We start from the raw sequence: 57,671 nt of genomic DNA on the forward strand, positions 1-57,671 counted from the left end.
AGCCTAAGGAGTACAAAAAGGCAGCATAGCGGCGGACGCGACAACTACCTTGACACACACCGCGAGCGACAAAAAGTAACCAAAAAGCGCGTTTACTTGCCCTAGCGGGCGAATATTGATCGTAGTGTGCTGCGGGTGTTGTACGGGTATGAACTTCAGAGTGTGCCTGGCTGCCTGCCGCGTGGTGCGCGTCCGTGGGCAGGATTAGAGTGAACGAGCCCCGAAACTGTCCGTGGTCCCTGCTGCTACCGACATCGTGTAATCGCCTTCGGCTGCGCTACGCGCAGAGCCCTAGTCTGAGCACCCAGGCCGCAGGCAAACCGCGCCGCAGCGAAGCAGAGAAACCGAACCGTTGGCACTGGCGACGATGATGCCCCCCGCACACCGACTAGGATGCGCGCGCAGCGCAGCCGTAGGCGTCCCACCGCGCTATTGGAACGTCGTACCCGAGCCCTACATGGGGATCGTACAAGAGCAGGGCTCGGCAACAGTTCCAGCGAAGCGAGTTGACAGGAAGGCCCGATAACAAAGGGCGCCCTAAGGCGCCCCCGGCGGCGGCCAGTGACTGATCCCCCTCCCAGCCGCCTGGCGCACGCGGAGGGAGTGTATCAATGGCGTCCACCTGAACTTTCCCCTCCTGGGAGGGGTGGCAGCGTTACTGGCGCACAGGCGGTTTCCGCGCTCGCAGGCCTGCCATTGCTTCGGGCGAAAGCGTATTCACTCGATGCAAGTGCACTTGATGGCAAGCGTTCGGGTAGGGTCCGTCGTCGGCTGCCACCGTTTCCTTACCCCACATAAGCATGCCCAGACTTTTGAGGGGTACCCATCATGCTGCATCGCAACACAATGGATCCAGGCAAGCTGACCCTTTGCCGACTTTGTGGGTGTAGGAGCATCCCCTTTGCCCCTACACCCTCTTCTTTTATGGCTGGCATTGCTCTGCCCGTGACAGCCGCTCACGTAGGCACCAAGGAAGCCCGGGATGACCGCCGCAATGCCATCACTGCATCCCGGCGGCTTAAAAAAAATCGATTCCCACATCCTTGCTAACGCCCGTGGCATTCGCCCGATTTCGCGCGAGTAGCGAACATTCCCTTACGGCTAACCCCCTTGCGTCCGTCCATCACTTCGCATCATGAAGACTTCTGAATACTTGCGACAAATTGCAGCGGAACTGTCGAACATCATCGAGAAGAACGATGTAGCGACCTCCAATGAAAGTGCGCTTCGTAGCCTGAATCAGATCCATGCCCGGATTCATCTTGCCTGGGCCAGAAACCTGATCGGTAGATTACTAATCAAAGCCGAATTGCTTTACCGCGACCCGCCCCCCGACGATGCAATCGCACATAGCCTGCTCGCTAGCATGCGAGCCTACATTCGGGGACTCCGAGAAGGCGCTGCAGCAGCTGAGCAACGCAACGACTAGCGCGTCCAGGAAAGCCTGAAGAAAAACCGTCCGAAGGCGGCTGCCAGGTTCAATCCTGGTACCGGTCTGCCTGTCCACTCAGATCAGGAAGCGGCTTAGGTCGTGGGATGCTCATGACGTCGGCGAACCTACCTCAGCTCGGTCTGGTTTATCCCCTACTTCGATGGGATCGGATAATCAGGTGTGTCGGTAGAATGGGTTGCGGCGCAACATGGATTAAAGACTGGGCCTCGATCAGGGCCAGCGCCTCGCTTATGCGCCCGCTCATAGAAAGGAGCCCTGCGGTGAAAAAGCTATCCCTCTTGATACTTGCGCTAGTGGCTGGAAACACCATTGCAGGACAGCGTCTCGGCGCGGCCAGCTACGGCCAGTCTGGCCAGTACGGCGGTGCCACCTACGGCTCAAGCCAACCAATGCAAAGCTACTCCGCGGCTGGCGTCAACGCCGATATTGGACAGAGCTATAGCGCTGGCAGAGCAGCAGGCGCTTCCCAGCTTGGAACCTCAGCGCCCCAAGGCGGAATAACCAAGTCCCTGCAGCATCCGCCATCTACGTACCCGTCCACGGACAGCAGGCTACCAAGGGCGCCGAAATGAACGAGTTCATCGAATTTCAACCCCATCACCGGTAAGCTGCAATGCTCTACGTGCTTTCCTTCGTCGTCTTCGAGGCGGCGTGGTTTGTCCCATTCCGGGCGGTGTTCAGGGCCGCGCACTTCAATGCGCTGTATGCCTATCTCTCTCTGGTCCCATTCCTTGGTCCACTCGTTTGCATCTGGATCCTCGCGTCCAAGCCGTGGCCACTGAGATCAAAACTAGTTCGTATGCCAACCTCATAAGGCCCCCTTAGAAAGCGGCCGAGAGCCTGAAGCGCACCTCGGTCGTTGCTTCTCGAAGCCCATCGTGTCTCCATGGCGTACCGCTTTTCTCATTACAACTCAGAAAATGACTCTGTCAATTACCGAGTGCATGGATAAGCAGTTGCTGCATGCGGTGTTCCAGCCCATCGGCATCCTTTCGTCGGGAGAGATACTGGGCTACGAAGCATTGCTGCGTGGACCGGCGGGGTCCGATATGGAAAACCCCTTGGCGCTCTTTGGTCAAGCTCAACGTGAAGACTGCCTGCTTCAGCTGGAGCTTTTTGCAAGCAGACTTAGCGTAAGTACTTTCGCAAAAGCACGGCTTCCCGGAAAGCTCTTCTTGAACTTCAGTGCCGCAGCGATCCGGGAGATCATCAGCTGGGAAGACGATCTGCGCGAATTCCTGGGAGCGATGCAATTTCCCATCGACCGAATCGTCGTCGAGCTAACAGAGCAGGCAAGCCCCGAGCCCATATCGTCCCTTGAAACTTCCCTTCGGTACATGCGCAAGGCAGGGGCGCAGTTCGCCCTGGACGACTTCGGTGCCGGAAATTCCAACCTTGACCTGTGGATTAGACTACAGCCCGATTACATCAAGGTTGATCGATCGATTGTCGCCGGTGTGGCCCGGTCAGCGTTCCGCCTCGAAGCGGTGCGTCACCTGCAAGGACTCGCCAAGCTCGGACAAGCGCAACTCATAGCAGAAGGCGTCGAGACGGTGGAAGACCTGATAGTCTGTCGCGAGATTGGAATCACATATGCCCAAGGCTTTATCCTGGGCAAGCCGAATGCTTTGCCGGCAGTTACTCTGGCCGGACACGCACTGGGTCTGTTTAGTAGACACCGCCTCTGATATAAAAAAAAGCACCGCGCATGCGGTGCTTGAATGGGAAATTCAAAAAATGAAGAAAAATTATATTACCATTTTTTTGAATTAACGAAATTCAAATTTTCTAAAATCAGTTTTTAGCCAGAACACCAAGCAAACAGTTCAAGAGTCACCCGCCGGAGCGTGTTCGATCAAGGAAACGCCGGTTGAGAACACTCCTCCGTGCGACAACGAGCCGCGTCGGCAGGCAACTTGTTCCTCTGGCACGGTTCGCCCCACGGTGTCCGCCTCGCCCATAGTGCGTCGTCGACTGCGTCCAGATCGAAGCAGTGTTTGAAGTCGCCCGCAGTCAGGTACCCACCAATAAACCTGCCAAACGCATCGAGCTGTACCTGTGAGGTCAGCCCTGCGCTGCCGCCAACGGCTGGGCAGATGATCCATGTCGTTCCTTCTTTGGCGAAGACCCGCAAGCGCCTCACTTGATCAGCCGGCTGAATTGAGTGCTCTTCGCTGGTAAGCGCACCAAGCGAAAAAGCTTCGATGTACTCGTCCGTGTACCGATGGCTCAGACAAACAACTACCTTTGGGCGCCAGCGGGCGCGCGTCTTTGCAAGAAATCGGAAGCGCTCGCCGTGCCGGCACAATTCCTCGTAGCGCGACTGCGGGACGAGTTCGGGCTGGCCTCGAAACGCCTTCGACCAGGTCGTTCGCCCATTGAAATGGGAAGACAGGGGAAACAGGCTCAGCCTGAACTCGGTTCCCCATGGCGCGTAGAGATGGCGCCAGTAGTACTGTTCCCAGTCGTTGTCCGTGAGCCGAACGCCTAGCGCTTCAGCTCGCGCGGCGGCCATGATGCGGGCAACGTACTGATGGCCGAGCCACCTGCCCATACTTTCCCGGTGCTCATGGCGAAACACAGCGTCCCAAGCGGGCGGCGCCACAAGCGGCTGCAGCGGCGTGACGAGGGGCTTCGACGATGTCGCGCTTCTATCGCATATCCAAACGGGAGCACTTGGGTTGCCTCCTTCCATCCCCACGAACGAGGCGAAATAACGATCCAACTCCTGACGCGAGAATACCCCTGATTGCCGCATATTATCCCTTACTACCCAATGGGACCCCTACACATCCAATGCCCCAACGTGCCATCGCCCCTGGGGCGCGCGTGCCGCTGTGGTCGCTATAAATCTTGTTCTGCAGATAATGGGGGGAACGGTGAACGGAACCAGTACGGCTTCGTCGTTTGCATCGTTATGCTGACGGGATCTTTTGTAGTGTCCCGTGTGATGCCATGCAACCCGTGAGTGCTGGTCGTTCCTGGAGATCTCTGGTCGGCCCGCTAAATGATGGGGCTAGCCCCCGGTACCCCGTGCGTTCATCCAGCCGTGTGGCTGCCGCCAGCCTAAGCGTATGCTTGGCAAAAAAGAAGGCTGACCTTGCGCGGGTCCCGAGCCAGTTTCGTTCCCACCAATGAAACGTCACCATTGGTTTGTCGATAGCAGACCGGCAATAATATAGTTAATCTGTCTTCCGACACATTGCCGCGCGACATTCCAACACAACCACCATCTTTATTCCACGACAACTCTGCAATTGGTACTACTTTAACTAAGGTCGTCAGAAATAGAAATTACAATATTTTAATGTCAGACATAAATCAATTTGCTGCGACGCAGCATATCCGGGAATTGAGATTTTTCCACCCCTCCGCGGGAGGGATAGAAATATGCTGCTGGAGCTTGCCCTCGCTGAAAAGAAGATGGCGACTACACACGACCGTCTCCTATGAGCCAGGCCAAGTAGTGGCACGGCTTCTAGTCAATCGCTAACTTAGGAAGTGGGGTTCATCTCAGCAAGCCGCCCAGCTCGTCTCAAAAAGCCAGCCCGGATCTCGAATTCAGAACCCGGAGAAGCGAATGCCGACCGAAGCGTACCCGTAGTAGCGATCCATCTTTCCAGCCGTCGCAGCGTTGTAGAGAAACGGGATCGTTCCGACGAAATTGTGCAACGACGCCTGGCCGCGCAGGAACACCTCCACGTTCTTCACTGCGGCATAGGAAAGTTCAAGCCCCAGCGTATGATTAGAACGTACTGGCGAGTGGCCATAGTTATGCGTGCTGTCGTCGACATTGCTACGCAACAGATACTGGAACTGATAGCCTAATCGTGCGGCGAAGTTCTGGTACTTCCAGCGCCATGAACCTCCGAGGTTCAGGTAGCCAGCAATGTAGCTGAAATCGTCGTTGAGATTCATACCGAACTGCCCCGCGTCGACAGCGAACGAGGCAGACTGCAGATGGGTATTACCCACCGCGCACGGAGATGCCAGCGCGCCGCGGGCGATATTGTCCGACCCGATGGCGACATTGAAATTGCAATTACCGCGCTGCAGCCGGGTATTGATACTACCGAGCGTCACACGGCTGACACCAAGCCCGAGGAAACCGGTGAGCTGGTTACGCTCGCTAAGCTCCCCTGAGAAGATGACGTCGGCCTGGCCCTGGATGTCGTTTGCGCCGTTCACCGTGACACTGTTGAAAGTGGTGTTGCGTACCTTGAGCGGCGAAGAGCGTGTCAGGCTGCCACCGTAGTCACCCCACAGCGCGAATCGCGTCATTATGCGGTCACGTGCGCCCGGCTCGGCAAGTGGATCATAGTGCAGGGCCAGCATCCAGCTGTCGATATGGTTCGTGTCCACACCGTAGTCGATATCTCGGCGCCAGTAAGTCGCTGAGCCCGACCAATGTGGCGAGAACTTGTACGCCAGCATGAGTTTTCCGCCCCGGTAGTCGCCAGCATTGTCCGGTACGGCGCCTTGGCTTTGCCGCAGGTGCAAGACGTCGACGGCGTTATTGACCATGTCGTAGCTGGCTTCTATCCGCAACGATGTGAACTCTCCCGTAGCGGGCTCGGCCTGCATGAATACATCGTCCGGAGCGGCGCTGGCTGCGCCCACACACGACAAGCCCAGCATCATGGCACAGGCTTGGTTTAGCCGGCGCTTGTGAAACCGCTGCATAGGAAACTCCGAGGCCACTGGGCGAGCCTCATGCGTGACGAGCTCCCGGGAGCTCGACGCAGTCACAAAAAGAACCCGGCCATCCGGCGCATATTGCAATAAGACAAGCGTTCGGATGACCGGGGCGTGGCCTTCCCCATCGATGCGGAAGGCTGGGCAAGGCTGCGTTTACGGGTTGAGCGTCACCGTGGTCTTGAGGCCATCACCGGTCACCTTGGCCACGTCCGTCGCTACCGAAGCGGTCTTGGCCTTCTGTACGCTACCGTCGACCAAGGTACCCAGTTTCACACCCTTGCCACTGATACCCGTTACAGCAAACGTCACGGGGAACGTGCTGACCGACTTCGGCGTAAGGGAATCAACCTGCGCCTGGCTCAGCGCACCGGCGGACTTGAGTTTGCTGAGGAATACGGTGAACGGGAGGTTCAGCGAGCCGCCGTTGGCGCTGTCGAACAAATTGTCCTGCACGGCATTGGTCAGGCTTGCGGCAGCCGTCAGATTGCCGCTGATGCGGAAAGAATACGACGTGTTGGCCGGCACCACTGCATTCACCAGTTGCGATCCATTGAACGTCAGCGTCACGTTCTCGATGATGACATCGACCTCATTCCCGCCATAGTTATAGCTCAGTCCGGCACGCACTTGCGACGCACCGCCCCCGAAGGCGTCACCGTTCTGCGTCACGGCGACTTTGATAGAGCTCAGCGTGCCGCCAGATACCGAGATTGCATCGGTGATCGGATATGACAAGCCGTTGATCGTAAGGTTTGCAAGTTGGAGATAATTGCTTAGCTTGACCGCGTTCACCACAGTGTTAATAGCGCTGCTGTCCACCGCACTGCCCAGGGTCGAGGCTGCCTGCTGGATCGCGGCAGTATTGCCAGTTGAGACAGCATCGCCAAGCTTGGCCAGCTTGGCCGCGTTCGAAGCATCACTCAACGCGGCCGGCGTCACGGCCTTGACCAGTGTCGTGGTCGCCGTGGACTGGGCGCTCTCGGTTACGGCGTTCAGCGATCCGCTAGCCTTCAGCTTAGACAGCGTGTCGGCCGGGCTGCTGCTCAACACAATGGCGTTCAGCGCAGTGTTCACGCTCGACACCTGGCTCGTGATGACCGGACCAGCCAGCGCGGCAACGTTGGCCGCCACGGCGGCGATGTTCGACTGCAGGCTCGCTGGCAGGCCAGGCTTGGCGTTCTGCACAGCGCTGGACACCACGTTCGTGACCAGCGTGCTGCTGGTCAGGTCAGCCGTGCCCGACGCACCGGCCACAGCGCTGGCCACCGCCTTGGATGCCGCTGCGGCCGCATCCGAGGCGCTCAGCGTGCCTCCGGTGGCCAGGCCCGTCAGGGTCTTTGCAACCTGGTCGACCAGTTGCTGCACCACCACCGCTGCCTTGAGCGCGGCCGCGTCTTGCATCGGGTCCAGTGTGGTCAGGTCCTTGCCTGTCAGGCCGAGCTTCGTCGCCAGGGCCGCCGCTTGATCCGGCCCGAGTTGTGCCACCAGGGTGGTAAGGGGCGAGATCACCGGTGTCACCCCTTGCTTGTATGCCACCGCCGGTGCCTGCAGTACCCCGGTGAACGGCTGGTTCGTACCGATATCGGTGCCGCCAGTTACCTTCAGCGCGCTCTTAGTGCAACCGTCCGGAAAGGTGAAGTCGCCGGTTGCATTCGTCGTCACGGTCTTGTTTCCGCAATCGAGGAAGGTGACCGTCGCACCGGACAGGTAGAAGTCAACCGCCTTGCCGTTCACAGCAGCCTGGGGAGGCGTGCTCGAGTCGTCGCCGCCTCCGCAGGCAACTAGCGTGGCCACGGCAGCCGCCATGATGCCGAGGGTGAAGATGAAACGGGTGTTGGTTTGCACGCTGCTCTCTCCTGAGATCGATACTTCGATACGTCGAAACATGGTCGGAATCCTGCGACGGAAAACTGCCGCGCGCAGTCGCCGACGCCCTACACTGCGCTGTCTTGCCACGCTTGCCTGCAGTTCGCCGCCGGCACACAGATAAACAAATCTCTAAATCTGTGTCACCCCTACTTGGCGGGGGAAAGCAGTTGCTTGCTCATCCGTCATCGTGCCGAGTGCAGCAAAATCGTCCGCTCCTAACCAACCGGCAATGTATTGCCCCATGGCGTCGAGCAACACATCGGACGTCAGTCCCGCTGCGCCGGCGAGGGCCGGGCAGATGATCCACGTGGTGCTGTCGTGCGTCAGCACGCGCAGGGTCTTGGGTTGATCTGCGGGTTGCAAGACGTGGTCCACGCCGCGCACATTCCTGAGGCCGAAGGCCTGCACAAAATCCTCGGTGTGCCGCTCGCCCAGGCACACCACTACCTTTGGTTTCCAGCGTTGGCGGATCTCATCGATGAAGGCGAAACGCGGACCGTCCCGGCAAAGATCGATGTAACGCTGCTTGGGCAAGAGCTCCGGCTGTCCGCGAAACGCCTTGGACCATGGTGTCTGATTGATCAGGCGTGCTGGCAGAGGAAACAGGCTAAGCTTGAACTCCGCGCCGCGCGGCGCATACAAATGACGGTCGAAATAATCCTTCCAGTCCTGATCGCCTATGGCTTCGTTGAGTATCTGTGCGCGCGCTGCTGACATGATCCGTGCGATCTTCTGGTGGGACTGCCAGCGGGCCATGTGATCGCGGTTCTGGTGACGGTACGCAGCGTCCCATGCACCGGGCTGCCGGAGCGGGACAAGCGGCGCCACCAGCGCCTCACCTCTTGGATGCGGTGAGCTGTCACAAAACCAAACGGCTGCGCGCGGATTCCCCCCTTCCATCCCTACGTACGAGGCGAAATAAGAATTCAGCTGCTCACGCGTAAATGCTTCAGAACGTTCTGCCTTTTTCATCCCTGTACTGCTTTTTTCTAGTGGAGGATGCAGAAACGCTGAGCGGACTCAGTAATTTGTGCACCACACAATCAAGCGGTTTGGATTCTGCAGGCTAAATCGATTTAACTTTTCCCCACATGCGAGGGGTTCGTTGCTATCTCTGCTCCCTTCTTGAGAAGGGTAACGCAATGAACAATCTCACGGCATTCGCGCGCGAGAGCGCGACAATCGCGCTAATCGCGTAGCGCGTCCGGCTACAAACGTGCGCTCCCAAGTCAAGGCTGCGTAGGGCGCTGCGCCGTCTTGCCGTCGTGCTCACACACAATCCGCCAACCATGCAGTCGCCGCTTCGGTGCAGGCGCATGCGTACCGGTGGAGCTTTTCGTCGGTGTTTTGCGCGACGGCATCCGTCTGGACGGGCAGCCCTTATCCAACCGTGAGCGACCCGCTCTGCCGTTCAACGCGATTCACAGCCGGCACGCTTTCCCTTCCGATGAAGGGTACCGGCGCATCTCGCTGCAACGCACTATTCGCACCTGAAACACGAAGCACACCGGCGCCATTAGCGCGCCGGCAGAAGAGAGCGTTGCAGTTCCATGGGGCGGTCCTCGATAGAGCGATTGTCGGCCATCAACCTGTTGACCGATCCCACACCATCGAACCGGCTGCTGCGAAGCAGTCCGCAAGACTCTGCTTCGTCGCACCATGAGCATGCGCATCCAAGACGCACGCCATGTCACGAGCCTGGCCGCCACTGCGCGCGGACTACAAGTTCGGAGGAGACAAAAAGGGCATGGGCGCTCGCTTGAGCGCCCATTACTCGACCGCTTTCGGGGGAAAGCAAATGGGCATCTATCGCGATATGTTTGCCAGGCACCACGACCAGCTCGCGCTGATGGTTCGCCTGCTCGACGCCGGCGCCATCTGGCTTGCGGCAATCCTGGCCAGCGAGGTGCGTTTTGCCACCGCGCACGCACCGGTCCACCTCTTCGTCCAGTACTTTGGCTGCGCGATTGCCTTCATCGTGTTGCCAGGGTTCGACCTCTACAGCTCGTGGCGCGGCCGCAGCCTGTTCTCGCTGGCCACGCGCCTGGTATCGGCCTGGAGCCTGGTCTGGCTGATCAGCCTGCTGCTGACCTATCTGCTGCACGAGGCCGACAACCTCTCACGCTTGTGGATGGCCTACTGGTACGTCTTCTCCCTGGTCGCCCTCCTGGCTCTGCGCGTGGCCAGCCGCGCCGTGCTCAACCTGGTGCGCATTACCGGCGGCAATAGCAAGCGCGTGCTCATTGTCGGCTTTGGCCGTACCGGCCAGGAAATGTACCGCCGCGCGACCGCCAGCCACGCCACCGGATACAAGGTCAGCGGTATCTATGCCCCCGAAGGCGAGCCCACGCCGGAAGGACGCTCCCGCATAACGGACAGCGCCCAGATCCCCGTCTTCGCGCGAGAGCATGAGGTCGATGAGATCTGGCTCACCCTGCCGATGAGCGAGTACCGCCTGATGCAGGAGATCAACTTCTCGCTGCGCAATGACTTCATCGACATCAAATGGATGCCGAGCGTGCTCGACTTTGACCTGCTCAACCACAACGTCGGCAACTTCCTCGGCATGCCGGCGGTGGAGATGAACAAGCCGCCCGCGCTCGGCGTGCGCGGCACAATCAAGGCGATCTTCGATCGCACCTTTGCCGCGCTTGTCCTACTCGCCCTGTCGCCGCTGTTCCTGATCATTGCTGTCCTGATCAAGCGCGGCTCGCCTGGCCCTGTCTTCTTCAAGCAGGAACGCCTCGGCCTGGACGGCCGCGTCATCCATGTCTACAAGTTCCGCAGCATGAAGGTCCATACCGAACATGGCACCGTCACGCAGGCCACCAAAGGCGACAGCCGCATTACGCCGATCGGCGCCTTCCTGCGCCGCACCAGCCTGGATGAGCTGCCGCAGTTCATTAATGTGCTCATGGGCGAGATGAGCGTGGTTGGGCCGAGGCCGCACGCCATGGCGCATAACAATATGTACAAGGAGCAGTTGGACTTCTACATGCTGCGCCACCGGGTTAAGCCTGGGATTACGGGCTGGGCGCAGATCAATGGCTATCGTGGTGAGACCGACACCCTGGACAAGATGGCCAAGCGGGTGGAGCACGACATCTTCTATATCCGGAACTGGTCGTTTTGGATGGATGTGAGGATCATTTTTTGGACGGCGTTCAAGGGGTGGACGGGACGGAATGCCTATTAGGTCCGTTCGCACCGCAATCCCAGCGGCGCTTGATCAAATCTGCCATATTGCAAACCGAGATGCCACTGCAGAGAAGCAAAGTCGAGCTATTTGGTGTTAATGCTCATGCTCTTAGCATGAGGGAGACCCTGGACGTGATAGACCAGCGCCTGACTTCACGAACATTCACACAGCATGTGGTCGTCAATGTCGCGAAGATCGTCAGCTTGCGCAAAGATCCGACGCTGGCCGAATCTGTGAAAGCCTGTGACATCGTAAATATCGATGGCATGGGCGTAGTGTGGGGCGCGCGTTTGCTTGGCCACGAGGTGCCAGAACGTGTTGCTGGAGTGGATCTCTTCATGGCACTGGCCTCACGCGCCGCGGAAAAGCAGTATCCGATTTACCTGCTTGGGGCGCACCAGTCCGTAGTCGATCAGGTCGTGGCTGAACTGCGCAAATTGCATCCGAATCTTCCCATCGCGGGCTGGCACCACGGCTACTTTTGGGACGACGAGGCGGCCTTGGTGGAAAAGGTGCGAGCATCTGGCGCGCGGTTGCTGTTCGTGGCAATCACCTCACCTAGAAAAGAGAACTTCATCAATCGCTGGAAGGACAAGTTGGGAGTTGACTTCGTCATGGGCGTGGGTGGCACGTTTGACGTCGTCGCTGGAAAAGTCCGCAGGGCTCCGTTATGGATGCAGCAATGGGGTATGGAATGGCTATATCGCGTAATCCAGGAGCCTCGTCGCATGTGGAGGCGCTACCTGGTCACCAACACCATATTTGCCTTTCTCGTGTTTCGTGACTGGATCTTGCCGGAGCGGCGTTGAGGGCCCTATCCGGAATTTTGTGTACGAGGCATATCATGAGAGGTATGACCATGGATATGCCAATGAAGAAGAAACGTACGGTGACGTCACAGGCAGCGGCCCGCGGGCCGCTGCCTGCTTTGCCTGAAGGCTTGCTCGACGAGTTGGTTAAAGGGCCGATGACGCCCGGCGAGGTCCAGGATTCGATGCTGGCATTCAACAAAGCCATCATCGAGCGGGCGATGAGCGCCGAGATGAGCATGCATTTGGGCTACAAGCCAGGCGAGCCCAAGCCGGTCGAGCAGTCCAATGCGCGTAAAGGTCTGAGCGGCAAGACCGTGATCATCGACCGCGGCCCGGTGCGGGTCGAACTGCCACGCGACCGCGATGGCAGCTTCGATCCAGTACTGATCCCGAAGCACGAACGGCGCTTTACCGGCTTCGATGAGCGCATTATTGCCATGTACGCGCGCGGCATGAGCGTGCGCGAGATTAAGGCGTTTCTGGCCGAGAGCTACGGAACGGAAGTCCCCCCGTTGCCACGGCCTATCCACATACGACGGTGCAGACCTGCATTGTGCATTTGATCCGCAACAGCCTGGAATACGCCAACTATAAGGACCGCAAGGTGCTCGCACAGGCGCTGCAAGACTTCGCCGACGGCCCGTGGGGCGCCAAATACCCGATGGCGAGCGATTTACTGCCGCTCGAAGCTAACGGAATTCAAAACCGTCTCGCACACAAAAATACGGACAGGCCCGCGTTGAGAAAAAACCTGACGCCGCCACCTCTCAAAGCGCGGCACCTCTAGCCGGCGCCCCCAACTTCGCGCGCTCCGACTCGTATACGGTGAGTCCATAGTACGCCCACGCTTGCGTCCAACGCAGATAGTCTACACGGTTCACATACCAACGGTGTCGCTGGTAAACGAACCGGCGGCGACCTACGTCATACAGGTTCGCCACAGCCCAGTTCAGGATACGATCAGCGAGTGAGAAATCCTGGTCAAGTCCGCCGACACGCGACAGCGTAATCAATGCCTGCGCCACTGAATGCGTGTCTATCGGCCAAAGCCTGTCGCTGTAGTACTTGACGGCGCCGTCTGGCTCAAAAAAGGCATTTCGAAAGTACTCCATGCCCGTTCTACGCACCTGCTCGAATTCACCACACCCCAGGCAGCTGTCGATAATATCGAGCGCCTCGAGGTTGTAACCTGTGTGAAAACAATCGACGAAGCGATGGTGGCCTCGCGTTCCGTATGCCCAAGAACCGTCTTCACGCTGCATGGCTGCCGACGTTCTGGCGGCGACCAGGGCGCGTTCTGCGAGCCGATCATCCCCAGCTTCACGGGCCACAGATCCCACCACCGCCGACACCCATAAATTGGCGTTGTGAACCAGCGTTGGCTCGCCGGGGATATATCGAAAGTAGACGTCGCCATCCTGCTCGGCCAGCAAATGGGTATCCATGAAATAGGCTGCTTCCACTGCGGCGCTTACATAGTCCTGTCTGCCAACGGCCTTGCCGAGGGCCAACAGGCTTCTGGCCACGTAGCATGTGGTAATCGCATTCGGCTTCCCGGCTTTCACGCTAAAGGCCCGGGCTTCCCAATCAAAGTGGTAACCCCAGGCGCTCCCGCCCCACAACGCCCTGTCACAGCGGCTAAGAACTAGCCAGTCTGCGAGCTCGCAGGCGAGAGACAGCGCTGCGGGCACTTCAGCACCCCGTTCCTCGAGCAACCCCAGGATGAACAGCGCGACGCCCTTCGGGTTGCGCATTCTCGGTACACCAGCAATCGCACGAAAATTGACCGGCGAGCGTTTGAAGAACTGAATCCACGCCAGCCTTGCCAGCCTGAAACGCGCTAGCCCGCTGCCTGTGAAAGCCCTACTATTCAGCCCATCAAATGGGTCGTATCCAGCGAAATCATGTTCAAGCGCCTTGGCCAGTAGCGTCTTCCGAACCTCAGAGGTATTTATCATTTTACGCATTCTTCTTTGCCAGATAGAGCCCGACGGTAGATGCTTGACAGTTCTACCATCTGCACATCCAGGCAAAGTGATTTCCGGTAGCGCTGATAGGCATTGGCTTGCATTGCAGTCAGCATGGCACGGTCCGTTGCCGCCTTGAGCAAGGCGTACTTCAGTGCAGGCAAATCGCCCGGCCGGATGATCCAGCCTTCCTTTTCGTTCTCCAACACCTCCGGAATGCTACCGACGGTGGTCGATATCACCGGCAAACTCCGCGACATGGCCTCGACAATGGCGACCGGCAATCCCTCGTTGTATGAAGGCAACACAAGAACCGATGCGCTATCCAGCAGATGCAGCTTTGCTTCGCTATCGATCCACCCCAGGTACCGCACGCAGTCTTTAAGACCGAGCTTATCCACCATTGCTTGAAAGGGCTGCCAGTCGCCATCTCCACCGACTGTAAGTGAGAACCGCAACGCCGGCCTTTCAATCCTGATTTGCGCGAGGGTGCGAAGCAAATCTTCAAGGCCTTTGCGCTTGCCAAGCCGTCCCAGGAACAACAGTTCAGTTTCCTCAGTTTTTCGCACAGGCTTCTGTCCAGGGGCCTGAGCGAGCGATGAGGGGACTCCATTGCGCACAACGCTGATGACCTGAACCCCACCCACGGTGTCAGCCACCCAAGCCTTCCACCATTCGCCTAGAACAATCACTATCGACGCGCCGCGGAAGTAGCCATCCACTTTGGACTGAAATCGTGTAGTTCGGTAAAAGTCGTGGAAACCAGCTCCATGTAGATGCACGATATAAGGAATACCAAACAAGACGGCTACCCGGGAGAGTATGTACTTCCGAATAAAACTGCCCCGAGACGCGGTGTGAAGATGAACAATATCTATGCGCCCGCATGCGCATAGCCAGCCAAGTCTGAAAAGGGCCAGGACGAAGGTTACAGCGCGCGCCAAGGCTCCATGCCCTCCCCAGCTGGCGATATAAACAAAATCGATCGCCGGAACAGTGCCCGAAGTCGCGAGCATGGCCTTGGCAACGGCAGAGATACCGCCCTTCTCGCCCAACGAAGGACCGGCCATCGCACATCGAATCCTGGAAGTGTTAATAGTCAAAACTGGAAATCCCTGATAAAAGCCGTAGATCAGCGCTGCCGCCGATTTGGCTCAACGGCTATACTGTGATGTCCGAAATCACGAGACGGCGCTTCCCCCCCTTTGTGAGTGGAATCTCTGGCACTTCGCTGATGCTAATTCCAAAAAAATCACCCCAGCGCTCGACCTGCCTGGCGCGGATGAAGTCGCGTTGTTCTGCTGACAGCGACCCATTGCGCGGAACCACCTTTATCACGATTTCGCCCGGCAGCGACTGGTGTACCTGGTAGTATTTCACGAAATCCCATGTACGTTCGTCGATCACGATCGAGAGACCAGGGATCAGTGATCCGAAACGGCTGACGAGGAATTCCTGATTGCGGCCAACGATCTCGAGGCCACCGTCCGGGAACGCCGTACCGATATGATCGCCCGTTTTATACCGAATCAGTGGAAATACGTCATTCCACAGCGACGTCCCCACAATCTCCCGATTTAGCTCACCTCCGGCGAATTCTGTGATTCCATAAAGATCATTGAAGCGATAGGAGAGCGGCTTTCCTTCGGCATAATTGGCAAAAGCCAAATTTGTGCGCTCAGTAAGCCCGTAGTTGACACTAATGGGTGCACGGAACACCCGGCCAATTAACCGGAGTTGCTCCTCCATTGCAGGCTCCGACGCCAGCAACACTCCCTTCACGGCCAGCCCGGGCCCGGCATGTTCGTCGAGCAGTTTGGCGACGGTCGCGACAGCCGACGGATAACCATGAATGTAATCAGGCGAGAAGCTCCTGACACCAGCAGTGATAACCTTTGCCCAGCGGTCGTGAAGGTGGTACGGGGATAGCATCAAACGGTTGCCAGAACGCCACAGGGGAGACTGTTCTTCGCGGCGGCGCGCATCGGCGCCGACTCGAAGGGTCTTTGAGCGCTCAAATGAGAAGCCTAACTTGCCCCACTCGGCAGCAAAGAAGCCCTTTTCTATATCCGCCTGCCGCTTGGTTCGCCAGACCCCGATACCCTGGCCGCTCGAACCGCCGCTGGTCGTATAGTGCTTGCGCCGATCACGATAACGTTCCGAAAGGAACGCCTCGCGATTCTGCATGACGAGTTCCTTCGTCACATATGGAAAGTTGGAAAGGACCGATCGCACATTTCCAGCGTCCACCTCATGCCAGCGGATGGAAATACTCTCCCGATAGAAGGGAACATCCCGTAATGCTTGGGCAAGCCGGGTCACCAACAATGCTGTGACCGTGCCGTCTGAGGCACCTTCATTACCGGACGACAGGCAGCGCAATACGGTGAAGTAGTCCGGGTCATATAGCATTCGGCCGGGCACAAATCTTCGGCACTGATAGTAGATGGATTCGAGCGACAGCACCTTACTCACCCATCAATTTGGAACGAATCTCTGAAAGGGTCTTCCCGCCAAGGCCGACCTTGTCCAGCGTTCTGGCGTTTTCCTCAAATCGGCCACCCAGCATTGCTGATGCCAGGTGGAACACGGCCCGGGAGATTGGCGTCGCGATGTCGGCCGCTTCGGCGAGGGAAATCAACACCCCCAAGCCAATTGGCACATCCTCTGTCAGGTACCGTGTCTGTAGATTACCAGGGCCCTTTGGGCCACCCTCGCGGGCGTACTTCTCCAGCACCGCCTGCCTGTCGATGGTCAGATCGGATTCATTCCTAAACTTGAACTCGTCTAGGCAATGTGACGGCCGCCCACCATACGCGGCAATGACGGCGTTCTTTTCGTCATCGAGACTTTCCGCAAGCCTTAGTACAGACGGCGTAAACGCTTCGCGATACATCCAGAAATCGCCCTCCGAATATTCGATCCGGCTGGCCGACATTAGCGTCCCGAGCGTATGCAGGATCAGGTTTGGATTGTGCAGCGCCGATTCCACAATGTTTGTTCGCTGGTGCGAGTAGGTCTCTAGCAGAGCCTTGGCAATCGCCAAGCCTTTGTCTGCCGCGGAAGCCGGGAAGAACCCCAACGCATTGCGCGCATTCTTCCACAGCACATTGACGCTGCCTGGTTCCATCTGCCGCGCATCGAACGGGAGCGACTCTCCTTCGGCGAAGATGACGCCGTCTGCTTTGCAGCGCGCTTTGAAGATAGCACTCCCCATATAGCCAGGCGCGACGATTACCAGTTGCCCGCCCCGCAGATATGGAGCGATCAAGTCAGCCACGTCAGCATGAAATCGGCTTTGAACCGTAACAAGCACCACGTCGGTATCCGACTCGACGACCTTGGACGGTTCACGCGACATCACCCGCACTGGTGCAAAGTAGCGTTCCCCACCAAGACTGCTGTCCAGCACATGAATCCCGCCCTGTGCGGCTGCCACATCGAAGCTGTCGTCGTGCATGGAGAATGACGTCTTCAACAGAGACACCTGGTGACCAGCGCTCGAAAGCTTAGCTGCGTGCGCAAATCCCGCATTGCCGGCTCCAACAATCGCTACTTTCATTTTGTGCCCTTATAGTTCAATTGACTTCGGAATCAGGTGTAACTACTCGTTAATCGAGAACGCGCGCCGGCTCAGTCTCCCAATCCGCCCTCAGCCGGTGACGCACTGGTGTTTTTGATTCGAATAACCCTCGCTGGGACACCGGCTACCACGGCATTGGCAGGAACATTTGCAAGCACCACAGCATTCGCCCCGATGACGGCATTTCTCCCTATTACAATGGGACCGAGTATCTGAGCACCCGAGCCGATGTACACACCGTCCTCAACTACGGGGACTTCAAGATGTCCAGACCGGCCTCCGATCGTGACACACTGCCCAATCAAGACATTGGAGCCGACACGGGCTCGCCTGTGAATCACCACTGCTATGCCGCCGTATGCAAGTTTCGACCCCCTCCCGATGCAGGTATCCGGATGGATTACGGAATTGAATATGAGCCGGATCAGGATTTGGATCACTGTTGGGATGATCGGAACACCGGCTCGTTGCATCCGATGCGCTGCGCGTTGCATATCCAAGGCATTAAGCATCAGGCGGCTCCATGCATCGCGCCTGATACGTCAGGAGTGCAAATCTCACGCAGCCTGCTACCGCAACACCAAGGAATGGCGCGAGACGAAAGTCCGCCGTCGGTGTAAGCACGTAGCCAATGGCGCAAATCATGACAAAGACCGTCGAAGAAGCCATACCCGCCAGCACAGGCCCTGCAGTTCTCTCTCGTTTCATCAGCACACTGCTGGCAGGCAAAGCCAGTTGCTGCAACGCGAACGCCAGCATTAAAAGCAAACTGCCCGCTAGTTCAAACAGCGCTGGCCATGTAGCGTAGGCATGCACACCGTAGGCTACAGCCACAAGAAAGAGCGGAATGGTAACCGCGAGATAACGATGGATCGACTGCTTCAGCCCTGCCGATGCAGTCGCAATGCTGGCACGATCGACCATCTTCACCAATGCATTGATAGACATGGCGCGAGGCATCAAACTTAGTACATTGAGTATATTTGAGGCGAACGCAATCAATCCCGCAGCGGCATGTCCTGCAAACAGAGAAACAGCTGGTACAAGCAGTAGCGAAGGTGCCGCACTCAGGAGATTGTTGGCTCCCAAACCGATGCCAGGCCGAAAATCCGAAAGTGTCGATGCGATGGTGGTAAACAAGCCCTTCACGTTTCGATAGGCGAAGAACGGAACAAGGATTGAGAGCGCGCAGCAACTCGCAAACGCTGCCGAGAAGACAAGGAGATCAAAGGCGCATTTCCTGCCGATCCATAGGAGGGCAAATGACGCGCCCATAAAGATGACGTCATGAAACAGCGCAAGCAGATATCGCCGCATTGCGATCAGCACATGACGCGCAAACTGCTGCACTGCCCAGCCGATCACCAGTAGCGAAAGGGCTCCAAACCACCTGACCTCCCCGATCAGGACCGCACCGATGAAGCCAACGGCCAGCACCGCTAGCGTTGTGACCAACATTGCAACGAGTAGGCGACCGGTGATAGCGCACCTGGATGGCCCCGGATCACTTGATGGAAGCCTCGTGAGCAATAATGAGCAGAATCCAACTGAGCTGACTGTTCCAAGTAGCTGCGCAACATTTAGCGCGCTGGCTACGACACCACTAGCAGTGAGGCCGTAGAGCGCAGTAAATGCGGCCAGCTGCAAAAGGCGAATCCCCCCGGGCGCTGCTGTTGCCAGTAGCAACACAGCACGGCTGTACACCACACCGGCGAACAAGGCATGTCGGTATCCGCGCGAATTTTGAGAGACTACGCGGGAGCTTCCTTCCTGGAATTTCCCGGCTGCGTCATTGCTCATACCGTCGCTCCGCTCTCAGACCTTAGCCACAGCGCTGGCGTGTAACGCTCCGAACGCTCCGCTGGCCTGCTCGCTCCGCCGCGAACGAATGATCACCGGCCTTCTCGAGAGAGCCATGCTCATATACAACGCCAGAAACATGATGTAGGCAGGCAGAGGCCTAACGAAGTATCCATTGCTCACGAGCGAGGTAAAGGTCATCGAGTACACCATGCATATTGCAAACGGATAGCCCTTGCAGGCCCGCAGCAGCACCCAAAGGAGCAGACAGAAGATGCCAACGTAAAGCACGCCGTTTTCAACCAGGAAGGTGAGGAAGTCGTTATGAGCGCCCTTCTCTGCCCACCACCAGACGTTGGTCTGGATCAGGTCGGAACCGTAGCCGTTCCCGATCATCCATCCGGCGACGTCATTCCGGGAAAGCTGGTTTACCTTCTCTTCATACATGGAAAGCCGGCCCGACGAGAACAGATCGAGATCCGCGAATCCGTAGTCAAATCCTACGGTTCCATACAACTGCCCGGCCACAATGATTGCGAGGATCAACAACATCACCAGGTAACGCGCGCGAAACCGGTACAGGAAGTAGCCGATCACTGACGCAAAAATCACAGTGCGGACGCCCCAGGCGAACAGGAAAGCCCAAGAGCAGAACAGAATGGAAGCAATCACTAAGAGCTTTATCCATCCTTGCCGGTACACCCTATGTTTGAGAAGGACGTAACCGATCAGGGCGCAAGCGAACAAAACATATGAGGAAGAATGCAATCCATCAAAATAGGCGGGCCACCATGTCTCATCTCGGTTCACCGCGTTAGGCAGTGTGGCAAAACCGATCAGAGCGAGCGCGCATGAAACAGTCACAACATAGCAACCGACCACCCCTATCCTTCGGCCTCCAATATCGCGCAGTGAAAGGAGAGCAAAGAAGTAGAGCAATGGTCCCAACGTGCGCGCAGAATTCGCCATGGACTCAAACAGGTTGGCATTATTTACGATCGCGCTCACCGCGATCAGTCCATTGAGCGACAGTATGAGCAAAAGCACCTGAAAGCTTCGCTTCTTACTGCCGCCATTCCTCAACAGTGCCAATGCTGAAAGGAGGATGATTCCAATATCTGCGCTGTAACTCAGCCATTTTGCGCTATCGGTCGTCGAGATATGTGGCGCAAGGACCAGCTTGATCGTGAGCAGGAGCGAACTACAGATAAGAAAGCCCATTAGCTAAGCCGTCCCTTGGCTATTCGTGTCTCGGCCTCTCAGGCGACCGCTGCATCAACGCCGACTCTTCGATTCGACCAGATGCCGCGGGTATCGATGACCACGTGCGCCTGCAGTCGTTCGTTTGGAATGTCCGCGAACTGCTTGTGGTCCACCAGCAGCACGACGATGTCCGCCCACTTGAGTGCCCGCTCGACATCACAGAGGATGGCTCCTTCCAATGCCTTCGGCAGACTCCGAATATTCGGCTCGACTACACAGACTTCCCCAACTGCTGCCTCTATCAGGCTGCGTGTAATTTCCAGCGCCGGACTTTCCCGAAGATCATCGATGTTCGCCTTGAATGCGAGGCCGAAGCAGGCAATCTTCGGCTGTTTGAAGCGCCCTGCAGCGATCTTGACTTTGTCCAATACCCGGTGTGGTTTGTAGTCATTGACCTCGCGTGCGGTGCGGATCAGTCTGGCCGCTTCGGGAGCGGAATCGACGAGGAACCAAGGATCGACAGCGATGCAATGCCCTCCGACCCCAGGTCCCGGTTGCAAGATGTTGACGCGGGGGTGGCGGTTTGCGTGAGAAATCAGTTCCCACACACTGACGTCCAGTACATCGCAGATAGCGGACAACTCATTGGCGAATGCAATGTTCACATCGCGGAACGCGTTTTCCGTCAGCTTGCACATTTCCGCCGTGCGGGCATTGGTCACAATGCAATTTCCGCGCACAAACAGTTCATACAATCTACAGGCAAGACGGCTGCAGGCCGCTGTCATGCCGCCTATGATGCGATCGTTCTCAACAAGCTCTCGCAATACGTGCCCTGGCAACACGCGCTCCGGACAATGGGCGATACGGATATCCGACGCCTCCCCGCGTTGATGCGGGAACGTAAGATCCGAGCGATGCTCAGCCAACCAGGCAGCCAATGCATCCGTCGTGCCTACCGGTGACGTCGACTCCAGAATAACCAGGTCGCCTTTCTTCAATACAGGTGCAATGGCAGCGGCGGCGGCCTCGATGTAAGAAAGATCCGGCTTGTGTCCTTCCATGAAAGGTGTCGGTACGGCAATCAGGAAAGCGTCCGCGGGCTCAGGCTTTGTTGTGGCACGCAGATAGCCCTGGGACACGGCCGCATGAACCAGCATGTCGAGGTCTGGTTCGACGATGTGGATCTTCCCCTGGTTGATGGTGTCCACCGCATGTTGGTTGACGTCAACGCCGATCACGGTACGTTGGCGCGACGCGAAGACGGTGGCTGTAGGCAGGCCGATATAGCCTAGACCGATTACGGAAATAGTTTGGAAATCCATGGATTTGCTTCCAGTTCAAGCGAAATAGGATTGAATAGCTGCGCTGATCCGCGCGCATGCGGATCCATCGCCGTAAGGGTTGCTGGCCCGACTCATGGCCTGATAGGCGTCGTCGTCGCGCAGGAGAATCGATACATTGCTAATCAATTTGTCAACCGATGTGCCGACCAGCTTGACCGTCCCCGCATCAACCGCCTCCGGGCGCTCCGTGGTATCGCGCATGACCAGAACGGGCTTACCTAGGGATGGCGCTTCTTCCTGGATGCCCCCAGAATCTGTCAGGATCAGCCGGGCGCGATCCATCAGCAGCACGAATGGCAGATAGTCGAGAGGCTCGATCAGGTGAATATTGTCTATGCCACTTAGGTGTCTGCGGACCGGTTCGCGCACATTCGGATTCAGGTGAACCGGATAAACGATGTCAACATCGGTATGCGCGCGCGCGATCTCTGACAGCGCAGTACAGATACGCTCGAATCCTTCACCAAAGCTCTCGCGCCTATGCCCGGTGACCAGCACGATAGGACGCAGGCCAATGTCATATGGAATCTGCCTGAGCGCCTGTCTGCGCAACACGGGGTCATGGGTCAGGCGCTTTCGCACCGCGAGCAGCGCATCAATTACCGTGTTGCCCGTCACCACGACAGAATCATCGCGTACCCCTTCGCGCAACAAGTTTTGCCGCGAACGTTCAGTAGGGGCGAAATGCAGCGCTGCCAACGAGCCCGTTACTTTGCGATTAGCCTCTTCCGGCCACGGCGAATAAAGGTCTCCAGTACGCAGGCCTGCCTCGACATGTCCGACCGGGATCTTCTTGTAATAGGCGGCTAGAGTTGTGGCCAGAGTTGTAGTGGTGTCACCATGCACTAGCACCAGATCTGGCTGGGCAGAGTCGAGCACCGCTTTCATACCGTTAAGAATGTTTCCGGTAAGTTCGTACAGATCTTGGCCCGGCTTCATGACATCGAGGTCATAGTCAGGCCGGATCTCGAACAGGCGTAGAACCTGATCCAGCATTTCACGATGCTGCGCAGTAACACATACACGACTTTGCACGGAAGCATCTTGCTCAAGAAACTTGACCAAAGGGGCCATCTTGATGGCCTCCGGGCGCGTCCCAAATACGATCAATACATTCTTCATGTCGACAATTCCAGAGCAGTAAATGCTGATACCAAGACCGCTTCCCGACGCGATGCGGGCAGGAGACATTAGGCGCCAGGTGCTTCATAGAAGCCCGCATGATCTTTATGGGTTCCCGTGCCTTTACAATAAGCCTGCAGCAGTCAGCACGTATCTTCGCTCAAGGCAGTTGCTAACCTTCATCTGTCTTGCTGTTTCACGGTGTCTACTTGTTCCGTGAGGTCGCTCGCATATCCATAGTATGAATACCGATAGCGTCCGTATTTCGAGCCGTACCCATAGCGGTAAGCATTGCGGTCCAGGCCATTAAAAACAACTCCATCAACCTTTGCGCTACTTTGCCGCAATTGCTTGGCCGATTCCGCTATTTCTCCAATCGTTGTCTTCTCGAATCGAGTGACAAGAAACACCGTGCCGCAGCGTGCCGCAAGGATTGCCGTGTCGGCCACTGCCAGTACCGGGGGCGTGTCAATGAGTACCAGATCGTAGAGTTCACTCACCTCTTCAAGCAGGCGTACCATGCGCTCATTGAGAAGCAGTTCTGCCGGGTTCGGCGGCATCGCGCCCGTACTGAGAAAATCTAGACTGTCAAATACCGCACGGTGCACCGCTTCGCCGAACGGGAGCTTTCCCACCAGAACGTCGGACAGCCCAGGGGGACGGTCTCTGCCAAAGTACTGGTTAAGGTGCCCCTTGCGCATATCTGCATCCACAAGTAGTACGCGCTTGCCGGCGCTGGCCATGACCACCGCCAAGTTTGCCGAAATGAATGATTTCCCGACTCCTGGTGTTGGCCCAGTCAGCAGCACTCGGTTGTTACCTGCATCGAGCATCGCAAACTGCAATGCGGTGCGTAGGCTTCGCAGGCTTTCGACGGAGGGTTCGTTCGGGTAGCGGTCCGCCAGCAGATAGGTTCCGCGCCCGCGCTGGTGGATTTCCTGGGTTAGTCCATCCTGAGCATCAGACAACGGCACCGTCGCGTACACACTGAGTCCAGTGTGTTGCTCAATATCCTGTGAATCCGTAATGCCGCCGTAGAGCGCGTTGCGCACAAAAGCTGCCACTACGCCAAGCAACAATCCAAGGACGGCAGTCAGCCCAATGGTCAAGGCCTTCTTTGGCTTGATTGACTCCTCCGGAATTGGCGCGCTGTCCAGTAGACGAACGTTTCCAACCTTGCCTGCCTTCACAAGCTTGAGCTGTTGCATATTGTCAAGCAAGCCGACGTATAGGTCATTGTTGACCTGCACATCGCGCATGAGCCGCAGCGCGTCCTGCTCCACATTTGGCAGCGTCTTCATGCGATCAGCTAGATTGCGCACCTGCGTGTCCATTGTTGCAATCTGCGTGTCTAACGCCTGGATGCCAGGATGGGCGGCGGTGAAGCGGGCCATCAGCTCGGACCGCTTTTGCTTCAACTCCAGCAGCCCGGCTTGCGCCGCCACACTTTCCTTCAGGAAGGCCTGACCTTCTTCGCTCAAATTGAAAGTACCACGGTTGTTGCGCATGGCGTTGTACTTAAGTTCGGCGCGCTCCAGTTCACCCTTGAGTTGAGGCAAAAGATCGTTGAGAAAGACAAGTGATTTCTCTGCCTCGGCAGCCTTCCGCTTGATGTTCTGCGCAACATACTCATCGCCGATCTCATTCAGGATATTGGCGGTAAGAACGGGATCGACGCCTTCGAGCGATGCCCCAATGACTCCGCTCTGCTTGCCTTTCTCGGCAATCTTCAGTTGATCCTGGAGCTTCTCAATCGTCCGCAGGCGTGATGAGCGCACAAGTTCGAATGCCGCACCCGGCTTGCCCTTCAGATCCGTCACAAGCAGATACAGATCACCACCCTCGTCTTGTCGGGCGTGCAGGAGTTCGCCGACGCGACCCTCCAGCGGCATGTCAAGGCTGCTTTGCTCCAGGCGATAGCGTCCACCACCAAGTGCGACCAGCTTGAACGGCTCGCCCTCAAGGGCGTCCGGTACATCAAACTGGTCTACACGAATCGATTCTTTAGCCCATACAAAACCACCCAAGCCCATTAGACCAGGCTCTGACAGACCCTTGGATCGCGCCGCGATCCAGGCACCCAGGATGGGGAAATAGCGTGGCTTCGCGCTGATATAGAGGCGTAGGTTCTCTACCGCCTTTCCAACCACCATGCGCGAACGAAGAATTTCGATCTCTGCGGCCGCCTCGGCCTTGACATCGAAGAGGCTCGACACATCTCCCAAAAGGCTTTTCGCGCTATTAGGGCTATCCTCAACCTGCACCAGAATGTCGGCCTGGTACACCGGGCGGGCCAGGAACGCATATGCGATCCCGAGTGCCAGCACCAGCCCGGCAACACATGCGATCACCCAACGGCTGGCTAGCAGCACGTCAAGGTACCGCACAAGGTCGATCTCATCGTCTGGCGGCGAAGCCATCGCAACTGGAAAGGAATTCTGGTTCATCGCTCTAACTACCAATTCTCTTATCGAAGCGCATGGATGCGCGGGACCCAAGATTCCACGCCGCGATGGATCAACTGCAGCGCGATCTCGAAAGCGCGGCGCGCCTCGCGATAGGGATCGGGCACGTCGAATTTGCCCAATTCGCCTAGGCGAAAGATCCGGCCTGTGGTGGACGGGTATAGCCGTTGGATTTCCTGCCTTTGCTCGTTGTCCATTACAAGGATCAGATCTGGGCGCATGGTCATCGCCCCACTGACCCGCTGCGCCCGATGGCCGGAGATATCTACGCCGTGATGACTCATCAGTTCCACCGCGTGCGGATCCGCTGGTTGTCCGACGAGCGCGCCGAGCCCAGCGGATACGACATTGATCTCCGGCAGCGCCTGCTTAAGGAGCCCTTCTGCCATCGGACTCCGACAAATATTGCCGATGCACACCACAAGTACGGACTTAATCATTTGACCGCGTTCGCCGTGTTCGTGACGAAGTTGCCGCTCGGAATCAACTGGTTGATCACGCGACCCCAGCGGACCACGCCAGCTGCATCGACATAGACGACATCCCTCGGCTTGAGCTCGAAGGCTTCGGCCAGCGCCATGGAGACAGGCGATTTACCGTCCAGATGGAACACCTCGGCGTCACCATCGCCGCTCTTGCGGATGACATAGAGCTCCTTGGCGTTGGCCGAGTTCGGGTTGACACCGCCAGCTTCGCCGAGCGCCTCACTAAGGGTCAGGCGCCCGTTGCGCGGCATGACGGCGAGAGGACGCAACACTTCGCCGGTCACGAATACCTTGCTGTCCTCGCGTTGTTCCACGCGCACGATGTCACCATGGCGCAGCAGGATGCGAGCGGGGTCGATGCCTTGCTGCAGCAGCGCAGGCAGATTGACGTAGTAGCTCTTGCCCTCGCGGGAGACACGGATGCGACTGTTGTCGCCTGTCAGGACGTTGACTCCGCCGGCGCGGTTGAGCGCTTCCACCAGGGTCATGGGTACGTCGTCGATGTTCTGGGGGCCAGGCGTCTTGACTTCGCCATCCACGTAGACGCGCTTACTACGGAAGGCGAGCACGCGCACGGTGAGCTGCGGCATGTTGACCACAGGCTTGAGCTGGGTACTCAGTTGTCCGCGGACGTCGTCCGGCGTGCGGTCAAGAACCCTGACCACACCGGCATACGGAAACTGGATGGTGCCAGCTGGGCTGACGACGTAGCCGGGCACGTTAGCCGCACCGCTGTAGTTCGGGATCTCGTACGCCGTGCCAATCGAGTAGGTCTGCGTAGGGAACACCAGTTCGGGGTGATCCCACACAACGATCGAGAGAATGTCACCCACGCCAATCGTATAGGCCTTTGGATCAGCGAACAGCTCCTCTACCCCAGCGTTCGCTGGCTGCGTCTGTGCCTTTAGCGTACGCACCAGCTTGGGGGTGATCTGCGTGATCTTCGGCACCGATTGCGGATCCTCCGGATCGAGCGGACGCTGCGGGTCGAACCGCATCCCTGGCGCAAGTGCGCAGGAAGCCAGCAACGGAACGATACCCAGATACATTAGCGCCTTGCCAAATATCTGCCTGCTTGAAAGCTTTAGCACGTCTTGATATTCCCTTGTGTAAGAAACCGCATGCCCGCCGCCTCCACGGCGTGCTGTGTAGCGGTGATTCCGCTTGTTCGATATGGCACACGCTGGTGCCTTTCCGCTTGTTTGCGCTGCCCACGGATTTGAACCTGGCGGTATGGCTTCTTGTTGCCGGGCGCGATTGCGCGCTCTTTTTGCACTGCGGCATTTCGCGAATGACCGGCGAAGTGTATGGCTCCAATGGCTACGTCTTCAAGGCGAAGAAGGCGTTTTTAGCGAGTTTTCTATCCCCTCTTAAGAGTGGACCCGAAAAAAGTAGGGATATCGTGCAGTGAGCCGAAACGAGATCACTGGCTCCTTTGAGCGTGGGAAAGCCTGTCATGTCATTGCCCGTCTCGTTGTGCGCGAGTCCGTTTGTTTCTGCTCGATTTTCCGTGCTGAAGTTTGAGCTAGCCTATCCTCGCTTCCCGGGTTTCTGAAGCAGATCTATATCCGCTAGCTTCTTCTCTCTGCCTCCAGGCGCGCGAGCGCAAAAAAAAGTAGGGTGTAGACGAAGGGAGTGTCTACACCCTAACCGGGAATGGCAAAGGGTCAGATTGCCGGGGGCAATTATTGATGAGGATCCAATCTAGTCTTACCCCGCGTTGGTGGGCCCACGCTTAAGGGGGGAAATTTCTGAAGACAAACAGCCGGGGTTGAAGGTTACTTGCTCCCATTGTGGCCTTCTGATGAGCGTGGCGATGTGGGCCAGGACCTCCTGATCGTGCCCCAGGCGTAACGCTGGGCGTGTTCCTCGACCGCGAAAGCGCTGGCACCGAAATTCCTGCTATCCCAACGGATGAGGGGTACCCCTCATGCTGCGATGCCACACAATTTAGCGTGGTAGCTCCCCGTTACCGCTTAAAGGGTGTAGGCGCTCACCCTGCGCGCCTACACCCTCTTTCTTCGTCCGTACTCTGAATACGCGCGGATATGAGATGTCGCTACAAGAAGGTCATTGCCATTTCCGATGTGGATTAGCGCAACATCCGCGTTTTGGACGCCCCGCCTTCGTAGTTCGGTTACGTCGAACATAATTCTGGTATTCAAAGAATTTCGCAAATTCATTAAACATTCACAAAGGAATACACAATATGGGCAGTCGTGTTACCAAGGCCGTCTTTCCGGTCGCGGGTCTTGGCACCCGCTTCCTGCCGGCCACTAAGGCGAGCCCCAAGGAAATGCTGCCGGTGGTCGACAAGCCGCTGATCCAGTACGCGGTGGAAGAAGCCATGGCTGCCGGCATCACCGAGATGATTTTCGTCACCGGCCGCTCCAAGCGCGCCATCGAGGACCATTTCGACAAGGCCTTCGAACTGGAGGTGGAGCTGGAAGCCAAGAACAAGCAAGCGCTCCTGGACGTGGTGCGCTCGATCAAGCCGGCCAACGTCGACTGCTACTACGTGCGCCAACCCGAGGCGCTTGGCCTTGGCCACGCCGTGCTTTGCGCGGCCAAGCTAGTCGGCAACACTCCATTCGCGATCATGCTTGCCGATGACCTGATCGATGGCACTCCGCCCGTGATGAAGCAGATGGTGGATGCCTACAACCACTACAACTGCTCGATCCTTGGCGTCGAGGAAATCACCCCGGAACAGAGCCGTTCCTACGGCGTGATCGATGGCCGCGAGTGGAGCGAAGGCGTGATCAAGGTGTCGGGCATCATCGAGAAGCCGGCGCCGGAGAAGGCGCCGTCGAACCTGGGCGTGGTCGGTCGCTATATCCTGACCCCGCGCATCTTCGACCACCTGCGCGACCTCAAGCCGGGCGCCGGCGGTGAGTTCCAGCTGACTGACGGGATCCAGTCGCTGCTCAGCCAGGAACAGGTGCTGGCCTACCGTTACCAGGGCACGCGCTACGACTGCGGCAGCAAGCTGGGCTATCTGAAGGCGACTGTTGAGTATGCGTTTAAGCACCCGGAAATTGGCGCGCACTTCCGCAGCTACCTGGAGACGCGCGATCATCAGCTGGCTGACAGCGTGATTGCCTGACAAGGCTCTTCGAGAGAGTCCGGTTGGGGAGCCATCCCCAACCTCTTGCACCACCGTAAGGTCTCCAAGGTTCGCTTCTGAACTCAGCGGGTCTTCCTTGAAGTATTTGTCCCAACTCTTAGGGGGTACTACCGATCCCGCTATGCAGCACAATGTCGGGCGGCAACTCCGACTGACTGACCCTGTTGCCAATCTAAAGGTGTAGGCGGTCGTCCCCGTTTTCGCCTACACCCTCTTTCTTTTCCATAAACCCGACGTCAATAGTGGCAATGTGCGATCGGATTGAAGCCAGCATTTTGCTGGCTGCACAGCCATGAATGATTAGAGAATCATTGTCCCGACATGCAATGGCCGTATCTGCGCAAGCTAGCCTTGAAACTGCTCGTCGTGGGGATCCTCGTCGTGGTGGCGGCAATCATTTCGCGCCAGATCTATGTCCGTCTCGAGGCAAAGACTCCCGATCGCACAGATGTGGACGAGGCGGTGTTGCCAGTCAGGTATGACGCCCACGCAGAGTGCCAGCGATTTCACGACCGGTTGCCTGGCCGCGCAGCGGCGTCGGGCACGCAATCAAAGATGACAATCCGAACCGAGTGTGTGAAATCGTGAGCCCAGGGAAGCAGCAGGGCTGACGTCGCAGGCCCCCAAACGTGTACGGATCCCGTGCGCCGACCTTGTCCGTCAGAGACCATTTAGGCGCTAAACAAATGAGTGATTAGGTTAGCCATGGTGGATGACGCCGCACTGCAATACCTATCTGAACGGCACTGCTCGACGCAATGGCGGGATTTTCTTGAGGCCCTGTCTGCCGAGCTTTCGGAGCAGCTCGGCGAGGAAGGCATGCTCGCGCTCATGATTAACGTCGGTGGCCGCTTTGCGGCTCAATTCTCGCCGGGGCCCTGTGTCACCTTGGAAGAACTGGAGCGCGCCATCGCCCAAATCTGGCTGGACATTGATTGGGGGTGGACCAGCATTCATGACGCCGGGGAGGCGCTCCTGATTCGTCACTACTGCGCGCCGCTGTCCTCGGCACAAAACGGCACGGTGCACTGGACGGCCGCTTTCTTGCAAGGCGCCTACCAGCACTGGTTCCAGTCACTTGGTTCGTCCGACACTCTGAAAGTGAAAGCGTTGTCGCGATTTGATGCGACCGGAAGCATCGATTTCCGGTTCGGGCGTTGATACGGCCGCAATTGCCGAGGTCCTTGCTGCCAAGCTGAGAGCTATTGCCATGAACCAGTCCGACGATCTTTCGAAACTTTTTAGCCGCTTCAGCGGTGATTCGGCAACTTATCGGGAAATTGTGCGCGAGGACGCCGCCATGGATGCCCAGCAGCGTTGGCCATTGCTGGCATCTCTGCGGCTGTTGGACCGGAGCACTGCCGTTCCCCCAGTGCAGGCGCCGGACCCTGCGGCTGTGACCTCCGCGGTGCCGCAGGAGGCCGAGGCGCCGCCGCCGAGGGACGCAGCAGCAAGGCCGCCGCAGGGGCAAATTCCTCAGGTGATGACCGCCGATTCTCCCGCAGTGGCATCCCTTCGATCGGTACCGGCTGGCGCGACACCGCTGGTCGAAGTTTTCGCGCGCCTCAAGGGTCAGCCTGCGTCGTCGGTCCAGCCGGAACGCGGTCCGTCGCGCCGTTCCTTCCTCGACCGCTTAAAGCGCAGCTAAGCCGCCATTGAAAATCGTCGCAGTTGTCTCCGCCAAGGGCGGCGTAGGTAAAACCACGCTCTCGGCCAATCTCGCAGACGCGCTGGCGCAAACCGGCCAGCGCGTGTTAGCCATTGATCTCGACCCGCAGAACATGCTGCGCTTGCACTTTGGCATGCCTGTACAGGACGTTACGGGCCACGCGCGTGCGACGCTTGCCGGTGAAAGCTGGATTGCAAGCATCTGGGCGCATAGACGCGCACTTGTTATGCCGTTCGGCGGTCTGAACGATGCAGATCTCGCAGTCTTTGAACAACATCTGGCCACCCACCCTGGCTGGCTGAAAAGTCAGCTTGACCAGCTCGGGCTGTCGGAAAACGACATTGTCATCATCGACACGCCACCGGGTCCGTCATGCTATATGCGGCAGGCGTTGTCGTGCGCGCACGTTTGCCTGGTCATGACGCTCGCAGACCCGGCTTCATACGCTGCCCTGCCCTTGATGGAAAACCTGATTCGAACCTACTGCGAACGCCGACCCGACTATCTTGGCCAGGCACTCGTCATTAACCAGGTGGATATGGCTCGTCAACTGAGCAAGGACGTTGTGCAGGTCCTTCGCGATCAGCTTGGCGAGGGGGCCATTGGTGTCATCCACGAGGATCAGGCGGTTCCCGAGGCGCTGGCCAATGACCGCACCATTGTCGACCATAGCCCTCGCAGCCAGGCCGGTGAAGACATTCGTCGCTGTGCAACCTGGCTGCAACAACACTTGCAGGGTAAGGCAACGAGCCCCCAATGAAATCCGATAAACCAGCCAGGGTCGACCAAGAGCTCGAACTTGCCGAACCCCGACAGCGCCCGCCACTTGCCCGATGGTTCCTGCACCTGGCCGCGTGGAGAAGTCCCGTGGTGCGTGCCTTCGCGCTCCTCCTTGGTTTGGCTTTGTCACTAATCGTCGTGACAGTACCTCTGGATTTCTGGCAGCAGGCCGGCTTCGCGCTGTCCTGCTACGTGATGGCCGTAGTGTTGTCCCGGCACAAGGGCCACTTTTCCACATTAATGCTAGTTATCTTGTCGTTGGCTGCCAGTGCCCGCTACATGTACTGGCGCATTACCGAGACAACTGCGTTCGATTCCTGGTTTGACCTTGTTTTCGGCGCAGGGCTGCTGGCGGCGGAGCTCTATGCCTTCGTGGTACTGGTTCTGGGTTACTTCCAGACCGCATGGCCACTGCAGCGCAAACCCATGCCCATGCCGCGCGACCTCGCCAGTTGGCCGACGGTGGACATTTTCATCCCTACCTACAATGAGCCCCTGTCGGTGGTGAAGCCAACTGTCTTCGCCGCCATGTCCCTGGACTGGCCGCGCGACAAGATCAAGGTCTATGTGCTCGACGATGGCCGACGCGACGAGTTCCGGCAGTTCTGCGAGAACGTCGGCGTCACGCATGTCACTCGCGACAACAACCGCCACGCCAAGGCCGGAAATATCAACGCGGCGCTTGAGCACACCACCGGCGAATACATTGCCATCTTCGACTGCGACCACATCCCGACGCGGTCCTTCCTGCAAGTCTGCATGGGCTGGTTCCTGAAGGAACGCAAGCTTGCCATGTTGCAGACGCCTCACTATTTTTTTTCGCCCGATCCGTTCGAGAAAAACCTCGATACCTTCCAGGACGTGCCCAACGAGGGTGAACTCTTTTATGGCCTGGTACAGGACGGGAATGACTTCTGGGACGCAACATTCTTTTGCGGCTCCTGCGCGCTCATCAAGCGAGCGCCTCTGATGGAAGTCGGCGGTATCGCTGTCGAGACCGTTACCGAGGATGCCCATACCGCGCTGAAGCTGCACCGTCTTGGGTACAGCACGGCCTATCTCGCGATCCCGCAGGCCGCGGGGCTGGCGACCGAAAGCCTGTCGGGGCACATCGGCCAACGCATCCGCTGGGCGCGCGGCATGGCACAGATCTGCCGGATTGACAACCCGCTTCTCGGGCCAGGTCTGTCGGTACCACAGCGGCTTTGCTACCTGAATGCGATGTTGCATTTCTTCTATGGGTTACCACGCCTCGTATTCCTGACGGCGCCATTGGCTTACCTGTTGTTCGGCGCCCACGTGATCCATGCACCGGCCCTGAGTATTGCCATCTTTGCGTTGCCTCATTTGCTCCACGCAAACATGACCAACTCTCGCATTCAGGGCCGCTTCCGGCATTCTTTCTGGAACGAGGTCTACGAGTCCGTGCTCGCGTGGTACATCATGCGGCCGACCCTTGTCGCCTTCATCAACCCTGCTGCGGGCAAGTTCAACGTGACCCCCAAAGGTGGAGTAATCGAAGAAGCCTACTTTGACTGGATCATCTCGCGGCCGTATTTGATCTTGCTGGCGTTCAACCTGCTGGGGCTGACGCTGGGAATTGGCCGGCTTGTCCTTGGCAGCAGCGGGATGGCGCACGAGCAGACCACGGTGATACTGAACTTGCTGTGGACGGTCTACAACCTCATGATCATCGGCGCGTCCATCGCCGTGGCAAGTGAGTCGCGGCAGGTACGCGAGGCGCATCGGGTGGCCATGACGCTGCCGGCGACGCTCCGGTTCGCAGACGGGCGCAGCATTGTCTGCGAGACCGTGGACTTTGCCGAAGGTGGTTTAGGTATCCGCCTGCCCGATGACGTGAAAGTGGACGTAGGTCAGCGCGTCGGCATCTCGCTCTACCTGCAAAACGCGGAACACGCATTCAATTCCACGGTGGTATTTCGGGGCCAGGACCATGCCGGCCTGAGCCTGGAGGATATGACCGTCGCGCAGGAAATGGCCTTTATCCAATGCACTTTTTCCCGCGCCGATGCATGGCTCACCTCTTGGGGCGCGAAGCGGCACGACGCGCCGAGACTGGCGCTACGCCAGATCATGCAGATCGGTATCCTCGGTTTTCGCAACGTGGCGTTCCATCTCGGCCGCGAATTGCGCAGGCTCATACATCGCAAGAGCATGGCCCGTAGCTGAGGGCGGTATCGCGGTATCCGGATTGCTTCCCAGTGCTACACCTTACGACTGAATGTGCCGAACCTTCCCTTCCCGGCAGCAAGGAATTTCCCTGAATGATGACGCCGTCTACTCCGGTCCGCCGCCTGTTTGCCCGTTGCGTCGTTTCGATGATCGCGGCTTGTGCCGCCGCCAGCGCGCAGGCACAGTCGCGTAGCCCCGCAGCCAACGCAGCTGCGGGCACGACCGCCCTGCCGGCGGCGGTGTCCGTGTCACCGGCGACTCGTCCGGGTAGCCGTATCGTGTCCATGACGCTCAAGCAGCTCGGTGCGGATCAACCGCTTCAGTTGCGCGGCGTGGACGGCATCAATGGCGTGCCATTCTCGGTGCGCGCGGACGAGGTGGTCACCGGCGCAAGGCTGAAGCTGCGCTATAGCTACTCCCCTGCACTGATCCCCCAGTTATCGCACATCAATGTGATGATCAACGGCGAGGTCGCGCAAACCGTGCCCGTGCCGCGAGAACAAGGCGGCAGTCTCCTGGAGAAGGAGCTGATCATCGAGCCGCGACTGATCACGGAGTTCAACCGGCTCAATCTCCAACTGATCGGTCACTACACCGCGGACTGCGAAGATCCCTTCCATTCCAGCCTGTGGGCGACCGTCAGTAACGCAAGCGTGCTGGAACTGACCGTAACCCGTGGGGCGCTTGCCAATGACCTGGCCCTGCTGCCCCTGCCATTCTTCGATCGCCGCGACATTGGGCGCCTGAGGCTGCCATTTATATTTGCCGGATCGCCGTCTGCAGCCACGCTTGAGGCGGCCGGCGCGGTCTCTTCATGGTTTGGCGGGCTGGCGGGATACCGTGGTGCCTCGTTTCCCGTGACACTCAACGAGTTGCCGGGTAGCGGAAATGGGGTGGTATTTGCCACGCAGCAAGAGCGCCCGGCTGGGATCGGGCTGCCTCAGCTCGACGGTCCGACGGTTGCCATTGTGCCCAATCCCAATGACGCTGGCAGCAAGCTCCTTCTCGTGATGGGCCGCGACAGCGCAGAGCTGAAGACCGCCGCACGCGCCCTCGCGCTCGGGGCCAAGGCATTATCGGGTCAGCGAGCCACCATTACCGGGCTGCATAACGTGGCGCCGCGCCAGCCCTACGACGCGCCGAACTGGTTGCGCAGCGACCGCCCGGTACGCTTCGGAGAGCTGATACCAGGGGAACAACTCAATGTATCCGGCTACCAGCCGGACCTCGTGCGCGTCAGCTTCCGCCTGCCGCCCGACCTTTTCGGCTGGCGCTCGCGCGGTATCCCCATCGACCTGCGCTACCGCTACACCCCGCGGCCGACGCAAGACAAGTCGACCCTCAACATTAACGTCAATAGCCAGTTCCTGCGCGCTTACCCGCTGCGCTCGCTGAAGGACAGTGGCGGCAAGGTGTCCGAACTGGTCGCGCGCGTACTCCCGGACGGCTCGGTGCCGCAGCAGCAGACGCTCCACTTGCCGCTGTTCATGGTGCCAGCCCAGTCGCAACTGCAGTTTCACTATTACTACGACTATCCGAAGCAAGGCGCATGCAAGGACACGCTGGTAGACAATGTCAAGGGTGCGATCGATCCCGATTCGACCATTGATATCTCCAGCCTGCCCCACTTTATGGCTCTGCCCGACCTGGCTGCCTTTGGCAACAGCGGTTTCCCTTTCACGCGCATGGCGGATCTGTCGGAAACCGCGGTTGTGCTGCCGTCACAACCTTCCGCAGAGGACTACTCAACCTACTTGACCGTGATGGGTCGTATGGGCGAATCGACGGGCCATCCGGCGAGCGGCGTGAAGATCATCGCACCGGCCGACGTACAGCAGGAAGCGGACCGTGATTTGCTTGTCATCGGTACCGCGCAGAACCAGCCATTGCTGTCGCAGTGGGCCGACCATATTCCGGTGTCGCTGGCTCGCGAGGGAAAGCGCTTCACATTGACAGAGGTCTATTCAGACCTGTTGGGCTGGTGGAATGGCGCCGATGGGAACCGTAACCGTCCTGTCGAAGCCAGCCTGTCGATCAGCAGCCCGGGCACCGATGCGGCACTTGCCGGCTTTGAGTCGCCGCTGGCGGCCGGTCGAAGCGTCATAGCCATTACCAGTGATACGCCAGGCGGATTGCTGGCCGCCACTGACATGCTGCTCGATGCCGATCGCCTGCCGAAGGTACAGGGCAGCCTTGTGCTGGTGCGCGGAACGGCGGTCAACAGCCTCGCGGCGCAGCAGAGCTACTACGTGGGCAGGCTTGATCCATGGACATACGTCCACTGGTGGCTTTCGCAGCGGCCGTATGCGATGGTCTTGATGCTCTTGATCGCCACGCCGCTGCTCGGCGCCACGCTGTTCCTCATGCTTCGCGGCCGAGCCAAACGGCGCAAAGCAGGTCAGGCATGACACGCTCACCCCAGAATACCCGCCGTCGCAAGCTGCTCGGCGCAGGGGCCTTCAGTGTTCTCGGCGCACTGGCGCCCCTGCTGCCGGCCGGCGCCGGCGCCCAAACGCTGCGCCGCGCATGTTCATGGCCTCTCTACCAACAGTTTCTCAACCGCTTCGTGCAGGATGACGGGCGCGTGATCGATCTGTCCGTGCGCGAGCAGCACAGCACATCTGAAGGCCAGTCTTACACCATGCTGTTTGCCTTGATCGCTAACGACCGAGCCACGTTTGACAAGGCGTGGCGATGGAGCGTTGCCCATCTTGGCGGCGGCAGCCTCTTCGACAAGCTGCCCGCGTGGCGCTGGGGCCGACGCGATGACGGCTCGTGGGGCGTGATCGATGCCAACTCTGCCTCGGACGCGGATCTCTGGTATGCCTATGCGCTTGCCGAAGCAGGGCGGGTGTGGAACGCGCCGGCCTATGCTGAAGCCGCACGCGCATTGCTGCGACAGGTGGCAAAGTACGAGGTGGTCACGCTGCCCCGCTTCGGCCCCATGCTGTTGCCCGGCCCGCAAGGTTTCGCCCATGTCAAGGCGGACGGCTCTCGCGAGTGGCGCATCAATGCCAGCTACCTGCCCGTCCCTCTGCTGCGCCGGCTAGCCGCCTTCGACCCCTCTGGCCCGTGGGGCGCGCTGGCCGAACAGGTTCCCAAGTTGATAGAGGCGGTGGCCGTGCATGGCATCGTGCCTGACTGGTCGACCTATCGCGTCAGGCCAGGCGAGCCGGCCGAGTGGATCATTGATCCGGACAGCGGCGACATCAGTAGCTACGATGCTGTCCGCGTCTACCTCTGGGCTGGCATCACCCCCGGGGGCGACGCCGCTGCACGCAAGTTGATGAAAATGCTTGCCCCCGTTGCCCAACGGATGCACGGACGGTCCGCGCCGCCTGAGAACATGCACGCCGTAAGCGGGGCATTCAGCGGCGAGGGACCGCTCGGTTTCTCGGCCGCGCTAGTGCCATTTCTCCTTGCATCCGGATCGCCGGAAGCGGCTGCGCAGCGTAGTCGGGCACAAGGCCTGGTGACAAATGCTGCCGCGAAGCAAAACTACTATGACACCGTCCTCGGCCTGTTCGGCCTCGGCCATGCCGACGGTTACTATCACTTCGTCCGATCTGGACAACTGGAGTTAGCGTGGTTGCAGGACAAGACCGGAGACAAGGCATGCCCGCGCGAATAATCCCGATTCGCCTGTCTTCGCGCCGGCGCGAGCAATGCCAGGCGCTGATGCTGGCGTTGCTAACCGGGTTCACCACGTCGAGCGGCGCGCAAGACGACGCCACCAAGGCTCTCGTCGATCAGGCCAGGTATTGGCAAGCGCGCAGCCGCCAGGATCGTGCAGCCGAGGTATGGGGAAAGCTGTTGCGCCTGAATCCGGGGCAGCCCGACGCCTTGTATGGAATGGGCATTGCCGAACTCCAGGCGGGGCGGGTGCAGTCGGCCCGCACCTATTTGGAACGGCTCCAGAAGGCAGCGCCGGGTTCGCCCCTTGTCAGTGAGCTTCGCGACCAGATCGCCAAAGGCGGCTCAGCGGGCATGCAGCAACAACTCGAGCAGGCCCGCCAACTGGCGCAAAGCGGACAGGCCGAGCAGGCGATCAAGCGCTACGAGCAGGTCGCAGGCGGCAAGGCGCCCCAAGGCGACCTTGCCCTCGAGTATTACCAGACCCTTGGTGGCACTGCCCAAGGCTGGGCGCCAGCACGCGCGGGCCTGGAGCGGCTCGCCCGCGCCAATCCGTCCGATGCGCGCGCGCAGCTAGCCTTGGCCCAGCACCTGACCTACCGGGACAACACTCGGCAAGAAGGGATCCGCCGGCTCGAAAGCCTTGCCACGCGGCCCGATGTGGGCAAGGAAGCCACCGACAGCTGGCGCCGCGCACTCGACTGGCTCGGTACACGCCCCAGCGATGCCCCGCTCTACCAGGCCTGGCTGGCGACGCATCCGGACGACGCCGCCATCCGCGCGAAGCTGGGGGATGCCCGACCCAAGCCAGCAAACAGCACCGCGCCGACAGATCCGGGGCGCGGCATCGTACAGCAGGGGTTCGCCGCACTCGACGCGGGCGAACTCGAGCGCGCTGCCGACCACTTTCAGAGCGCCCTCGCACAACGCCCCAACGATGCCGATGCCCTGGGCGGGATGGGCGTGCTGCGGCTGAAGCAACAGCGATTCGCCGAGGCTGTTGACTATTTCGCGCAGGCGTCGCGGCACGGCGCGGGTAACCGTTACCGCCAAGCCAGCAATAGCGCCACTTACTGGCAGCTGGTGCAGCGTGCCGCCGCCCAGCGCTCATCGGGCAACTCGACCGAGGCGCGCCACCTGCTCGAGCAAGCTCAGCGTTTGGATCCGAATGAAATCACCGCCCAGGTGGCGCTGGCCGACCTGCAGGCAGATGCCCGCCAATATGCGGCCGCGGAGGCTGCCTACCGCCGCGTACTGACGGCGCAGGCCGCCAATGCGGACGCGATGCGCGGGCTTGTCAACGTTCTGGTCGCGCAGAACAAGAACACTGAGGCGCTGGCCCTGGTCGAGCGCATGACGCCGGTGCAGCGCGAACAACTCGCACCACTTGGCAGGATGCGTGCCGACCAGGCACGCATACAGGCGCAAGAGGCCATGCGGCAAGGGGATTCGGCCGGAGCGCGCCGGCTCCTCGAGGACGCAATGGCTAACGACCCGACAAATCCGTGGGTAAGGCTTGAAGTCGCGCGCCACTACATCGCGATGGGCATGAAGGACCAGGCCCGCGGTGTCATGGACAACCTGTTGTTGTCCGCGCCAGGCGAGCCGGACGCACTGTTTGCCAGCGCCCTCGCGGCTGCTGAATCGAACGACTGGCAGCGCGGACTTGACCTCCTCGAGCGCATTCCCGCCAATCAGCGCAGCAACGACATGGGCAAGCTTCAGCGTCGTCTGTGGGTCCACGCCGAGGCTGGCCGCGCCAGCGAACTTGCGGCAGCCGAACAGCAGCCCGCCGCCACTGGCGTGTTGCAACACGCCGAGCGCTATGCTGGACAGGACGTCGAATTGACAGGGGCGCTCGCGCTAGCCTATGCCGACGCGGGTAATAGCGCGCATGCCCTGTCGCTGATGCGCGCCGCAATGCGCCGCACGGGGCTACCCGACGTTGGCATGCAGCTTCAGTACGCCGCTGTCCTGCTCAAAACGCAGCAAGACATGGAGTTGGCCGGCGTGTTGCGCCAACTCGCAAACGCGGACATGACGTCCGAGCAGCGGCGCGGCTATGACGACATCCGCATTGCCTATATCGTTCGGCAAGCCGACGCCCTGACGGCGGCCGGCGATCTCGTGGCCGCCTACGACACACTGGCCGTGGCACTCTCCGAGCGCGGCGGCAATCCGTCAGTGCGTGTCAGCCTCGCCCGCATGTATGCGCAGGCCGGCGAGAATGGCAAGGCGCTGGCGTTGTATGAAAGCGTGCTTGCCAAGGATCCGCGCAATCTGGACCTACGCCTGGCCGCCATCGGTACTGCCACGGCCGCCAGGGAATACGACTGGGCCGAACGGGCGCTGCAACCAGCGCTGCAGCAGGCACCCGACTCGGTCAACGTACTGACGACAGCTGGCCGGCTCTACAAGGCTCAGGGCAAGAATGCCAAGGCGGCCGAATACTTCCGCGCTGCCGTCACCGCTGAAGGCCGCCTGGCGGGTACCGGCGCCCAGCCCGGTAGCGCCTTCGACCGCGTACCGGCCAACCCTTTTGTCGGCCTGCCGGGCCAGCGCCAGGCGTCCGACTTGCCACCCTCCGGGTCTTACACACCTTATCAACTCGTGCCCACGGCGAGTGCGACGGTGCCTGCGCCGGTGCGCCAGTTTGCCGCTGCGGCACCGGACCAGCCTTACATTCCGCAGCCGGTCGGAACAGTGACGAGATCGCCAACCAACCCCGCGATGAGTGCTGGTGCCGTCGCGACGCCAGTGTCGTACCTGCCGGCAAGTGGCGGCATCGCCAATGGGCGAACGGCGGCACGCCCCGCCCTCTCTGGCCGCACGCCTGGTCCTGTGCCGCAAGGCTATGCCAACCCGCAGGCATATGCTCACCCTGACCTGCGCACATCGGCCAACGCCGCCGCGCCGGCACAGCGACCGCTGGGCGCCCAAGCCCGCGAACCATGGCTAGCGGATGCCGATGCGCCTGCCCTGCCCACTGGTCCCAGGACCGCCCTCGAAGAATTGCGCGAGATCGAGCAGCAGCGCACCAGCACGATCGCCGGCGGCCCCATGCTTCGAGGCCGGAATGGCGACTCCGGCATGAGTCAACTTACGGAGTTGCAAGTGGTGAGCGAGGCCAAGTTCGCCGTCGGCGACGGCAAGCTGGTGGCACGCGTAACACCGGTGGCGCTGGATGCCGGCAATGTCGGCGCCGATTTCAACAACGGCAGTCGATTCGGCGCCGGCCCGCTGGGCTGGGCCGTCCCCGGCACCAGCCAGAACTTGTTCGGTCAGAACCTGAAGTCGACGTCGGCCGGATCGCAAAGTGCATTTGGTGTGGCCGTGGGCGTGGCATATGACACCGACCGTTTTGGCGTGGACATCGGCAGCACGCCACTTGGCTTCCGATACACCGACGTGAACGCCGGCGCACGTGTCAACCTGCCGTTAACGCAGCGGACCACGCTCGGCATGGCCGCATCGCGCCGGCCGGTTACCGACAGCCTGCTGTCCTACGCAGGGGCGCGCGACGAGCGCTCAGGCCTAGCGTGGGGCGGCGTGATGGCCAGCGGCGGCCGTGCCGAACTTGGCTGGAGCGACGGCGCTTTCGGCATCTACGGTTATGGCGGATACAGTGTGTTGACTGGCCACGATGTTGCTCGCAATAGCAAATGGGAAGGCGGCGGCGGCTTCTACATGAAGCTGATCGACTCCGACACGCAGCGCTTCACGTCGGGCATCAACTTTACGTCGATGGGCTACAGCGAGAACTTGCGTTACTTCACCTTCGGCCATGGCGGCTACTTCAGCCCTCAGACATACTTCTCCGTGACGGTGCCGCTGGCATTGGAGGGGCGTAGCGGCCGACTGTCCTACCATATGCGCGGCGCACTGGGCCTTCAGGCGTTTCATGAAAACGATGCGCCGTACTTTCCGACGGATGCCAACGCCCAGGCTGCGGCCAACGCTGCCGTCGCGCTGGCCAAGGCTAACAACTTGACCAGCCTGAATTCGGCGGTGTATCCCGGCCAGTCCAAAACCGGCATTGCCTACAACCTGGTCGGTACCGTCGAATACCAGGCGGCACAGCAATTGTTCGTTGGTGGACTGCTAGGCATCGACAACGCACGCGACTACCGCCAGTGGTACGCCGGCATGTACGTGCGATATGCGTTGCAACGGCAGACAGATCCGATCGGCTTCCCCCCGGTACCGCCTCGCTCGGCCGTTGCGCCACTGCCGTTCTGATGTGGATGCATTTTTGCTGAACTCGAAAGCGCAGATGGGCAGGCCGGCGCCGGATTTCCACTTCCGGCGCACTTCGTAGTAGCGATACCAAAGTGGCCCCAGGCATGCCGCTCTACCGGTGCTACGGCCGGATCAAACCCGATGCTGCAGCTGTGCTGATTCTACCTGGCGGCTCCTGCCTGCTTGCCGTCAAGGAGTTCGGGCGCAACTGCGCCTGTTCTACCGGGCTTAACCCCCTCGACCGCATTTCGCGGAAACCGTCTGTCATTTCCACGGCTGACGAGATCTTCAAAGCCTTGCCCCGAGATTCCGCATCCTGTCCCGTTGGCAGTCGACCTGCCTGCTCATCTTGCAGGACGGACCCCCACCCACTAGATGGGGGTACAGAATCGCCAATCGCTGCCGTTGAGGGATCGTTCGACACTGCCCCGCCACGCGAGATCTTTGGAGTGAACTGAATTGAGTCCGCCTAATCAACCTATTCAGCCATCGCAAGTCAGTCTTGCGCTACAGGATCTGGCCTGGCTTCAATGCACAGGTCGCCTTCATGGGCGAGGCGGCTATACCTTAACGACCACCATTCTTCAGGTAAATCCTCTTGCGCGAACCTATGTTCTGGAGGGCTGCCGGACATCATCCGAGCGAGATTTCCTTCTATCCTCGGGAGAAGTCACCTTCGAAGCGATGCTGCGCGGCACATCCATTCGGTTTGCCATCGCAAATCCGCGCACGATCAGCTACCAGGGAGGACTTGCCTGCGCAGCAGATTTTCCCTCCGATCTTGTGTTCACCGAACGACGGCAGCACCCCCGCGCGCAGATCAGCCCAAGCTTGAACTTCACGTGCAAGGTTCAAGCGTCGGACGGCCGCCTGCTCACATTGGGAATCGACAATATTTCGCAGAGTGGTGTCGGCTTGAGTTCAACAGATCCTCTCACCGAGAAGCTACCGGCGGGCACAACAATGCCTCAATGCAACCTGAACTTTGGCGCTCATGGTGCTATGGAAGTGTGGCTGCAGACTGCAGGACATGGCTTCATCCGCCGTCACGACAAGACGCTCCACCTCATTGGCTGTACCTTCGTATCGATTTCCCCCTTGCAGAGGACCTTTCTTCAGCGACTCGTCTACCAGCTCGAAATGGCAAGCCGAGCAGGCGCCGCCGTGGCAACACGCTAACACGCTAATACGCTTGGTCCTCTTCTCTGACACTATGGTCGCGCTTACCTACACCGCTACTCGCCGACCTCATTGATCGCGTTTCCCTAGTGAGAATGGCGATGATGCACGTCCGGATAATGCGGATGCTTGTGCACCATCACCTCGTGCTCATGCCAATGCCTGTGGGGCTCCTTGCCATCCCATGGGAAGTCGTGCTCATGCTGATGATGCTGGTCGTGCCGATGCGAGTGGCTGTGCGCCAGTGGCTCATGGGTATGCTCGTGCTCGTGCCGCTCGCGCAGATGCAACCACACGCCCAAGGCCATCAGCGCCGCGGCAAACCAGAACGCCAGGCCCGGCACCTCGGGCCAGATCACAAACGAGATCAGGACGCCAAACAATGGCGCGACGGAGAAATACGCCCCAGTTCGAGCTGTCCCCAACACACGCAATCCGACCACGAACAAGGCAAGACTCACACCGTACCCGGCAAATCCGACGATCAACGCTTCCGCCGCGGCACTGACCGGTGGAAGCGCCGCTCCTTGCATCAGGGCGAGCCCGGTGTTGCACAGCCCCGCAACCAGCCCCTTCAGGCACGCAATCAGGAGCGCATCGTTGCTGGAGACCTTCCGGGTCAGGTTGTTATCGATCGCCCAACATAGACAGGCGCCAACGATAAGCAAAGCGCCGGGCGACATCTGCAGACTGCCCGGCTGCCACGAAAGCAGCAAGCCGCCAGCCACGATCGCGATCATCCCCAGGACAATCTGCCGGTCGGCGTTTTCCTTGAACACCACCCAGGCGATGACGGCCGTGAACACGCCCTCCACGTTCAGCAGAAGCGATGCCGGAGCGGCGTTGGTCGAGACGAGCCCGGTCATCAGCAGCGCCGGTCCCGCTATGCCTCCCGCAACGATTGCGCCAATCAGCCACGGTACCTCCGCGCGCGGAATGCCGCCGTGGCCACCACCCGGATCAGGCGTCATCCAGATTCTTCGGATTGCGAGGACAAACGCCAGTCCGATGCCGCTGCCAAGATATAGCAGGCCCGCCAGCAGGAGCGGGGCTACGGATCCGGTCAGCGCCTTGGCCAGCGGTGTGCTTGCGCCGAACAGCAGGGCTGCCAGTAATGCCGGGGATGCGGTACGAATGGACATGAACGGATCACAGGGATGAGGCGAACCCGGACTCGCAAACTCAGATTTCCAGCACGGCTTGCGGTCCCGGTTCGCCGGCGGCCTGGCAATTCAGCACCATGCCACAAATGGCCGGCAGCGGTCAGCCCACGGTCCATGTATTTCGAGGCAGCTACCGGAAGACGCAATAAATGAAGACGTAATAAATGAAGACGCAATAAATGTGACCCATGAGGCATCCTAACGGCATCGAATCAGAAGCTGTAGAGGTTTCTACAACATTGAAGCAGCCACTACGACCAGCTAAGCTGGGCACATGAATGCTCGTCAATCGCTCCCCGAAACCGCCTGGCTGCTGCTGGTCGTCAGCCTGCCGACGTCGGCAGCCACGCCGCGTATGCGGCTCTGGCGCGGCATCAAGTCATTGGGCGGCGCAGCGCTGCGCGATGGTGCCTATCTGTTGCCCAACCTGATGGGACCCCGTGCCCAGCTCCAGTCCCTGGCCGACGACGCGGCCGGCGAGGACGGCAAAGTCTGGATTCTGTCGGTTCAGGCCACCGATGCGCAGCAGGATCTCGAGTATCGCGCACTGTTCGACCGGACGGCCGAATACGCGGCCTGGACGGCGGAGCTTTCAGGCGCGCGCGCAACGCTGGGCAGCGCGGATGAAGCGGAGTTGCTGCGCATTGCCCGCCGCCACGGCCGGGGACTCGACGCGATACGCAAGATCGACTTTTTCCCCAACGAGGCGTCAACCCGCGCGGAAGCGCAATGGCGCGATTTCAACGCGGCCGTCGACATCATGCTGTCGCCGGGAGAGCCGCACGGCGTGGCGGGCAGCATCCCGCGGCGAGACCCGGCCCAGTACCAGGGACGACGCTGGGCGACGCGGCGGCATCTCTGGGTGGACCGCGTCGCCTGTGCCTGGTTGATCCGCCGCTTCATCGACCCCCATGCCACCTTCCTCTGGCTCGACGACGTTCGTCAATGCCCGGACGACGTGCTGGGGTTCGACTTCGATGGGGCGACGTTCACGCATATCGGCGACCGCGTTTCCTTCGAGGTGTTGCTCGCCAGCTTCGGGCTCGAGGAGGACAAAGGACTGGTTCACCTTGGCCAGATGGTCCATGTGCTGGACATCGGCGGTACGCCGGTTGCGGAGGCGACTGGCTTCGAAGCCGTGCTGGCTGGCGCGCGTGAACGCTTGCCCGATGACGATGCGCTGCTCGACGAAATCAGCCGCGTCCTCGACTCCCTCCACACGCATTTTTCCGGAAGTCGCAAGCGCTAGGCCGTTGCACTTCAGCAGAGTCAGATTTCCCCAGATTTCCCCTTCCCAAGACAAACGATGAACTCGCCCCTACCACCCGACACCTCGGACCAATCCCCACACGGACACGCTGGTTACACGTTGCGGCAACTGGTGATGTACTTCCTGCGGCTGGGCACCCTCGGCTTTGGCGGTCCGGTGGCGCTCGCCGGCTATATGCACCGGGACCTGGTGGATGCGCGGCAGTGGATCACCGATGCCGACTACAAGGAAGGCCTCGCGCTGGCGCAACTCGCACCGGGGCCGCTGGCAGCCCAGCTGGCGATCTACCTCGGCTATGTGCACTACCGCGTGCTGGGCGCCACGCTGGTCGGCATCGCGTTCGTGCTGCCCTCGTTTCTGATGGTGGTGGCGCTCGGCTGGGCCTACGTGCGCTTCGGCGGACTGACCTGGATGCAGTCGGTGTTCTACGGCGTAGGCGCCGCGGTAATCGGCATCATCGCAATCAGCGCCTACAAGCTGACCAACAAGAGCGTGGGCAAGGACAAGCTGCTGTGGTTTGTCTACCTGGTCCTCGCCGCGGTCACGGTCATCACCGAATCGGAGGTGGCGTGGCTCTTCCTTGCGGGCGGTGTCCTGGTCTGGTTCTGGCGCGCTCCGCCCAAGTGGCTGCGCCAGGGGAAGATGAATGCCCTGGCGGCGACGCCATTGCCGGCGGCAAGCGGCGTGCTGAGTACGCTGGACTGGCCACTCCTTTGGCAGATCGGTTTGTTCTTTGCCAAGGCCGGCGCCTTCGTCTTCGGTTCGGGGCTGGCCATCGTGCCATTCCTGTACGGTGGCGTGGTCACGGACTTTCACTGGCTGAACGACAAGCAGTTCGTGGACGCGGTGGCCGTGGCGATGATCACGCCCGGCCCCGTGGTGATTACCGTTGGCTTCATCGGCTACCTGGTCGCGGGGCTGCCTGGCGCCTGCGTGGCGGCGGCCGGCACCTTCCTGCCCTGCTACCTGTTCACGATCCTGCCTGCCCCCTATTTCAAGAAGTACGGCAAGCTGCCCGCCATCCTGGCCTTTGTGGATGGCGTCACTGCCGCGGCCGTGGGCGCCATCACGGGAGCGGTCATCGTGCTGGCCAAGCGTTCGATCGTGGATATCCCGACTGCGCTGCTGGCCCTTGTTACCGTGGCTCTGCTGCTGAAATTCAAGAAGCTTTCCGAGCCCATGATTGTTGCAGGAGCCGCCTTGATTGGCCTGGTGGCCTATCCGCTGCTGCATCACTGAAACGCCACGGGAGATCCCATGACCTACCAGACGAAGCCGCTGGCTTGCGATCCGACGAGCCTGCCGGGCCTGTCCGAAAAGCTGATCATCAGCCACCACGAAAACAACTACGGGGGCGCGGTGAAGCGCCTGAACGCCATCACGGCCGAGCTTGCCGCATTGGATATGGCGACCGTCCCCGTGTTTGTGCTCAATGGGCTGAAGCGGGAGGAACTGATTGCCGCGAACTCCATGATCCTGCACGAGGTGTATTTCGACAGCCTCGGTGATGGCGGTCCGCTGGAAGGCGATCTCAGGACTGCCATCGAACGCGACTTTGGCTCGGTCTCGCGCTGGCAGGCTGAGTTCACGGCCATGGGCAAGGCGCTTGGCGGCGGCTCGGGCTGGGTGCTCCTGACCTACTCGCCACGCGACCGGCGACTCGTCAACCAGTGGGCGTCGGATCATGCCCACACGCTTGCGGGTGCCACGCCCATCCTCGCGCTCGATATGTACGAGCACTCCTACCATATGGACTACGGCGCCAAGGCAGCGGCCTACGTGGATGCGTTCATGCAGAACATCCACTGGGAACGCGTCGCCGAGCGCCTGGCCGCTGTAGAACGATAGTCCGACGCACCCTGTCAAACGAACGGAGGCTCTCATGCAGTGGATTACGCGGGAACGCCCCAAGATCGATCGTATCGCCTGTCCGTGGCTCATCGCACGCTTCATCGACGAGAGACCGGACTTCCTGTATGTGCCAAGCGGGGACGTCGTGCGCATCGCCAGCGAGACCGGCGCAATTCCTTATGACATCCCGGGTGTCGAGCTGACGCATGTGGGCGAGCTTTGCAGCTTTGACGCGTTTCTCGACAAGTACAACCTCGGTAGTGATCCGGCCCTGCAGCAAATGGCCGGCATCGTGCGCGGCGCGGATACGTCCCGGCTGGACCTGACACCGCAGTCGGGCGGGCTCTATGCCATCTCACTAGGGCTGTCCCACGTGTTCACCGACGACCACGAAATGCTTGAGCACGGCATGGTGATGTATGACGCGCTCTATGCATGGTGTCAAAGCTGCCAGGCGGAAACGCATCAGTGGCCGCCAAAAATGCCTGCGTGAACACACGCGGAGTCCAGATGAACCGGCTCTTACTCACCCCATTACTCTTACTGATAACCCTTCCCGCATTGGGTGAGACCGTCATGTTCAGTCAAGTCAAGCCAGGGGCGTTGCCCACAGGGTGGCTGGCAGGCGTCACCGGTCACGGCCAGCCGAGATGGACGGTTGAAGCCGACCCAACCACGCCAAACGGGGGCAATGTACTCAAGCAGTCCGGCTCCGGCGATTTTCCGTGGTGCGTCAAACAGGACACCGCCATGACCGACGGGTATGTCGAGGTGAAGTTCAAGCCGATCTCAGGTCGGGATGACCAGGCCGGCGGGGTAGTCTGGCGCTGGAAAGACGGTACCCAGTACTACATTGCGAGAGCAAACGCCTTGGAGAACAACGTCTCCTTGTATTACACGACCGGCGGACGCAGGCACACGATCAAGTATCAGGAAACGCCTGTCGCGGCCCGGGTCTGGCACACATTGCGTGTGGATTTCGCCGGGAGCCATATTCAGGTTTTCCTGGACGGCACACGACAAATTGACGTGACCGACGAGCACATCAGTGGCGCTGGAGCGGTTGGCGTCTGGACGAAGGCGGACAGCGTGACATTGTTCGATGCCTTCTCGTTCGGCGCCACGGTAGCGAAATAGCGCTGACAAGGAACAAGCATGATTGTTGCCCGTGAAGTCGCTGCGACTGTCCTGGCAGGAATGCTAAGCCTGACCGTGACGGGCTGCGACTGGCATCCGTTCGGTAAACGGTGGATGGCACAACCATGCCCCCATTCATGGGGCTGACTTCGTGGGCGGCGTTCACGCCAGCGCATGGCCGTCAGGTCATGCTGATGGGAGACACCGTCCTCTTCGAAGACGAAGTGAATCCGGCCATGAGCGCAGCGCTCGATGCCGGGCTAGTCGATCATCACCCCGTGATGCGGGTCATGAGACCATGATGCCCTTGCGGAAATGCCATGGACAGAACGTCATGGCTTATAGGCGATGGCCTCGATTTCGATCTTGGTGCCGGCCATGTTCTTGCCCTGCAATGTCGAACGCGCCGGCTTGCCATGCGGAAAGAACTCGCCGTAGATGCGATTGAATTCCTCAAAGTCGCGCGGGTCTTCGAGCCACACCGTTGTCTTGACGACGTCGTCGAGCGTACAACCTGCCAGTGCCAGTACGCTCGCGACGTTGTGCAAGGTCTGGCGCGTTTGTGCTTCGATCCCACCGGCGACCAGGGTACCGTCTTGCGCCCTTGCCACCTGCCCCGATACATAGACAAAATCACCGGCCTTCGTCGCGAGCGAGCGCGGTAGCGTTCGCGTTGCCGGATTGTTCTCTGCAAAGTAGTCGATCGTCATGGCTGGCACCTTGTGAAGAGTCCTATCCATCCTATACTGCGGCGGGACCGCCGCAAGCGAGCTCAGCGCCGCGAGCCCTCACCGCGACAGCGCCCTCACCATATCGGCAATCACCGTGAACCGAATCACCCGCAAGCAGGCCAGTTCACCAGCCAGCCCGCCACGCAGTGCGGGATCCTTCGCTGCCATGGCGGCGTTTTCCTGTTCCGCCTGCGCATAAAGCCCTTCGGCTGCGGGCCCGATGCCCTTCAGCATGACATCGAGGCGACGCTCCGCGGTCGCCGTCGCCAGCCCCATCACACGCCCGGCCTCAAGCACAAGCGCACGCGAAAAGTCGCCATAGAACTCGACGCCCAGCACCGGCCAGGCAAACCTGTGCGCGTCCGGCCAGCCAGTCTTGTCGTAGGTGCGCGTACCGTACGCGGCTTCGCTCAGCAAATCATAGAACGGCGCCAGCGCAATCCCTTCGTCCGAAACAAGGAAGCTCAGGTTCTTCAGGTGCGCATCGGAATTGCCGGTCAGGACATTGAACACCAGCCAGTCGAACAGCCTCGCCCGCACCAGTGCCGGCGCACGGCATAGCCCGGCAAGCTCCGCGAGCCTTTCGACGCTGCCCTGGTCGTACTTGAACGCGCGCGAGAGGTTCAGCAACTGGCACGCGTCGATGGCATGCAGCCGCCGCCAGCCCTGCTGAAGACGGCGCCGGTCGAAGCGATCGACCAGGTAGACGGGGGACGGCACATAGCGCCGGTGCACCGCCGGCACGTCCAGCTTCAGCCGGGCGGCCAGCGACATCACGAACCACTCGTTGACGACCGAATGCGGATAGAACGCGTTTTCCTGGTGCGTCGGCTTGAGGATATGCGTCGATGGGGTATCCGCACCGGGTTCATACAGCTGGCCGTCTTGCAGCACAACCGCCAGCTTGTGCTGGGCCCCCGCCAGCGACATGCGCTTGAGCGCATCGTGCGTCAGCGGAACGCGCGGCAGGTTGCGGATGCGCGCATCCAGTTCGGCATCCGCCAGGGGACGGAGCGCCGGCGCCTGCGGCAAGGGCTTGCCCGGCGGCAACAACGTCAGCGAGCCAGCCGATTCGGCGCCATACCACGCCAGCAATGCAAAGGCATCCGCTTCATTGCGGATGCCTGCGTCACGGGCCAGCAACACGCGCTGGCCCTCTTCCGGCAGGAGATTGTCGAAGTACCACTGGACCGGACGCACGCTGCTGCCGTCCATTTGCCGGCCGGCCTGCAATGGCAGCGCCGGGCTCAGCGGAAAGCCTTGCGGATCTTCCAGCCATCCGGGCGTGTATTCGAATGACCAGACGTCCTGCTCATCGCGCAGCGTGCCTACCGGCGCGCCGTTGATGCTCGCCACCAGTACACGATCAGCCATGCCCGTCCTTATCGGCCAGGTCCGATGCCGTTTCCGCCAAAGCCTGGCGCCGGCGATTGCGGGCCTGGCGTTGGCGCAGCTTGTCGCGCTCGGTGCCAAGCAGCGGCGCAGCGGCCTCCGGCATGTCCAGCACAATACGGATGCCCAGTCCACTCAGCACCTGGAACAGCTTGCCCCACTGGATCCCGTCGGCGCCGTTCTCGACGCGGACCATGAAGTTCTCGCTGACGCCGATCGCACCAGCGGCGTCGTCCTGGCGCATGCCGTGTGCCTTGCGCGAGGCACGCACGACAGCGCCGATGTCGGCGGCGTCGCCAAGCTGAAATTGCATAAAATCTCCCTGGTTGCAAGGATTTTAGGCTGCCACGCAGAAGGAATCAAGAAATCTCCCTGATCGCAAAGATTTCCTCAATCCAGCGACAACCGGTCCAAAAATCTCCCGGATCACAAAGATTTTTGAGAGCCGGCCGGCTATGGAACACAGCCTTAGCCATTTCCGAATTCCCCTGCCCGCGCGCGCGATTTAAGGTTTCCCACATAAGTGTCCCAGCCGCCACGCGAGAGGACACTCCGGCACCGGCCGGCACAAGAACACCCAAGGAGACAGCGATGAATACGCATTCGCGCACCGGCACGCAGCGCCGGGCCTGGCTGCTGGCCACCGGCCTGGCACTCGCCGCGGCCGCCACGCTCGGCCACCCTGGCCTGGCCAGGGCAGAGACCTGGCCCTCCCGTCCGATCCAGCTTCTGATTCCCTATCCGCCCGGCGGCAGTGCCGACCTGCTGGCGCGCCCGGTGGCCGCACGGCTGCAGGAACGGCTGGGCCAGCCGGTGGTGCTCGACTACCGGCCCGGCGCCGGCGGCACCATTGCCACGCAGACGCTCGCGCGCGCCAAACCCGATGGCAACACGCTGATCATGGTGCTGGCCGCGCATGCGATCAATGCGAGCCTGTATCCCAAATTGCCATATGACACGCGCAAGGACTTCGCGCCGGTTTCGCTGGTGGCCAACCTGCCGATGATCCTGGCCGGCAGCAGCTCGCTGCGCGCCAGCACGGTGCCGGAGCTGATCGCCGAAGCCAAGGCATCGCCGGGCAAGCTCACGTTCGGCTCGGCCGGCAACGGCAACACGGGCCACCTCGCGGGCGAGCTGTTCGATTCGGTGGCGGGCATCAAGATGACCCACGTGCCGTACAAGGGCAGCGCGCAGGTCGTGACGGCGATGCTGTCGGGCGAGATCCAGCTGACCTTCGACAGCATCTCGACCACGCTGCCGCACGTGCGCAGCGGCAAGGTGCGCGCACTCGCGGTGACCGGCTCGAAGCGCGCCGCCATCGCGCCCGACGTACCGACGCTGGCCGAGGTTGGCGTGCCGGGCATCAACATCACCGGCTGGTATGCCGTACTGGCGCCGGCCGGCACGCCGGCTCCGGTGGTGGACCGCCTCAGCCGCGAGATTGCGACGGTCCTGAAGGAGCCCGAGCTGAAGGCCAACCTCGCGTCCAATGGCTATGAACCGGTGGGCTCGACGCCTGACGCCCTGCGCACGCATATCGACGCCGAGATCACGCGCTGGAGCAAAGTCGTCAAGGACTCCGGCGCCCAGGTACAGTAAGCCTCCCGAACCGAATTCCCCATCGCCGGCGGAAGGACAAGCTCCGCCGGCCTGCATGCCATGACCGACACCTCCCCGATGCAACGCCCCTTTACCAGCATGTCCACGCTCGTGCGCGGCCACGCTGCCAACCAGCCCGCGCATGTCGCCCTTGTGCAGGGCGAGCAATCGATGTCCTATGGCGAGCTCGATGCCACCATGAACCGCATCGGCGCCGCGCTCCAGCGCGACGGCGTACCGCCCGGCGGCGCCATCGCGATCTGCGCGACCTCGTCCGTCGAATATGCCGCGGTATACCTCGGCGCCATCCGCGCCGGCGTGGTCGTCGCGCCGCTCGCGCCGTCGTCCACCGCGCAGAGCCTGGCCGATATGGTGGCCGATGCAGGCGCCAGCATCCTGTTCCTCGATGCCGCGGTCGCCGATGCGCTGCGGCCCGTGCTGCCGCAGCTCGGCAACACGCGTCTGGTGACGCTGGATAACAGCGCCGCGGGCCAGCCATTCCAGTCATGGCTGGCACCGGCCGGCGCACCGTTCGCGGAACCGGAAGTGCGCCCGGAACTGCCGCTCAACATCATCTATTCGTCCGGCACGACCGGCATGCCCAAGGGCATCGTGCAGTCGCACGGCATGCGCTGGGCGCACGTGTCGCGCGGCGCCATGACCGGCTACGGCACCGATGCCATCACGCTGCTCTCCACCCCGCTCTACTCGAACACCACGCTCGCCAGCTTCTTCCCGACCATCGGGCTGGGCGGCACCGCCGTGCTGATGCCGAAGTTCGACGCCGGCAAGTACCTGGAACTGGCCCAGCACCATCGCGTCACGCACACCATGCTGGTGCCGGTGCAATACCAGCGCCTGATGGCCCATCCGGATTTCGACAAGTACGACCTGTCGAGCTTCCGGCGCAAGTTCTGCACCAGCGCCCCCTTCAGCGCGGCTCTCAAGGGCGAAGTGCTGCGCCGCTGGCCCGGCAAGCTGACGGAGCTGTACGGCATGACCGAGGGCGGTGGCGGCTGCATGCTGGTCGCGGACGAGTTCCCCGACAAGCTGCACACCGTCGGGCGCCCGGCACCAGGCGCGGATGTCCGTCTCATCGACGAAGACGGCAAGGAACTGCCGCCCGGCAGCATCGGCGAAGTCGTCGGCCGCTCGGGTGCCATGATGAACGGCTACCACAACCTGCCGGCCAAGTCCGCCGAGGTGGAGTGGCATGATGCCGAGGGCAATCGCTTTATCCGCACGGGCGATATCGGCCGCTTTGATGAAGACGGCTTCCTGGTGCTGATGGACCGCATGAAGGACGTGATCATCTCCGGAGGCTTCAACATCTATCCGAGCGATATCGAGGCCGTGGTGCGCACGCACGAGGCCGTGGCGGATGTGTCCGTGGTCGGCGTGCCATCGGAGCGCTGGGGCGAAACGCCGGTCGGCTTCATCGCGCTGCGCGATGGCCATGGCACAACGGCGCAGGCGGTACTCGACTGGGCCAACGAACGCCTGGGCAAGACGCAGCGCCTGAGCGCGCTGCATGTGGTCGACAGCCTGCCGCGCAGCGCCATCGGCAAGGTGCTCAAGCGCGAACTGCGGGACCGCATCACCGCCTGAACGAAAAACATTCCCGAAACACTTGCACAGCCGCGAAGGGCTCTCTATAATCTGCGGCTTCGCTAGGCTCGTAGCTCAGCTGGTTAGAGCACCACCTTGACATGGTGGGGGTCGTTGGTTCGAGTCCAATCGAGCCTACCAACGCACAACGCAAACACGGACGGTCGCCACTTCGGCACCGTCCGTTTTTGTTTTTGCCCCGGCTTTTTGCGGCGCGTTCCGCCGAATCAGGCCTTCCAGACCGATGCATCCGGCACCACCGTCGCAAAGCGGTCGTGCAATGCCGCCAGCGTGACACGGTGCAATTGCGCCGCGCGCAACGGCTCGCCGCCGAGCGGGTCGGGCAGGTCGCGCGTGGCGCAGGCATTGGCCACCAGCGTGACGCGATAGCCGTGATCCAGTGCCGAACGTACCGTTGCGCTGATGCACATATGGGTCTGAAAGCCTGCCACGATCAGTTCCTTGCGGCCGAGCGCCGTGAGCCGCGCGGCCAGGTCCGTGCCGGCAAAGCTGTTCGGCAGGTGCTTGACCACCGTCTGCTCGTCCGCCTGCGGCGTCAGTCCTTCGATGAACGACACATAGGGCCCCGCCGGATCAAAGGCCCCCTTGCCCTTGCCGTGGTGCGCCACGTGGATGACCGGCGTACCGTGCCGGCGTGCCAGCGCCAGCAGCTCGGCACAGGCGGCCACGGCCTCCGGCATGCCGGTCAGCGGCAGCACGCCGTCGGTGTATTCGCGCTGGTGGTCCACCAGGACCAGCACGGAGTCCTCCCAGGCAGAGGGCTTGCGGCTGGCGCCGGCAGCGTCGAGCAGGGTAACGGGGGTAGTAGCAGACATCGCGGATTCTCCGGTTGAGTAGGTTGTGCAGGCATCGTAGATCACGCTATGCTGTGCGCCAATTACCCACTCACACACAGCCGCTGTGCAAAAACGTACAGTCTCGTGGGACGACCTGCTGACCTTGTCCACCCTGATCCGCGCCGGCAGCTATTCGGCTTGCGCGCGCGAGCTGGATATCACCCATGCCACGGCCATCCGGCGCATCCGGCGGCTGGAAAACGCGCTGGGCAAACCCGTGGCCACGCGGGCCGAAGGCGCCTTCGAACTGACCTCGGCGGGCCGCAATGCGCTGACGGCGGCGCGGCAGATGGAACAATCGGCCGACCGCCTGATGCGCGAGCTTGAGGGCACGGGCAGCGGTACCTCCGGCGTGGTGCGCGTCGCCGCGACGGCAGCGCTGGGCAGCCACTTCCTGATCCCGCGACTGCCCGGGCTGTATGCAGCCAATCCCGACATCGTGGTTCGCCTTGAACTGGACGACCGCCGGGCCAGCCTGGCACGGCGGCACGCACATCTCGCCGTGCGGCTCGCACGGCCGCAGGAAGACGATATCGTGGCCATGCGCGTCGGCACGGTGCGGTTCGGGCTCTATGGCTCGGCCAAGGTCCCCATGGACGAGAGCACCCCGCTATGCGCGCTGCTCGACGAAGGCTATGGCATTCCCGAGGCCACCTGGCCGCATGGCGCAAAGCGCCGCATCGCCTTTCACTCGAACAACCTGCTGGCCGTGCGCGAAGCCGTGCGCGCGGGCCTCGGGACGGCCCTGCTGCCGCACTACGTGGCGCGCGACGATGCCGGGCTACGCCTGTTGCGCGAGGTCCCCGAGGTCATGCGCGAGATCTGGCTGGCCTACCCCACCGAATTTCGCGGCGCGTCGCGCTTCCGGCCGGTGATCGAGTGGCTGGCCGATACGCTGTCCCAATGCTGACGGCATCCCCCTGCGTGGCCGTGGAAAGCACGGCATCGCCGGTAGCGAACCTGCTCGCTGGCAACTGCCGGTCGGATTGGACTGTCCTGTGAACGCCTGCCTCAGTCGACCGGGGTAAACCTCTCGATGCCTATACTGAACTAAGCCGATATGCACCCGAAGGCAGCCGACGGCGCACCGGCGCATCCGACGAACGTCATGGCATCACACGGGTGCCGGGTTTGAATGGAGCTGCCGGCTGGCAGCGAAACCCGGGAGGAATCCGGTGTGGGAATATCGCTGACCCTGAAAATGCGGTCTGCGGTACATCCGACAGCGTTTCAGCAGGTATTCCCGAATGGCTGCTCAGGGCCCATGCCGCATGGACAGGGGGACCCCATCATGAGAAATCGCCGCTATATCGTCACCATCGACCAACCCAGGGACGTTTCCGACGATCAGATGGCCGAGTACATCAAGCTTGCCATCGCCAGCTGGGGCGCGGGGCTGCCGCCGCCCCCGCCAGACAGTCCGTTCTTCGACCTGGATGTAGAGTCGGTAACGTCCATCCACAGTCACAAACACGACACATGAGGGGCTCTCGCTTACGCCAGGCTGGCAAGCAGCGCCTGCGCTTCTTGCCAGTCGGCCGTATCAAACCCCTCCGTGAACAGGCCGTGAATCTCTGCCAGCATCCGGTGCGCGGCGTGCGCCTTGCCCTGTCGCTGCCATAGCCGCGCCAGGCTCAGCGCGGCGCGCAACTCGAGCGAGCGCGATCCCTGGTCATGGGCAACGGCAACCGCATTCTGAAAGCATGCTTCGGCCTCCGTGTCCCTGGCACGCCTGCCAGTTGCGTCGCCTGTCGACTGCAGCAGCAGTTCCCCCTTGAGACGAAGCAATATGGGTTCCGCAAAGCGCTCGCCCCTGGACTCCGCCAACTGCTGCGCCTCAGCCAGCGTAACAAGGCCCGTTTCAGGGGTACCGGATAAGCCATAGCCTTCAGCGAGGAGAGCCAGGATCCGTGACTGCCCCAACACCGCACCAGTGGCCTCGTAGTCCGCGAGGCCTTCGCGTATCCGGGCAATGCCCTCCTCGTGGTTGCCCGCCTCGGCCAGCGTCCAGCCGCGCAGGATGGTTCCCCACGCCAGGTAGAGAGGGAACCCCTGCTCGCTCGATAGCGCGATGGCGGCGTCCGCATATTCCCGCACCAGTGGCGCCTCGCGCCGGTACAGGTGCAGTTCGGCCGCGAACAGCAGGCTCAGCGCAAGGCTGAAAGGATCGGCACATTTCCTGGCCAGCGCCAGGGCCTCCTCGTTGCGCTGGCGGGACTGGTCCGGAAAGCCCAGATACCACAGGATCCATCCCAGGGCGCTCAAGGCATGGATGGCCGGCAGGCGGCCATAGCCCAGCAGGAAATCATGGATGTACCCCTCCGGGTGATGCAGCATGAGCACCTGCTCCATATGCGTACGAGCCTCGCCGATCCGGCCCAGGCGAAACACGCTTGCCGCGACGGTGCGGTGCGCCTCGGCAAGATGCTCTGGCCTTTGCGAACGCTGCGCTGAACCAAGCAAGCGCTCGGCCAGGGCGAGCGCGGTGTCATACTGCCCGCGCAACTGATAGAACGACCACAGCCCCATCTGCGCCGAGAATAATTCCGGGGTTTCCCCGCCCTGCTCGCACAAGGCAAGCGCACGCCTGTAAGTGGACTCCACTTCCGCGGAAGCGTGGCCTCGGGCGGCCATCCAGGCCGGGCCGAGCGTCAGCAGCAGGATGAGTTCTTCGCGCGCCCGCGCCGGCGAGTCCGGCGTGGACTTGAGCAGCTCGAGAGCGGCGCTGAGATGGCGGATGGCTTCGAGTTGGGCCGAGCGCTGCAGGGCCAGTTGTGCAGCGAGGTGCAGGTATTCGATCGCCTTTGGTACATTGCCGCTCTTGCTGTAATGGTGAGCCAGCTCGCTGCAATAGTCCTTCTGCCGGCCTGGATACAGCGCCTCGATGGCCTGGGCCGTGCGTTCATGCAGCATGCTGCGCTGCCCCGTCAGCAGGGAGTTGCCGGCCACCTCCTGCGTCAGGGCGTGTTTGAACGAATACTCCACCTCGGGGAACGCCGGACGCTCGAAGATAAAGTCCCCTGCCTGGAGATCGCCCAACAGGGGGCGCAACGTCTCTTCCGGCATGGCGCTGACATGCTGGATCAGGCTTAGCGGAAACTCCTTGCCGATTACCGCCAGGGTCTGCAGCAATTCCTTCTGCGCGACGGGCAGCCGGTCGATACGGGCAGCGAGCACCCCCTGCACGGTTGTCGGAATATGGAGGTCCAGCGGCGGCTTCTCGATCCGGTAGCTGCCGGGC

At 60.5% G+C, this 57,671-nt stretch carries 46 protein-coding genes, 1 tRNA gene and 3 pseudogenes (1 of these 50 running past the window's edge); 28 read left to right on the forward strand and 22 right to left on the reverse strand.

Annotated features, from left to right (window positions below; genetic code table 11):
* The first annotated feature begins 1,135 nt into the window (after positions 1-1,135).
* Entirely contained in the window at positions 1,136-1,429 is a 294-nt protein-coding gene (locus tag AC3FNH_RS02110) for a hypothetical protein (RefSeq protein WP_276100305.1), read from the forward strand.
* A 968-nt stretch (positions 1,430-2,397) separates the two neighbouring features.
* Positions 2,398-3,141, forward strand: coding sequence for an EAL domain-containing protein (locus tag AC3FNH_RS02115; protein WP_488718917.1), 744 nt, complete (start codon positions 2,398-2,400; stop codon positions 3,139-3,141).
* A 167-nt stretch (positions 3,142-3,308) separates the two neighbouring features.
* On the opposite strand, the gene AC3FNH_RS02120 is transcribed toward AC3FNH_RS02115, so the two are convergent.
* The 4 genes from AC3FNH_RS02120 to AC3FNH_RS02135 all read right to left on the reverse strand — a co-directional run bounded on the left by AC3FNH_RS02120 (position 3,309) and on the right by AC3FNH_RS02135 (position 8,992).
* On the reverse strand, positions 3,309-4,178 hold the full coding sequence (locus AC3FNH_RS02120) for a transcriptional regulator (RefSeq protein ID WP_488718918.1): 870 nt from the start codon (positions 4,176-4,178) through the stop codon (positions 3,309-3,311).
* A gap of 836 nt (positions 4,179-5,014) precedes the next feature.
* Positions 5,015-6,136, reverse strand: a complete 1,122-nt coding sequence (locus tag AC3FNH_RS02125) for a hypothetical protein (protein ID WP_488718919.1) — start codon at positions 6,134-6,136, stop codon at positions 5,015-5,017.
* A 168-nt stretch (positions 6,137-6,304) separates the two neighbouring features.
* Positions 6,305-7,996 (reverse strand): hypothetical protein, encoded by a 1,692-nt coding sequence (locus AC3FNH_RS02130; protein WP_488718920.1) that lies wholly within the window; start codon positions 7,994-7,996, stop codon positions 6,305-6,307.
* A gap of 153 nt (positions 7,997-8,149) precedes the next feature.
* On the reverse strand, positions 8,150-8,992 hold the full coding sequence (locus AC3FNH_RS02135) for a transcriptional regulator (protein ID WP_488718921.1): 843 nt from the start codon (positions 8,990-8,992) through the stop codon (positions 8,150-8,152).
* Positions 8,993-9,836: 844 nt separating this feature from the next.
* Here AC3FNH_RS02135 and AC3FNH_RS02140 point away from each other — a divergent pair.
* From AC3FNH_RS02140 to AC3FNH_RS02155, 4 genes and pseudogenes are all read left to right on the forward strand, one after another.
* Complete coding sequence (locus tag AC3FNH_RS02140) at positions 9,837-11,216, forward strand: undecaprenyl-phosphate glucose phosphotransferase (protein WP_488719085.1); 1,380 nt, start codon at positions 9,837-9,839, stop codon at positions 11,214-11,216.
* A 59-nt stretch (positions 11,217-11,275) separates the two neighbouring features.
* Positions 11,276-12,028, forward strand: coding sequence for a WecB/TagA/CpsF family glycosyltransferase (locus AC3FNH_RS02145; protein WP_488718922.1), 753 nt, complete (start codon positions 11,276-11,278; stop codon positions 12,026-12,028).
* Between the two features lie 62 nt (positions 12,029-12,090).
* Positions 12,091-12,537: pseudogene (locus AC3FNH_RS02150) on the forward strand (transposase); the annotation flags it as partial.
* Between the two features lie 11 nt (positions 12,538-12,548).
* Positions 12,549-12,692 (forward strand): annotated as a pseudogene (locus AC3FNH_RS02155) (transposase); the annotation flags it as partial.
* Between the two features lie 106 nt (positions 12,693-12,798).
* On the opposite strand, the gene AC3FNH_RS02160 reads toward AC3FNH_RS02155, so the two are convergent.
* The 12 genes from AC3FNH_RS02160 to AC3FNH_RS02215 all read right to left on the reverse strand — a co-directional run bounded on the left by AC3FNH_RS02160 (position 12,799) and on the right by AC3FNH_RS02215 (position 27,093).
* Positions 12,799-13,998: a prenyltransferase/squalene oxidase repeat-containing protein gene (locus tag AC3FNH_RS02160; protein ID WP_488718923.1), complete on the reverse strand. Its 1,200-nt coding sequence runs from the start codon at positions 13,996-13,998 to the stop codon at positions 12,799-12,801.
* On the reverse strand, positions 13,986-15,068 hold the full coding sequence (locus AC3FNH_RS02165) for a glycosyltransferase family 4 protein (protein ID WP_488718924.1): 1,083 nt from the start codon (positions 15,066-15,068) through the stop codon (positions 13,986-13,988). Before AC3FNH_RS02165 ends, AC3FNH_RS02160 begins: the two co-directional genes overlap by 13 nt.
* Positions 15,069-15,159: 91 nt before the next feature.
* Entirely contained in the window at positions 15,160-16,464 is a 1,305-nt protein-coding gene (locus AC3FNH_RS02170) for a phenylacetate--CoA ligase family protein (protein WP_488718925.1), read from the reverse strand.
* Position 16,465: 1 nt separating this feature from the next.
* Positions 16,466-17,560, reverse strand: a complete 1,095-nt coding sequence (locus AC3FNH_RS02175) for an NAD/NADP octopine/nopaline dehydrogenase family protein (RefSeq protein ID WP_488718926.1) — start codon at positions 17,558-17,560, stop codon at positions 16,466-16,468.
* A 71-nt stretch (positions 17,561-17,631) separates the two neighbouring features.
* A complete protein-coding gene (locus AC3FNH_RS02180; protein ID WP_488718927.1) occupies positions 17,632-18,093 on the reverse strand; it encodes a serine O-acetyltransferase in 462 nt (153 codons plus the stop codon).
* Positions 18,086-19,381, reverse strand: a complete 1,296-nt coding sequence (locus AC3FNH_RS02185) for a polysaccharide biosynthesis protein (protein WP_488718928.1) — start codon at positions 19,379-19,381, stop codon at positions 18,086-18,088. Before AC3FNH_RS02185 ends, AC3FNH_RS02180 begins: the two co-directional genes overlap by 8 nt.
* Positions 19,382-19,396: 15 nt before the next feature.
* Positions 19,397-20,602: an O-antigen ligase family protein gene (locus AC3FNH_RS02190; protein ID WP_488718929.1), complete on the reverse strand. Its 1,206-nt coding sequence runs from the start codon at positions 20,600-20,602 to the stop codon at positions 19,397-19,399.
* A 38-nt stretch (positions 20,603-20,640) separates the two neighbouring features.
* A complete protein-coding gene (wecC, locus tag AC3FNH_RS02195; RefSeq protein WP_488718930.1) occupies positions 20,641-21,909 on the reverse strand; it encodes a UDP-N-acetyl-D-mannosamine dehydrogenase in 1,269 nt (422 codons plus the stop codon).
* Between the two features lie 15 nt (positions 21,910-21,924).
* A complete protein-coding gene (wecB, locus tag AC3FNH_RS02200; RefSeq protein WP_488718931.1) occupies positions 21,925-23,052 on the reverse strand; it encodes a non-hydrolyzing UDP-N-acetylglucosamine 2-epimerase in 1,128 nt (375 codons plus the stop codon).
* A 179-nt stretch (positions 23,053-23,231) separates the two neighbouring features.
* Positions 23,232-25,499 (reverse strand): polysaccharide biosynthesis tyrosine autokinase, encoded by a 2,268-nt coding sequence (locus AC3FNH_RS02205; protein ID WP_488718932.1) that lies wholly within the window; start codon positions 25,497-25,499, stop codon positions 23,232-23,234.
* 20 nt (positions 25,500-25,519) lie between these two features.
* The gene (locus AC3FNH_RS02210; protein ID WP_488718933.1) at positions 25,520-25,957 is read right to left on the reverse strand and encodes a low molecular weight protein-tyrosine-phosphatase; all 438 of its coding nucleotides are present in this window, start codon (positions 25,955-25,957) and stop codon (positions 25,520-25,522) included.
* The gene (locus AC3FNH_RS02215; protein WP_488718934.1) at positions 25,954-27,093 is read right to left on the reverse strand and encodes a polysaccharide biosynthesis/export family protein; all 1,140 of its coding nucleotides are present in this window, start codon (positions 27,091-27,093) and stop codon (positions 25,954-25,956) included. The genes AC3FNH_RS02210 and AC3FNH_RS02215 overlap by 4 nt, the downstream gene beginning before the upstream one ends.
* 107 nt (positions 27,094-27,200) lie before the next feature.
* On the opposite strand from AC3FNH_RS02215, the gene AC3FNH_RS02220 reads away from it, so the two are divergent.
* The 11 genes from AC3FNH_RS02220 (at position 27,201) to AC3FNH_RS02270 (ending at position 42,822) form a co-directional block, all read left to right on the forward strand.
* The gene (locus AC3FNH_RS02220; RefSeq protein WP_488718935.1) at positions 27,201-27,413 is read left to right on the forward strand and encodes a hypothetical protein; all 213 of its coding nucleotides are present in this window, start codon (positions 27,201-27,203) and stop codon (positions 27,411-27,413) included.
* A gap of 798 nt (positions 27,414-28,211) precedes the next feature.
* Positions 28,212-29,108, forward strand: a complete 897-nt coding sequence (galU, locus tag AC3FNH_RS02225; protein ID WP_488718936.1) for a UTP--glucose-1-phosphate uridylyltransferase GalU — start codon at positions 28,212-28,214, stop codon at positions 29,106-29,108.
* Positions 29,109-29,480: 372 nt separating this feature from the next.
* Positions 29,481-29,717 (forward strand): hypothetical protein, encoded by a 237-nt coding sequence (locus AC3FNH_RS02230; protein WP_488718937.1) that lies wholly within the window; start codon positions 29,481-29,483, stop codon positions 29,715-29,717.
* 117 nt (positions 29,718-29,834) lie between these two features.
* The gene (bcsD, locus tag AC3FNH_RS02235) at positions 29,835-30,290 is read left to right on the forward strand and encodes a cellulose biosynthesis protein BcsD (protein WP_488718938.1); all 456 of its coding nucleotides are present in this window, start codon (positions 29,835-29,837) and stop codon (positions 30,288-30,290) included.
* A gap of 49 nt (positions 30,291-30,339) precedes the next feature.
* The gene (bcsP, locus tag AC3FNH_RS02240; protein WP_488718939.1) at positions 30,340-30,777 is read left to right on the forward strand and encodes a cellulose biosynthesis protein BcsP; all 438 of its coding nucleotides are present in this window, start codon (positions 30,340-30,342) and stop codon (positions 30,775-30,777) included.
* A gap of 7 nt (positions 30,778-30,784) precedes the next feature.
* Entirely contained in the window at positions 30,785-31,558 is a 774-nt protein-coding gene (gene bcsQ, locus AC3FNH_RS02245; RefSeq protein WP_488718940.1) for a cellulose biosynthesis protein BcsQ, read from the forward strand.
* The gene (bcsA, locus tag AC3FNH_RS02250) at positions 31,555-33,768 is read left to right on the forward strand and encodes a UDP-forming cellulose synthase catalytic subunit (RefSeq protein WP_488718941.1); all 2,214 of its coding nucleotides are present in this window, start codon (positions 31,555-31,557) and stop codon (positions 33,766-33,768) included. Before bcsQ ends, bcsA begins: the two co-directional genes overlap by 4 nt.
* Before the next feature lie 95 nt (positions 33,769-33,863).
* Positions 33,864-36,179 (forward strand): cellulose biosynthesis cyclic di-GMP-binding regulatory protein BcsB, encoded by a 2,316-nt coding sequence (gene bcsB, locus AC3FNH_RS02255; protein ID WP_488718942.1) that lies wholly within the window; start codon positions 33,864-33,866, stop codon positions 36,177-36,179.
* Positions 36,176-37,402 (forward strand): cellulose synthase complex periplasmic endoglucanase BcsZ, encoded by a 1,227-nt coding sequence (bcsZ, locus tag AC3FNH_RS02260; protein WP_488718943.1) that lies wholly within the window; start codon positions 36,176-36,178, stop codon positions 37,400-37,402. Before bcsB ends, bcsZ begins: the two co-directional genes overlap by 4 nt.
* Positions 37,403-37,449: 47 nt before the next feature.
* On the forward strand, positions 37,450-41,643 hold the full coding sequence (locus tag AC3FNH_RS02265; RefSeq protein ID WP_488718944.1) for a cellulose biosynthesis protein BcsC: 4,194 nt from the start codon (positions 37,450-37,452) through the stop codon (positions 41,641-41,643).
* Between the two features lie 459 nt (positions 41,644-42,102).
* Positions 42,103-42,822 carry a flagellar brake protein gene (locus AC3FNH_RS02270; RefSeq protein ID WP_488718945.1) on the forward strand — a complete coding sequence of 240 codons (720 nt, stop codon included), beginning with the start codon at positions 42,103-42,105 and terminating at the stop codon, positions 42,820-42,822.
* Positions 42,823-42,908: 86 nt separating this feature from the next.
* Here AC3FNH_RS02270 and AC3FNH_RS02275 read toward each other — a convergent pair whose 3' ends face one another.
* A complete protein-coding gene (locus tag AC3FNH_RS02275) occupies positions 42,909-43,964 on the reverse strand; it encodes a DMT family transporter (RefSeq protein WP_488718946.1) in 1,056 nt (351 codons plus the stop codon).
* A gap of 295 nt (positions 43,965-44,259) precedes the next feature.
* Here AC3FNH_RS02275 and AC3FNH_RS02280 point away from each other — a divergent pair, with 295 nt between their 5' ends.
* The 6 genes and pseudogenes from AC3FNH_RS02280 to AC3FNH_RS02305 all read left to right on the forward strand — a co-directional run.
* Complete coding sequence (locus tag AC3FNH_RS02280) at positions 44,260-45,234, forward strand: chromate resistance protein ChrB domain-containing protein (RefSeq protein WP_488718947.1); 975 nt, start codon at positions 44,260-44,262, stop codon at positions 45,232-45,234.
* Between the two features lie 57 nt (positions 45,235-45,291).
* Entirely contained in the window at positions 45,292-46,494 is a 1,203-nt protein-coding gene (locus AC3FNH_RS02285) for a chromate transporter (protein WP_276100272.1), read from the forward strand.
* Between the two features lie 18 nt (positions 46,495-46,512).
* The gene (locus AC3FNH_RS02290; protein ID WP_488718948.1) at positions 46,513-47,103 is read left to right on the forward strand and encodes a superoxide dismutase; all 591 of its coding nucleotides are present in this window, start codon (positions 46,513-46,515) and stop codon (positions 47,101-47,103) included.
* 34 nt (positions 47,104-47,137) lie between these two features.
* Positions 47,138-47,599 carry a chromate resistance protein ChrB domain-containing protein gene (locus AC3FNH_RS02295; RefSeq protein WP_488718949.1) on the forward strand — a complete coding sequence of 154 codons (462 nt, stop codon included), beginning with the start codon at positions 47,138-47,140 and terminating at the stop codon, positions 47,597-47,599.
* Between the two features lie 83 nt (positions 47,600-47,682).
* Complete coding sequence (locus tag AC3FNH_RS02300) at positions 47,683-48,243, forward strand: LamG domain-containing protein (RefSeq protein ID WP_488718950.1); 561 nt, start codon at positions 47,683-47,685, stop codon at positions 48,241-48,243.
* A 110-nt stretch (positions 48,244-48,353) separates the two neighbouring features.
* Positions 48,354-48,506 (forward strand): annotated as a pseudogene (locus AC3FNH_RS02305) (DUF1259 domain-containing protein); the annotation flags it as partial.
* Between the two features lie 69 nt (positions 48,507-48,575).
* On the opposite strand, the gene AC3FNH_RS02310 reads toward AC3FNH_RS02305, so the two are convergent.
* The 3 genes from AC3FNH_RS02310 to AC3FNH_RS02320 all read right to left on the reverse strand — a co-directional run bounded on the left by AC3FNH_RS02310 (position 48,576) and on the right by AC3FNH_RS02320 (position 50,679).
* Positions 48,576-48,953, reverse strand: a complete 378-nt coding sequence (locus AC3FNH_RS02310; protein ID WP_276100266.1) for a RidA family protein — start codon at positions 48,951-48,953, stop codon at positions 48,576-48,578.
* Between the two features lie 78 nt (positions 48,954-49,031).
* On the reverse strand, positions 49,032-50,348 hold the full coding sequence (locus AC3FNH_RS02315; RefSeq protein ID WP_488718951.1) for a HipA domain-containing protein: 1,317 nt from the start codon (positions 50,346-50,348) through the stop codon (positions 49,032-49,034).
* Positions 50,341-50,679 carry a helix-turn-helix domain-containing protein gene (locus AC3FNH_RS02320; protein ID WP_488718952.1) on the reverse strand — a complete coding sequence of 113 codons (339 nt, stop codon included), beginning with the start codon at positions 50,677-50,679 and terminating at the stop codon, positions 50,341-50,343. The genes AC3FNH_RS02315 and AC3FNH_RS02320 overlap by 8 nt, the downstream gene beginning before the upstream one ends.
* 278 nt (positions 50,680-50,957) lie before the next feature.
* Between AC3FNH_RS02320 and AC3FNH_RS02325 the strand changes: the two genes are divergently transcribed.
* The 3 genes from AC3FNH_RS02325 (at position 50,958) to AC3FNH_RS02335 (ending at position 53,714) form a co-directional block, all read left to right on the forward strand.
* Positions 50,958-51,965 (forward strand): tripartite tricarboxylate transporter substrate binding protein, encoded by a 1,008-nt coding sequence (locus AC3FNH_RS02325; RefSeq protein ID WP_488718953.1) that lies wholly within the window; start codon positions 50,958-50,960, stop codon positions 51,963-51,965.
* 60 nt (positions 51,966-52,025) lie between these two features.
* Entirely contained in the window at positions 52,026-53,573 is a 1,548-nt protein-coding gene (locus tag AC3FNH_RS02330; RefSeq protein WP_488718954.1) for a class I adenylate-forming enzyme family protein, read from the forward strand.
* A 64-nt stretch (positions 53,574-53,637) separates the two neighbouring features.
* A tRNA-Val gene (locus AC3FNH_RS02335) sits at positions 53,638-53,714 on the forward strand.
* Between the two features lie 86 nt (positions 53,715-53,800).
* Here the strand turns inward: AC3FNH_RS02335 and AC3FNH_RS02340 are convergent.
* The gene (locus tag AC3FNH_RS02340; RefSeq protein ID WP_276100262.1) at positions 53,801-54,409 is read right to left on the reverse strand and encodes a cysteine hydrolase family protein; all 609 of its coding nucleotides are present in this window, start codon (positions 54,407-54,409) and stop codon (positions 53,801-53,803) included.
* A gap of 85 nt (positions 54,410-54,494) precedes the next feature.
* Between AC3FNH_RS02340 and AC3FNH_RS02345 the strand changes: the two genes are divergently transcribed.
* Positions 54,495-55,340, forward strand: coding sequence for a LysR family transcriptional regulator (locus AC3FNH_RS02345; RefSeq protein ID WP_488718955.1), 846 nt, complete (start codon positions 54,495-54,497; stop codon positions 55,338-55,340).
* A 381-nt stretch (positions 55,341-55,721) separates the two neighbouring features.
* Positions 55,722-55,913 (forward strand): hypothetical protein, encoded by a 192-nt coding sequence (locus AC3FNH_RS02350; RefSeq protein ID WP_276100260.1) that lies wholly within the window; start codon positions 55,722-55,724, stop codon positions 55,911-55,913.
* 11 nt (positions 55,914-55,924) lie between these two features.
* Here AC3FNH_RS02350 and AC3FNH_RS02355 read toward each other — a convergent pair whose 3' ends face one another.
* On the reverse strand, positions 55,925-57,671 hold the 3' portion of the coding sequence (locus AC3FNH_RS02355; RefSeq protein ID WP_488718956.1) for an adenylate/guanylate cyclase domain-containing protein. 1,700 nt of this gene lie beyond the right edge of the window; 1,747 of the gene's 3,447 nt are visible here — the last part of the coding sequence; its start codon lies beyond the right edge, outside the window; the stop codon is at positions 55,925-55,927.

The sequence above is a fragment of the Cupriavidus sp. 22TCCZM01-5 genome, from assembly GCF_057798915.1.

Bases quoted from the DNA above. Each gene is read 5' to 3' on its own strand.
- AC3FNH_RS02110 (WP_276100305.1), top strand. From the start codon at position 1,136: ATGAAGACTTCTGAATACTTGCGACAAATTGCAGCGGAACTGTCGAAC.
- AC3FNH_RS02115 (WP_488718917.1), top strand. From the start codon at position 2,398: ATGGATAAGCAGTTGCTGCATGCGGTGTTCCAGCCCATCGGCATCCTT.
- AC3FNH_RS02125 (WP_488718919.1), bottom strand. From the start codon at position 6,136: ATGCAGCGGTTTCACAAGCGCCGGCTAAACCAAGCCTGTGCCATGATG.
- AC3FNH_RS02135 (WP_488718921.1), bottom strand. From the start codon at position 8,992: ATGAAAAAGGCAGAACGTTCTGAAGCATTTACGCGTGAGCAGCTGAAT.
- AC3FNH_RS02140 (WP_488719085.1), top strand. From the start codon at position 9,837: ATGTTTGCCAGGCACCACGACCAGCTCGCGCTGATGGTTCGCCTGCTC.
- AC3FNH_RS02145 (WP_488718922.1), top strand. From the start codon at position 11,276: ATGCCACTGCAGAGAAGCAAAGTCGAGCTATTTGGTGTTAATGCTCAT.
- AC3FNH_RS02160 (WP_488718923.1), bottom strand. From the start codon at position 13,998: ATGCGTAAAATGATAAATACCTCTGAGGTTCGGAAGACGCTACTGGCC.
- AC3FNH_RS02165 (WP_488718924.1), bottom strand. From the start codon at position 15,068: ATGGCCGGTCCTTCGTTGGGCGAGAAGGGCGGTATCTCTGCCGTTGCC.
- AC3FNH_RS02175 (WP_488718926.1), bottom strand. From the start codon at position 17,560: ATGAAAGTAGCGATTGTTGGAGCCGGCAATGCGGGATTTGCGCACGCA.
- AC3FNH_RS02180 (WP_488718927.1), bottom strand. From the start codon at position 18,093: ATGCTTAATGCCTTGGATATGCAACGCGCAGCGCATCGGATGCAACGA.
- AC3FNH_RS02185 (WP_488718928.1), bottom strand. From the start codon at position 19,381: ATGAGCAATGACGCAGCCGGGAAATTCCAGGAAGGAAGCTCCCGCGTA.
- AC3FNH_RS02190 (WP_488718929.1), bottom strand. From the start codon at position 20,602: ATGGGCTTTCTTATCTGTAGTTCGCTCCTGCTCACGATCAAGCTGGTC.
- wecC (WP_488718930.1), bottom strand. From the start codon at position 21,909: ATGGATTTCCAAACTATTTCCGTAATCGGTCTAGGCTATATCGGCCTG.
- wecB (WP_488718931.1), bottom strand. From the start codon at position 23,052: ATGAAGAATGTATTGATCGTATTTGGGACGCGCCCGGAGGCCATCAAG.
- AC3FNH_RS02205 (WP_488718932.1), bottom strand. From the start codon at position 25,499: ATGAACCAGAATTCCTTTCCAGTTGCGATGGCTTCGCCGCCAGACGAT.
- AC3FNH_RS02210 (WP_488718933.1), bottom strand. From the start codon at position 25,957: ATGATTAAGTCCGTACTTGTGGTGTGCATCGGCAATATTTGTCGGAGT.
- galU (WP_488718936.1), top strand. From the start codon at position 28,212: ATGGGCAGTCGTGTTACCAAGGCCGTCTTTCCGGTCGCGGGTCTTGGC.
- bcsD (WP_488718938.1), top strand. From the start codon at position 29,835: ATGGTGGATGACGCCGCACTGCAATACCTATCTGAACGGCACTGCTCG.
- bcsP (WP_488718939.1), top strand. From the start codon at position 30,340: ATGAACCAGTCCGACGATCTTTCGAAACTTTTTAGCCGCTTCAGCGGT.
- bcsA (WP_488718941.1), top strand. From the start codon at position 31,555: ATGAAATCCGATAAACCAGCCAGGGTCGACCAAGAGCTCGAACTTGCC.
- bcsB (WP_488718942.1), top strand. From the start codon at position 33,864: ATGATGACGCCGTCTACTCCGGTCCGCCGCCTGTTTGCCCGTTGCGTC.
- bcsZ (WP_488718943.1), top strand. From the start codon at position 36,176: ATGACACGCTCACCCCAGAATACCCGCCGTCGCAAGCTGCTCGGCGCA.
- AC3FNH_RS02265 (WP_488718944.1), top strand. From the start codon at position 37,450: ATGCTGGCGTTGCTAACCGGGTTCACCACGTCGAGCGGCGCGCAAGAC.
- AC3FNH_RS02275 (WP_488718946.1), bottom strand. From the start codon at position 43,964: ATGTCCATTCGTACCGCATCCCCGGCATTACTGGCAGCCCTGCTGTTC.
- AC3FNH_RS02280 (WP_488718947.1), top strand. From the start codon at position 44,260: ATGAATGCTCGTCAATCGCTCCCCGAAACCGCCTGGCTGCTGCTGGTC.
- AC3FNH_RS02285 (WP_276100272.1), top strand. From the start codon at position 45,292: ATGAACTCGCCCCTACCACCCGACACCTCGGACCAATCCCCACACGGA.
- AC3FNH_RS02290 (WP_488718948.1), top strand. From the start codon at position 46,513: ATGACCTACCAGACGAAGCCGCTGGCTTGCGATCCGACGAGCCTGCCG.
- AC3FNH_RS02295 (WP_488718949.1), top strand. From the start codon at position 47,138: ATGCAGTGGATTACGCGGGAACGCCCCAAGATCGATCGTATCGCCTGT.
- AC3FNH_RS02300 (WP_488718950.1), top strand. From the start codon at position 47,683: ATGTTCAGTCAAGTCAAGCCAGGGGCGTTGCCCACAGGGTGGCTGGCA.
- AC3FNH_RS02310 (WP_276100266.1), bottom strand. From the start codon at position 48,953: ATGACGATCGACTACTTTGCAGAGAACAATCCGGCAACGCGAACGCTA.
- AC3FNH_RS02315 (WP_488718951.1), bottom strand. From the start codon at position 50,348: ATGGCTGATCGTGTACTGGTGGCGAGCATCAACGGCGCGCCGGTAGGC.
- AC3FNH_RS02320 (WP_488718952.1), bottom strand. From the start codon at position 50,679: ATGCAATTTCAGCTTGGCGACGCCGCCGACATCGGCGCTGTCGTGCGT.
- AC3FNH_RS02325 (WP_488718953.1), top strand. From the start codon at position 50,958: ATGAATACGCATTCGCGCACCGGCACGCAGCGCCGGGCCTGGCTGCTG.
- AC3FNH_RS02330 (WP_488718954.1), top strand. From the start codon at position 52,026: ATGACCGACACCTCCCCGATGCAACGCCCCTTTACCAGCATGTCCACG.
- AC3FNH_RS02340 (WP_276100262.1), bottom strand. From the start codon at position 54,409: ATGTCTGCTACTACCCCCGTTACCCTGCTCGACGCTGCCGGCGCCAGC.
- AC3FNH_RS02350 (WP_276100260.1), top strand. From the start codon at position 55,722: ATGAGAAATCGCCGCTATATCGTCACCATCGACCAACCCAGGGACGTT.